Raw genomic sequence first — 46,171 nt, 5'->3', positions numbered from 1 at the left:
GATCCCAAGTGGACGAGTAGGGCAATCTCTCAGGGGCGTTCGCGAGTGCTCCGGGTGTCGAAAGTCTGATCGCTATATTGTCAACCAGATGAATCAGGTAGGTGGAACCAGTCCCTTCAAGGTTCTGGATCGAGGTTTGCTCGGGGTAGGAAAAAAGCGAGCCGCAACCTGCCCTGTCGAATTTGAAGGGTTTGCTGTCCGGTAATTCAAAAGGGGTCTGGTCTGTGCGACGTGACAGCGGCAGTGAAAGCTGCGTAGTCCAATGATCAAAGCCATACGGATTGTGGCTTTCGAGGGGGCAAACATCGGTTTCTGGTGTCAGTCCTGCATTGACAACGACTCCCCCTTTGAAAATGAGCACAACACGGTAATTGGGACGGGTGGCCATGGTTCTCAAGATTTTGGTCATGTTTCTGGGGTCGGATCCACCTTCCGCATAGGCAAACTCTCTTAACTTGATTGTGTTTTGGCCAAAGTGATAACGCAGGTCGCATCCTACAAAGAACTCTCTATTGGTGTTCCACTCGCCGGAGCCGAAGTGCGCTTCTACCTTTGTCAGCTCACTGATGTCGTAGTCCAGGTGCAAGCGGACTACCGCTTCGGTGCGTTTTACTGACCAGAATGTGGTGTTTTTCCTGGACCTTGGCAGGTAGTAACTCGTCTCACGTTGATGTTCGATCAAGCACTCGGGGGCGTGGAGGATAAGAGGGCGTTCTGGTATTCCTTTTTTTACAACGACGACTTCGATTTCGAGCTTGTGGTCATTTTCGATACTCTCGGGAAGGTCCGGTGCATCAGGTAGTCTTAAAGAGTAGCCATCGCTGGTCATGAATGTCAGTTTGTTATTCTGCAGTACGAAGTTCTTTTCGTTTTTCTTATAGATGTTCTGGATGGCCACGATGCTTTTGGGGTTGTCCGTAAATGCGAACCGTGAACTGATGATCAGTGAGCCGCTCTCGATTATCCAGCTTTCGATCAGTTCATATTTCCAGTTGAGCAAGATAATACTTTCTTCTGCCCCGTCTTCTATTACGGAGACCCGGCCTGGTTTATGGTCAATGATGTATTCGTCAATGCCAGCTTCACCGGAGGCTGTTGCTCCAGGGTAAAACAGATGGATTTGATCGTTTCCAGCGCCCGCATTAATAGTGTCCTCGCCGCGCGAACTAATAACGTTGCGTTGTTCTGAGCCCGTTACGACACTGATGGCTCCGCTTACGGTTTCGACATTTTCGATACTTTCAAGGAGGCTGTGGAGCGTATATTTTTCGCCACCTTCGGTAGATGGGTCGCTTGAGATTATCTGCAGGGTTTGTGCGAGCAGATCGACGTCATAGCCTTTTTTATCGGTACGGCGGGTGTAGTTGTTTCCGGCCAGGACAAGGGTGTCGGTGCCAGCACCTCCTTTCAGTGTCGAGTATTCAGATATCTGGACATTCTGTACTAACAGATCCGCTGCACCCTCAAACACGAAGCGGTCGTTTTTCTCACCCCCCGTCAGCTGTTTTTTCCCTGATCGGTAATGAAAGCTGTTTGGCTTGCCCTCAACGCCCATGATCGAATCCTGACCATCGCTGATGAACCAGAGAATGCCCTTGTGTTCGGCAGACGTTCCCAGTTCTGCGCCAGGCGTGTCTTTGGTAACACCTGCACGGGCATCAATTACATCATCGCCGCCCCTGATTTCGGGGACTTGTATCGTTTCCCAACTGTCTTGTTTGGTCCACCAGTTGCGCTTGCGTACCCGAGATGGATTGAGGTGGACCTCGAATTTGCCATTAACAATGGCTTCGGTGGTGTCCTTTAACTGGCCATCCAGCAGTTTTCTGGCTGTTTCTTTCAACTGTTTCGCGTGCTGGAATCTGGTTTTTGCCAGCAGATAGCGGTTCTGCACAGCTTGGTCAGGATCCATCATGCAGAACGAAAACCAGCCTGTCCGCCAGCGTTCCTCCAATGTCAGTTCGATGTAGTCATCAATGTCGTCAACAATGCGAACTGCGCCATAAATTTGCGATCCGATGGCCAGAATCGCGCCCGCCGCCAGCCCCACCGGGCCTGCAAATGAAAACCCTGCCAACGCAGCGGTGCCGAGGATGATCGTCATGGCTGCGCTGGTAATACTCAGCCCAGCACTCACGTAATGATCCATGGCTTCTTTGCCGGTTGCATTTTCAGCGGCATTGATGGATCTGACGGCGGTGAAGATATCGAACGGTAATGTCAGTGCGCCGCCGATCAAACCGCCGGAGCGGCCCAGCCTCAACGCAAACCGGGTTTTGGCAAAATCCAGCAGGGCGCCTTGCCCGGCCGAGAGCATATTGGATGCAATTTTGCTGACGGCAATGTCAACCGCGATGGAGCCGACTTCCGTGCCAATACCCACGCTGTTGATTACAACCTCGGTAGTGTTGTCAGCTTTGATGGCGTCCACCACTCCGCGCAAACCCATGAAGATCCCGAAACCCTGAATGCCGACACTTGAGCCGAGCGTTGCATAGCTTTTTGTCACGGCGACCCAGCGGGGGTTATGTTTGGGCAAGTTTGCGTGATAGAGGTCAAGTTTTTGTGCGGAGCCCAGCAGTTTTACCAGTTTGTTGCGGTAGCTGCCTTTGTCTGTAGTGACGTTTGAACTTTCTCTTATCAGGTGAGGGGCGGTGAGTGGGCGCTCGCTGGCCATTTCGAACAGCAGTGTCGTCAATAAATAACTGTCTTGGCCCGTTGCCGACTTCATGTAGTGCTCAATATCGACGGCGCTCAATTGCAACGAGTTGATGAAAGATCGCTTGGGAACCCGGAAGAAGGTGTTCTTGCCATTGAGTGGCTGGCCGTCGAACGTTGCACCCAAGGCATCAAGAGAGGCTCGGGTTATGGAAATGTTGCCGATTTGTAACGGGCCGAACACGGAGTCGGCGAATTTCAACTGATCTGTTTTGCTTTTGCCTTTTGAACTCGTTGTTTCATCAGGGCCGCGTTTGAGGTCAATGGTCGAAGCATGGTGCTCATTGCTTTCAAAGCGCATGTCCGTGATGACGACAGCGTCTGTTATTTCCACAGTTTCCAATGACGCTTTACTTATCATGGTGGCCATTTGAACTTCCTTGTTCTGGCAGATTTTTGTCAGTGCGAGTCGTGATAGTACGGTCGCCTCTCGAACGATGTACATCAACGGGTTGTTGCTGTGTATTGCACTTGAGGGGGGCAGTAGATATGGCTGAGATATGTAACGAGCAACACGAGCGGTCGCTGCGAAAGCCATCCTGAACCATGTCTTTCGAGTCAGGATGGCTACAGATAAACAATAATCAGGGATTCACGTGTCTCAGTGACTGCTGAGCAGCGATGCAGCGCCGGCGCCTCCGAACAACCCGGCACTGATCCGGTTAAACCAGCTCTGTCCTTTGCCGCTGCGCAAGTAACGTGCTGCGCCGTGGGCACCGAGACCGTAGGCCAGTTTGCACAGCAGATCCAGCAGAGTCCAGGTGGCGATCATCACCAGCAACTGCGGCAGGAAGGGCTGTTCGGCGCTGAGAAATTGCGGCAGGAAGGCGGCAAAAAACAGAATGTCTTTCGGGTTACTGGCACCCAGTACAAACGCGCGTCCGAACAATGCGCGGAATCGTGGAACGGCTGCCGCTTGTGGCACGACGGCGCCCACCGATGGCTGGCGCGATTGCTGCCAGCTCTGCCAGGCCAGATAGAACAGATACAGCCCGCCGACGATTTTCAGGGCGCTGAACAATTGCTCCGATGCCAGCAACAAGGCACCGAGCCCCAGCGCCGAAGCACTGAGCAAGCAGATCGAGGCGAAAACGCCGCCGAGAAATGCCGGATACGAACGGCGCAACCCATAATTCAGACTGTTGCTGATCATCAACAACGATAGTGGCCCCGGAATCAGAATCACCACCAGCGCAGCGCCGCTGAACAGCAGCCAGGTTTCCAGACTCATCACTTTCCTCCTTTTTGTTGTATTGAAAAATGCACAAAGCCCCACCCGTCGGGTGAGGCTGTTTTGAAGCCTGAACCGCGTAGCGCTTACAGGAAGATGAACTTGGCGATGAAGATCGCGCAGAGCACCCACAGGCTCACGGAAATTTCCTTGTACTTACCGGTGCCGGCCTTCAACGCCACATAAGTGATGAAGCCCAGCGCGATGCCGTCAGCAACCGAGAAGGTCAGCGGCATCATGATTGCGGTAACGATGGCCGGGATCGCATCAGTGGCTTCGTCCCATTCGATGTGGGCCATGCCGCCCATCATCAGCATCGCAACGTAGATCAGTGCACCGGCGGTGGCGTAAGCGGGAATCATGCCGGCCAGCGGTGCGAAAAACATCGCCGCTATAAATAGCACACCAATAGTGACGGCGGTAAGACCAGTCCGACCACCTGCAGCGACACCGGCAGCACTTTCCACATAGCTGGTGACTGGCGGCACACCGACCACGGCGCCGAAAACGCTGGAGGCACTGTCGGCTTTCATTGCGCGGGAGAGGTTTTCGATACGGCCGTCAGCGTTCACCAGATTGGCGCGTTGGGCCACGCCCATCAGGGTGCCGGCGGTGTCAAACATGTGCACAAAGAGGAAGGCAAGTACGACGCTGATCATGCTGACGTTGAACACGCCGGCCACGTTCATCGCCATAAAGGTTGGGGCCAGGCTCGGCGGGGTCGACATGATTCCTTCGTAGTGCACGATACCGAGGCCCCAACCGGCCAGGGTCACGGTGATGATGCTGATTAGGATCGCGCCGAACACGCGGTGATAGCTGAGGATTGCGATCATCAGGAAGCAGATGGCGGCAAGCAGCGGGCCTGGTTCGCGCAGGGAGCCGAGTTTGATCAGGGTTGCCGGGCTGTCGACGACGATGCCAGCGGTTTTCAGACCGATCAGGCCGAGGAACAGGCCGACACCGGCACCCATCGCAAAGCGCAGGCTGACCGGAATACTGTTGAGCAGCCACTCGCGAATCCGCGAGAAAGTCAGGATCATGAACAACACACCGGAAACAAACACCGCACCGAGCGCGGTTTCCCAGTTGTAGCCCATGGTGCCGACCACGGTGTAAGTGAAGAACGCGTTGAGGCCCATGCCCGGCGCCAGACCCACCGGCCAGTTGGCGTAGAGGCCCATTAACAGGCAGCCCAAGGCGGCGGCGATACAGGTGGCGACGAAGGCTGCACCGTGGTCAATCCCGGCATCGGCCATGATGTTCGGGTTGACGAAAATGATGTAGGCCATGGTAATGAAGGTTGTCAGACCGGCAATCAGCTCGGTCTTCACCGTGGTGCCATGCAAGCTGAGTTTGAACAGACGTTCCAGCAGGCCACTGCGTAATGGCGGCGAGAGGTCCAGCGTCGATGCTTCGGATTTGCGGCTTTCCACAGCGAGTACTCCTCAAGAGTTTTATTGTTATTTCCAGGGCCGGACCCATGAGGGGTGGCAGCGGCCCTTTGAGGCATACGCGAATTTGTTGACCATGCGGTCAGGAACTCGCACGCTGTGGATTATGCTTTTGTGTACAAATAAAGCAAATATTGTTTTTGGTTTTGTTTACGAAAGTTCCGTCGATAGCGATATATCGCCTGTGCGGGCTCCTTCGCGAGCAAGCTCGCTCCCGCACTTGAAATGTGCTCCCCTGTGGGAGCGAGCTTGCTCGCGAAGAGGCACTCCCATTCAATCGAGAGCCGTCTGACTTTTCCCCAATGCCAGATTCACCGCCAACCAGCCATTCACCGCCGCTTCCCCAGCCTCGGCAAACACCCGCTCCAGCAATTTCACCTGCTCACGGCGCAACGTCTGCTCAAACTTTGCACCTTCCGCCGTCAGTTCCAGCAGGCGTTTACGCTTGTCGGCCTCGGACGCCACGCTGTCCACCAGATGCATTTCCTGCAACTGCCGCAACGGCATGTTCAGCGCCTGCTTGCTCACACCGAGCAATGCCAGTAACTCCTTCACGCTCAAATTCGGATAACGCGCGATGAAAAACACAATGCGTTGATGCACCCGCGATAGCCCACGGCGCTCGAGCATTTCATCAGCCTTGGCGGTGAAGGCCTGATAGCCAAAGAAAAACGCTTCCATCGCCTGTTGCTGACTGGATGGGTTTTTAAGGTCAAGCATATTGACGTACTCGCTCAAGCTGTCGTAATTTCGGTCAACCAGTTTGACTCATTTTTCGCATCCCTTGCTACCGGTGACCGCCATGGCTTTTTCCGAACGTGTCTCACGCCTTAAAAGTTCTTTGATTCGTGAAATCCTTGCCGCCGCTCAGCGCCCGGAAGTCATGTCGTTTGCGGGCGGCTTGCCCGCCGAAGCCATGTTGCCGAAGGTCGAGTGGGACGACATGCCGCTGACGCTCGGGCAGTACGGCATGAGCGAAGGCGAGCCGGCATTGCGCGAAGCGTTGGCGGCAGAGGCGAGGGCGCTTGGGCTGGAGTGTGAGGCGAGTCAGGTATTGGTAGTCAGCGGCTCCCAACAAACCCTCGATCTGGCGGCCAAGCTGTACATCGACAAGGGCACGGAAATTTTGCTGGAGGCGCCGACCTATCTCGCCGCGCTACAAATCTTTCAGCTGTTCGGCGCTGATTGTCTGACCGTGCCGCAAGAGTCTGATGGACCGAACCTGGCGCAATTGCGCGAGCGTCTGGAGCAACATCGTCCGGCGTTCATCTACTTGATCCCGACCTTCCAGAACCCGTCAGCCGTGCGCTACAGCGAAGCCAAGCGCGCAGCGGTCGCGGCATTGCTCGATGAATTCGGAGTCACCCTGATCGAAGACGAACCCTACCGCGAACTGACTTTCGATGGCGGCAGCGCCAAGCCGATTGCCGGTCGACTGAAAAAATCCAGCTGGATCTACACCGGTACTGTGTCGAAAACCCTGCTGCCCGGTTTGCGCGTTGGCTACTTGATCGCCAGCCCGGACCTGTTCCCGCATCTGCTCAAACTCAAGCAGTCGGCAGATCTGCACACCAACCGCATCGGTCAGTGGCAGGCGCTGCAATGGATCGGCACGGAGAAATATCAGCAACACTTGAGCGAATTGCGTGGATTCTATCGGCAGCGGCGGGACGCGTTTCAAGCAGCGTTGGCAAGGCACTTTGCTGATTTGGCCGACTGGCACATGCCGCAGGGCGGGCTGTTTTTCTGGCTGACGTTGAAGCAACCGCTGGATACGCGAACGTTGCTCAATGAGGCGATGGCCAATGATGTGGCGTTTATGCCGGGGGAGCCGTTCTTTCCCGATCCGGATAACAATCTTGGGCATTTGCGCCTGAACTTCAGCCATATCGATCCGGCGCGGCTGGATGAAGGGCTTAAGCGATTGGCGGCGGTGGTGCGCCAGGCGCAGTTGGATAAGGCTGCCTGAAAACGAATAAACCGGCTCGAGGGCCGGTTTATTTTTTTGGATTTGCTGTGTCCCGGAGGGCCTCTTCGCGAGCAGGCTCGCTCCCACAGTGGAATGCATTCCAAAGGGTGGGAGCGAGCCTGCTCGCGAAGGCGTCAATCAGCCCACCACATAATCATCAGACCGCCGCAAACCGCTTATCCAGATAATCAATAATCACCTTGGATTCATACATCCACGTCGTCTGCCCATTCTCTTCAATCCGCAGGCAAGGCACCTTGATCCGGCCACCCTGCTCCAGCAGCGTCTGACGATTCTGCTCGTTATTCTTCGCATCCTTCAGCGCCACCGGTACATTCAGGCGACGCAGAGTACGGCGGGTTTTCACGCAGAACGGGCAGGCGTGGAACTGATACAAGGTCAGGTCTTTTGCAGCTGCATCCACCTGAGCCTGAGCAGCGGCGGGGCGCTTTTTCTTGCCCGGACGGGTGATGAAGTCGATGAAGATAACCAGTTGGCCGAGGCCGACACGAAGCGCTTTGACGAACACGTTGAAGCCTCACGGTGCATATTGAGAAAGGCGCGCAGCTTACCCGATTTTTCACGGACGAAAAAAAACCGGCGATGAATGCCGGTTTTCTTCGTGCCGCAAATTACTTGATGAGGCTGAGGAATTCGCTGCGGGTCGCTGCGTTTTCACGGAATTCACCGAGCATCACCGAGGTGATCATCGACGAATTCTGCTTTTCGACACCGCGCATCATCATGCACATGTGCTTGGCCTCGATCACCACGGCAACGCCCAGCGCGCCGGTGACTTGTTGCACCGCATCGGCGATCTGACGGCTGAGGTTTTCCTGAATCTGCAGGCGGCGGGCGTACATGTCGACGATCCGCGCGACCTTCGAAAGGCCCAGCACTTTGCCGCTCGGGATGTACGCTACGTGCGCCTTGCCGATGAACGGCAGTAGGTGGTGTTCGCACAACGAGTACAACTCGATGTCCTTGACCAGCACCATTTCGCTGTTGTCGGAGCTGAACAGGGCACCGTTGGTGACCTCTTCGAGCGTCTGTTCATAACCGCGGCAGAGGTACTGCATGGCTTTGGCGGCACGCTTTGGCGTGTCGAGCAGGCCCTCGCGGGACACGTCCTCGCCCAATTGGCCGAGAATCGCGGTGTAATTCTGTTCCAGGGACATGAAACTACCTGTGGGGATTTTCGCAAAGGGCAAGGGTACGGTGGCGGACACAACCCTGCAAGTTCGGTGTAACGGGATTATTCGTCGCGGCCTTCCATCATGGTGCGTTTGAGCATCACATAAACCGCGCCGGCACCGCCGTGTCTGGCCTGGCACGAGCAGAAACCCAGCACTTGGGCATGCTGGCGCAACCAGGTGTTGACGTGGCTTTTGATCATCGGCCGCTTGCCGTCCAGGCGCACTGCCTTGCCGTGGGTGACGCGTACGCAGCGGATTTCGAATTTGGTCGCTTCGGCGAGAAACGCCCAGAGGGTTTCGCGGGCCTTTTCCACGCTCATGCCGTGCAGGTCGAGGCTGCCTTCGAACGGGATCTGACCGACCTTGAGCTTGCGCATCTGACTTTCCTGCACGCCGTCGCGGGCCCACATCAACTCGTCTTCCGGGCCGACGTCGATCACGAATTGATCGGACAGGCCATCCACGGTAGCGGTGTCGGTGCGCACGGTGGCGGACTGGCGCAGCTTGGCAATTTGCGCGCGGTCAGCCTTGGGTTTGCCGGTGTCGGCGCGGTCGTGCTTGATCGGCTTGACGCCTTGGATCGCACTTTTGAACAGGGAAAAATCGTCGTCTTGCATGTCAGCCTCCGCGAAGGGCGGCCAGTTTACCCAAGTCGAAACAAAACGGCCCGGCAAAAAGCCAGGCCGGTGAGTCAGTCGTGTTTTTTCATCAGGTGCGGGGACATGTTCAGTTCCCGCGATTGCCGTGCGCGACGGCGGCAGCGGCGCCACAGGGCGACACCGAAATACAGAAACAGCAAACCGACCGCCAGAATGATCGCCGAGCCCATCGGCGTAGCGTTCAAATCACCGAGCGCCGGAGGGCGCCCGAGCAGGCTAGCGGCCCCGGCCATCGCCAGCAGCACACCGAACGTGGCCAGAATGGCCGCAATCGCCGCGCCAAATCGAAAACGCCAGTTGCTTTGGCCTTTGGGCCGCAAGCGGCGTGCGTCAAATCCATCGGATAACTTCATTCCGACCTTCCTCAATGGGTATCGGCCCTTCGACCGGGAGTTGACCGGGTTGTTCCTGAGGCTATGGCATTTGCGGCAAATGAGAGGAATTTGCGGATGAGCGGCGTGCTGAGCCGCTCATCAGATCACATCAGATCAGGTCTTGAGTCAGTGCGAGGGTGGCGAAGTTATCCGCCATGATCGCCATTTCAGCTTCCTGCACCACGGCGGCGCTGAGCACGCGGCCTTTGAATGGCAGGTCGCGGGTGGCGCAGGCGTCTTCTACCAACGTGCAACGGAAGCCCAGATTTTTAGCCGCGCGCACCGTGGTGCTGACGCTGGAGTGGCTCATGAAACCGCAGACGATCAAGTCCAGCGAGCCAAGGTTTTGCAAACGGTCCAGCAACTCGGTGCCATGGAACGCGCTCGGCAGCAGTTTGCCGATAATGGTTTCATCGCCTTGTGGCTCGAGGCCCGGGATGAACTCGCCGCGTTCGCCCTGCGGGTCGAACAGGCCACCGACGGTGCCGAGATGACGCACGTGCACGATCGGCCGACCGGCTGCACGGGCTGCGGCAACCACTTGTTTGATGTTCGCGACGGCCGCGTCCATGCCGCTCAGGGCCAGCGGGCCACTGAGATACTCTTTCTGGGCATCGATGATGACCACGGTGGCATGGCTCAGTGTGGCCGCTGCGTAACCGCGACCGCTGAGTTGAAACATCGTTTTTGGAACGGACATTCTGGGGCTCCTTGGGGTGGGGCTTTTGCGACATTGTCCTCTGGCTGAGCGGTTCTGTGAATCGCTACCATCGTAGGCACCGTCGTTACTGGCCTGCAGCCTTGTCAAGTTACACGTTCTGTTCAATAGCCGATGCAAAAAACAGAAAACTCCTACCGTCGGGGCGATGTTTTTCCTGCGTCGTCGTCACGCGTTTTGGCTGGTAGAATCGCCAGTCGTTTTTTCTGGAGTTCTGCCCCGTGATCACTTCCCGACTTCGTACCCTGCGCGACCACATCCGTTGGGCCGTCAGCCGCTTCCATGGGGAGGATCTGTTTTTCGGCCATGGCACCGACAATGCCTGGGACGAAGCCCGGCAACTGGTGCTCGGCGCGTTGCACCTGCCGTGGGAAATCGCCGACAGTTATCTCGATTGCGCGCTGGAAGACGACGAACTGGTCAACCTGCAACGCCTGCTCAAGCGCCGTATCGAAGAACGCATTCCCACCGCTTACCTGTTGGGTGAAGCGTGGTTCTGCGGCATGTCGTTTATCGTCGATGAGCGTGTGTTGATCCCGCGTTCGCCGATTGGCGAGTTGATCGAAAACCACTTCGCCCCGTGGATCGGCACCGAGCCGGCGCGGATTCTTGACCTGTGCACCGGTTCCGGTTGCATCGGTATCGCCTGTGCCTACGAGTTCCAGAACGCCGAAGTGGTGCTGGCAGATCTGTCGTTCGAAGCGCTGGAAGTGGCCAACCAGAACATCGAGCGCCATGGCGTTGATGAGCGCGTCTATACCGTTCAAGGTGATGGTTTCGATGGTTTGCCGGGTCAGCGTTTCGACCTGATCGTGTCGAACCCGCCTTACGTGGATGCGGAAGATTTCGCTGACATGCCGGACGAATATCAGCATGAGCCTGAGCTGGGTCTGGCGTGTGGCGATGATGGTTTGAACCTGGTGCGCCGAATGCTTGCCGAAGCGGCGGATCACCTGACCGAGAAGGGCTTGCTGATTGTCGAAGTGGGCAACAGCCAGGTGCACGTTGACGCGCTGTACCCGGAAGTCGATTTTGCCTGGCTCGAATTCGAGCGTGGCGGGCATGGCGTGTTCATGCTGACGGCGGAGCAGTGCCGCGATCATCAGGCCTTGTTCGCTTCCCGCGTCTGACCCGTTAAAAGCAAAAGATCGCAGCCTTCGGCAGCTCCTACAGGGATTACCGCATTCCAATGTAGGAGCTGCCGAAGGCTGCGATCTTTTGATCTACCGGTGCGTAGCAATCCAGATCAACAGCCCTGCCTGAAACACCGCAAACGCCACCAGACAGGTAATGGTGAAACGCAATCCGGCGTCTTCACGCTTGAACTTGCTGACCTTGTCTTCCTGCTTCTTCAGTTTCACTTCCTGCTCGGCCAGATTCTGCTCGGCCTGTTGAAGCATTTGCGCCGCTTCAAGAATCTCGACGATCTGCAGCTTTTCGCTGTTCCAGTCGCCGAGCAAATCGCCAACCTGCACTTCCTTGACGCTACCCTTCAAATGCTGGGCATCGGCATAGACCACATCAAAACCATGCACACGCAGGAAATGATCACGGCGCAGACGTGTGTCTTCGTTCAGCGCGTCCTTGTTGTTCAAGTCCATGCCGTCGACGGTGTAGGTCGGCCAGCGCTTTTTCGCCCAGTTGATACCTTGCGCGGCCATGTAACGGCCGATGCCACGGTTCATCGGTTCGATTTGCAGGCCGCTGTCCGGGCCGAAGTGCACACGCTTGGTGGTGTGATCCACCCACACATCCAGCTGATTCTGCTCTTTGCGCACACGCTGGCCGGGCAGTTTGATCGCCATGCGCATCAGGCTTTTTTCTTTGCTGTTGCGCTCGGCATAGCCGAATTCGACGAAGCGCAAAGGGCGCCCGCCAGTGTTGCGGTCGGTTTGCAGCGGGGCCAGGCGGAGCATCTTGTGGTGCTCGACGTGGACATCCGCCCACGGCAGCTCGACCGCTGGCGGTGCGTCTTTTTCAGCGGTGGTGTCGGGTGAAGTCTGGGTATCAGTCATAACGGCGAGATCCTGTCCAAGCCCTGCTTGCCGCCAGCCATTGCGCTGGCGACAAAGGCTTATCGGCCGTTTTTTGCAGGACTAGAGGGCAAACAACGCTTAACTGGCGCGAAGTCCGTCAATAAACTCGATGATCTTGCTGCCCAGTTCCGCTGCCAGCGGCAAATTTGGATCCTTGTACGAGGCCAATTGCCGCTTCATATCGTTGTGCACGATGCGCATGACGTGGTTCATGCCTTCGATCACCACCAGATCGGCGTCCGGTTTGACGGCTTTGAGGCGTTTCGCGTCTTCGGTACCGACCTGAATGTCGTTGCTGCCCTGAACGATCAGCGCCGGCATCTTCAGTTGCGCAAAAGCTTTCGCCGGATCCTGACGAAACAGCGAAATCAGATACGGCTGCACGCTCGGGCGGAAAATCACCTGCAATGGTTGCGGCACGTTGTCATCGGTGTGGCCGGCCTTGAGGCTGTCGAGCAATTCATTGCTGCGCAGCATCAGCGGCGGTGGCAGGCTGCGGGCCAGTTGCTCGCGGATCACCTGATCGACCGGTCGGGCGCTGCCGGACAAAGAAATCACTGCCGCCGCATCGACTTTCGGCGCGGCGAGGCTGGCAATCAGCGCGCCTTCACTGTGGCCGAGCAGAATCAGTTTGCCGAAACGCGGGTCGGCCTTGAGCTTCTGCCCCCACGCCACTGCGTCCGCCGCATAGGCCTCCACCGACAAATTGCGCTCATCGGGCGTCGCCGCCAGGCTTGCGGCCACCCCGCGCTTGTCGTAACGCACGCTGGCGATGTTGTGTTTGGCCAGCACCCAGGCCAGGCGCTTGAGACTGTCGTTGCGCCCGCCGTCGGGGTTGTTTCCATCACGGTCCGTAGGACCCGAGCCAGAAATAATCAGGACAATCGGCACTGGGTTGTCAGATTTTGGCAGCAGCAGCGAGCCGAAAAGCTCGCCGGTGCCGGTATCCAAAGTTACCGGGCGTTGTAGGACCGTTGCTTGGGCAAAGCCCGTAAAGAGGGTAAGACTCAAGATCAAAACTCGCAGCATCATCACGCCATCATTCGCCAAGGTGCCGGTTGGACTCGCCAGCACCACTAAGGTTCGAGGATGAACTACTCGGTTAGCCTGCGTATACTGGCGCGCATCACGAATTTGGGTTTGATTTCACGGAGCGTCCTGCATGTCCGGCAATACCTACGGCAAGTTGTTCACTGTCACCACCGCTGGCGAAAGCCATGGTCCGGCGTTGGTCGCCATTGTCGACGGCTGCCCGCCGGGCCTGGAGATCTCCCTCGAAGACCTGCAGCGCGACCTCGATCGGCGCAAGCCGGGCACCAGCCGCCACACCACCCAGCGTCAGGAAGCCGACGAAGTCGAAATCCTTTCCGGCGTGTTCGAAGGGCGCACCACCGGTTGCTCGATCGGCCTGCTGATCCGCAACACCGACCAGAAGTCCAAGGACTACTCGGCGATCAAGGATCTGTTCCGCCCGGCCCACGCCGACTACACCTACCACCACAAATACGGTGAGCGCGACTACCGTGGCGGTGGCCGCAGCTCGGCGCGCGAAACCGCGATGCGCGTGGCGGCGGGCGCGATTGCCAAAAAGTATCTGGCCAGCCAAGGCATCGTCATTCGTGGCTACATGAGCCAGCTCGGCCCGATCGAAATTCCGTTCAAGACCTGGGATTCGGTTGAGGAGAATGCCTTCTTCAGCCCTGATCCAGACAAAGTCCCGGAGCTGGAAGCCTACATGGATCAATTGCGCCGCGATCAGGACTCGGTCGGGGCGAAGATCACCGTGGTTGCCGAAGGCGTGATGCCAGGTCTGGGCGAGCCGATTTTCGATCGTCTCGACGCCGAACTGGCCCATGCGCTGATGAGCATCAACGCCGTCAAAGGCGTGGAAATCGGCGCCGGTTTCGCCTCGGTCGCGCAACGCGGCACCGAGCACCGCGATGAAATGACCCCGGAAGGCTTTCTCAGCAACAACGCCGGCGGCATCCTCGGCGGCATCTCGTCAGGTCAGCCAATCGTTGCCCATTTGGCGCTCAAGCCAACATCGAGCATCACCACCCCGGGCCGTTCGATCGACATCCACGGCAATCCGGTCGATGTGATTACCAAGGGCCGTCACGACCCGTGCGTCGGCATCCGCGCCACGCCGATTGCCGAAGCGATGATGGCCATCGTGCTGATGGATCACCTGCTGCGTCACCGTGGGCAGAACGCCGATGTGCGCGTGAGCACGCCGGTGCTGGGTCAGCTTTGATGGCAGGCCTGAAAGCCGTCGCGGCATAACCGGCGTGGCGGCGCTCCCTTACTGGCGGCTGTCCAGTTTCTATCTGTTCTATTTCGCCTTGCTCGGTTCGACAGCGCCGTTTCTGGCGCTGTACTTCGACCACCTCGGCTTCAGTCCGGCGCGGATCGGTGAACTGGTCGCCATCCCGATGCTGATGCGCTGCGTGGCGCCGAACATCTGGGGCTGGCTCGGCGATTACACCGGCAAACGCCTGGCCATCGTGCGCTTTGGCGCGGTGTGCACACTGCTGACTTTCTCGTTGATTTTCGTCAGCAAGACCTACGCCTGGCTGGCGATGGTCATGGCGCTGCATGCGTTTTTCTGGCACGCGGTGCTGCCGCAGTTCGAAGTCATCACCCTGGCGCATTTGCAGGGGCAGACCTCGCGCTACAGCCAGATTCGTTTGTGGGGCTCGATCGGTTTCATCATCACCGTGGTCGCGCTGGGGCGGCTATTCGAATGGCTCAGCCTCGATATCTACCCGGCGGCGCTGGTGCTGATCATGGCCGGCATCGTCCTCAGCAGTCTGTGGGTGCCGAACGCGCAACCGCCGCAAGGCAATCGGCCGGGCGGGGAAGGTTTCCTCAAGCAACTGCGCCACCCCGGCGTGCTGGCTTTTTACGGCTGCGTGGCGCTGATGCAGATGAGCCACGGCCCGTATTACACCTTTCTGACCTTGCACCTGGAACGACTCGGCTACACACGCGGCACGATCGGCATGCTCTGGGCCGTGGGTGTGGTCGCCGAAGTGTTGATGTTCATGGCCATGAGCCGGATTCTTGCGCGGTTTTCCCTGCGTCGGGTGCTGCTGGCGAGTTTTCTGCTGGCGGCGCTGCGCTGGTTGCTGCTAGGTTCGTTCGCCGAGTTCCTGTCGGTGCTGTTGTTCGCGCAGATTCTGCACGCGGCAACCTTTGGCAGTTTTCACGCCGCTGCCATCGCCTTCGTGCAACGTAGCTTCGGTGCGCGTCAGCAAGGGCAGGGTCAAGCGTTGTACGCAGCATTGGCCGGCACTGGCGGTGCGCTCGGCGCGTTGTATTCCGGTTACAGCTGGAATGCCCTCGGCGCGACATTGACCTTTAGTATTGCCAGTCTCGCGGCGCTCGCTGCTGCCGTTATCATTGCCACACGTATGCAAGAGGACAGGCCATGAGCCTTACGCGTGAACAACTCGCCCAGCAAATCGTCGACGCCGGGCGCTTTCTTTATGGTCGCGGTTGGTCGCCGGCCACCAGCAGCAATTACTCGACGCGCCTGTCGGCCAGCGAAGCGTTGCTGACCGTGTCGGGCAAGCACAAGGGCCAGTTGGGTCTGGACGATGTGCTCGCCACCGACCTGTCGGGCAACAGTCTGGAACCGGGTAAAAAGCCGTCCGCGGAAACCCTGCTGCACACTCAGCTGTATAGCTGGCGGCCGGAGATCGGCGCAGTGCTGCACACCCATTCGGTCAACGCCACGGTGCTGTCGCGCCTGACCCCGCAAGACTTTATCGAGTTCGAAGATTACGAACTGCAGAAAGCCTTCAGCGGCATCTCGACTCACGAATCGCGGGTGCGTGTGCCGATTTTCGACAACGATCAGGACATTGCGCGCCTCGCCGCCAAGGTGCAGCCTTGGCTCGACGCCCATCCCGATTGCGTCGGTTATCTGATTCGCGGTCACGGCCTCTACACCTGGGGCGCGCAGATGAGCGATGCGTTGCGGCAGATCGAGGCCTTTGAATTTCTGTTTGAATGCGAGTTGAAAACCCGCAGCGTCATGAACCGCCAAGGCTGACTTCACCAGAAGTAGCCCATTTGCCTGATGAAATGCTGTGCCCGACCGGTCTGCAAGAACCGGACGGCAAGGCCGATACCGAGGAATTGCCCCAATGAGCAGCCTGTCCGTCTATCACGTTTCCAGCCCCGACATTCCGAACAAGGTGCTGACCCATTTCGAAGACATCGCCTCGACCCTGGCCGAGCAGGGCGTGCGCTTCGACCGCTGGCAAGCGGCGGCGAAGATCCAGCCCGGCGCCACCCAGGAAGAAGTGATCAGCGCCTATAAAGAGCAGATCGACCAACTGATGACCGAGCGCGGTTACATCACCGTCGACGTCATCAGCCTGAACAGCGATCACCCGCAAAAAGCCGAACTGCGCGCCAAGTTCCTCGAAGAACATCGCCATGGTGAAGACGAAGTAAGATTTTTCGTCGCCGGCCGTGGGTTGTTTACCTTGCACATCGACGATTACGTCTACGCCGTACTGTGCGAGAAGAACGATTTGATCTCGGTACCGGCCGGCACCAAGCATTGGTTCGACATGGGCGAGCATCCGCACTTCGTGGCGATTCGACTGTTCAACAACCCGGAAGGCTGGGTTGCCAACTTCACAGGCGAAGACATCGCCGGCCGTTTCCCGCGTCTGGAGGACTGATTCGATGTCCATTAAAGCCATCGTTACTGACATCGAAGGCACCACCAGCGCGGTGAGTTTTGTCTTCGACGTGCTGTTTCCGTATGCGGCCGAGCATCTACCGGATTTCGTGCGCCAGAACGCCGAACGCGCCGATGTCGCTGAACAACTCGACGCCGTGCGCCGTGACAGCAATGCGCCGCAGGCCGATGTTGAACGGGTTGTCGAGATTCTGTTGAGCTGGATCGAGGAAGATCGCAAAGCCACGCCACTCAAGGCCTTGCAAGGCATGGTCTGGGCTCAGGGTTATCACGCCGGGCAGTTGAAGGGGCATGTGTATCCGGATGCCGTTGAAGCGTTGCGGCGCTGGCATGCTGCCGGTTATCAACTGTTTGTGTACTCGTCGGGATCGATTCAGGCGCAGAAGCTGATTTTCGGCTGCTCGGAGGCGGGGGATCTGACGCCGCTGTTCAGTGGTTATTTCGACACGACGTCGGGGCCCAAGCGCGAGGCGCAGTCGTACACCAATATCCAGCAATCTATCGGCGTTGAAGCGGGGGAGATTCTATTCCTCTCGGACATCGTCGAGGAACTCGACGCCGCACAAGCGGCAGGCCTGCAAACCTGCGGCCTGGCTCGTGAAGGCGGGGAGTTGGGAAGCCACGTCACCGTCGACACCTTCACCGGCATCGAACCCGAAGCTTTCTGATCCACACAAATCAAATGTGGGAGCGAGCTTGCTCGCGAAGGCGGGATATCAGATAAAAATTTGTCCCTGACACACCGCTTTCGCCAGCAAGCTCGCTCCCACAGGGATTGGTATCAGGCATAAAAAAACAGGCCGTGAAGCGAGAGCTCCACGGCCTGTTTTGTTTAAAGCGCTTTAAAAATTACAGCGAGTGATACGTCGGCAGAGCAAAACGCTGCTGGCTCTGCAGCATGGCAATTTGCGGCAGCTCACTGGCTTGTTCAGCCAGGTCACGACGAATCGCACTGATCGCCCACGACAGTTGATCGCCGGCATGCAGTTGTTGATAAGTCAGTGCGCGCTTGAACACTTTGCCGTCGCTGCTGCGCAGGGTCAGCAGGATCCCGCCATCGGGGCGTGGCGCAGTGGTGACGTCGAAGTTGGAGAACAGGGAGGTAAATTTTTCTTGGATCAGGCTCATGTCTTTCAGCTCCGTATGCACTTGAATGGCAAGCATGCAGAGGAGGTTGCAGCGATTGTGCCAGCATTTGAAATTAATAAAACCCTTATAAATCAACACGTTAAAAAATACGAAAATTCAAGTCGTCGTGCAAACTGCATGAATGGCCATCGTGCATCCTGCATTTTGCGGGATCGTTGTCGAAACAACGGAACCAATCGCTTACCCGATGATCACCGCAGCCATCTGCCGATCAGCGGATACAAAACATTGCAAAAACCGCGTGTACAGCCTGAGAAGCGCTGACGTATTTTCGATCCCGACCCGCGCTTGAATGCGCTGGTTGCTTCAAGCCAAAGCCCGAAAAATAAAAACATCGACCTGCACGCCAAGGTCGGACGGGGAGCTTTCATGAGCTACGCGCCAAGCGACACGATTACCTGGGGCATGATGCTCCGCAAACTGCCGATGATTGCCAAAGCCATTCCGCGAGTGGTCAAGGGCATGAAGGTGGCCAACGTCACGGATCCGACCCAAAGCTGTGGCCTTGGCTGGACATTCGAACAAGCGACGCTGCGCAATCCCGAGGGTCCGGCGTTATTGCAGGGCGATGTGCGGCTGACCTATGCGCAGGTCAACCAGTGGGCCAACCGCATCGCGCACTATCTGAACGGGCAGGGCATCGGCAAGGGCGATGTAGTCGCGGTGTTTATTGAAAACCGCCCGGAATTGCTGGTGACCATTCTGGCGCTGGCCAAGGTCGGCGCGGTCAGCGCGCTGCTCAATACCTCGCAGACGCGCGACACGCTGATCCACAGTGTGAATCTGGTGGCGCCGGTGGCGATTGTGGTCGGCGAAGAACTGGTACCGGCCTATGCGGCGATTCGCGAGCAAGTGGCGATTACCGCGCCGCGCACCTGGTTTGTCGCCGATCAGGACACCTATAGCCATCCGGGCATTGCGCCCGAAGGCTACGTCAATCTGATCAGCGCCAGTGCCGATGCTTCCAGCGAGAATCCGCCGAGCAGTCAGCAGGTGTTTTTCGACGATCCGTGTTTCTACATTTACACCTCGGGCACCACCGGCCTGCCCAAGGCCGGAGTGTTCAAACACGGCCGCTGGATGCGCAGCTCTGCCAGTTTCGGCATGATCGCCCTCAATATGGGCCCCGACGATGTCGTCTATTGCACCTTGCCGCTGTACCACGCCACCGGTGTCTGCGTGTGCTGGGGTTCGGCAGTCAACGGCGCCTCAGGCTTTGCTATTCGCCGCAAATTCAGCGCCAGCCAGTTCTGGAACGATGTGCGCCGTTATCGCGCGACCACGATCGGCTATGTCGGCGAGTTGTGCCGTTATCTGGTCGATCAACCGGCCAGCGCCGATGACAACCGCCACGACGTGCGCAAAATGATTGGTAACGGCTTGCGCCCGGGCGCCTGGGCCGAGTTCAAGACCCGTTTCGCCGTCGACCACATCTGTGAGCTGTACGCGGCGAGCGACGGCAACATCGGCTTCACTAACATTCTCAACTTCGACAACACCATCGGTTTTTCGCTGATGGCCTGGGAGTTGGTGGCTTACGACCATGACAGCGGTGAGCCGCTGCGCAGCACCGACGGTTTCATGCGCAAGGTCGGCAGGGGCGAGCAGGGCCTGTTGCTGGCGCGGATCGACGAGAAGGCGCCGCTGGACGGTTACACCGATCCGCAAAAAACCGCCAAAGTTGTCCTTCACGACGTGTTTAGCAAAGGCGATCGTTTTTTCAACACTGGCGATCTGCTGCGCAACATCGGTTTTGGTCATGCGCAATTTGTTGATCGCCTCGGTGACACCTATCGCTGGAAGGGCGAAAACGTCTCGACCACTGAAGTCGAAAACCTGCTGCTGCAACATCCGCACATCTCCGAGGCGGTGGCGTATGGCGTGGAGATCCGCAATACCAACGGCCGCGCCGGCATGGCGGCGATTACGCCGGCGGAATCCCTCGCGACCCTGGATTTCGCCGAGTTGCTGACCTTCGCCCGCGAACGTATGCCGGCCTACGCGGTACCGTTGTTCCTGCGGGTGAAGGTGAAAATGGAAACCACCGGGACCTTCAAATACCAGAAAACCCGACTGAAAAATGAAGGTTTCGACCCTGGCCAGACGGGCGATGATCCGATCTACGCATGGCTGCCTGGCACGCAGACCTACGTTCGGGTCACCGACGAGGTGCTGGCGGAAATTCATCAAGGCAAACATCGTTATTGAATCTGGCTATGAGCCGGCTTGAGAAAAAGGGGGTGACAGCCACCGTCTCGCTCGGGAAACTGTCGGCTTTCCGATTGACCGAAAGTGGAGTTGCCCCATGTCCGACCAAAGCCGCCAGATGACCCCTGAAGAAGCTGCCGAATTCACCGAGCAGGTTTTCAACAAGGCGCGCGACGGTGATGCCGAGATGCTCGATCGCCTGGTCACCGCCGGTTTGCCGGTCAACCTGAAAAACAGCAAGGGTGACACGCTGCTGATGCTGGCCAGTTACTACGGCCATGTCGATGCGGTGAACGTACTGCTTAAACACAAGGCTGACCCGGAAATGCGCAATGGCAACGGCCAGAGCCCGATTGCCGGTGCGGCGTTCAAAGGCGATCTGGCGGTGGTCAAGGCGTTGGTCGAGGCGGGCGCCGAGATTGAAGGCTCGTCGTTCGATGGACGTACGGCGCTGATGATGGCGGCGATGTTTAACCGTGTGGAAATCGTTGATTACCTGATCAGCAAAGGCGCCAATCCGCAAGCCAAGGATGCCAATGGCGTCACGGCGCTGGACGCGGCCCGCACCATGGGCGCAGTCGACACCACTGCGCAGCTGGAAAAACTGTCGGGCTGAAATCCATTCTGATGGACTGTGGCGAAAGGGAGAATGCGTTATCCTTCGCGCCCTCGAAATTCACCTTCGCCACAGGATCCGCCCTCATGAAAGCCGCGCTCGTCGAACTCATCAGCAAAATCAGCTCCGGCTGCATGGGCGAGGACGAGATCCTGAAAGTCGCCGACGAAGCGGCACAGGCCTACGCCGATGCCGATGCTTTTCTGGCAGCCAACCCCGACATCAACTACGACGACACCTTCCCGATCCCGCTGGGTGAGTGGGTCGTGGTCGGCAGCCTGCCGGAAACCGTGCTGTTCCAGGCTGACACCTACGTTGACCTGTTCGCGCAGATCGTCGCCTCGTTCGGCCCGGGTGTGGATTTCAACCTCAAGCCCAAGCAACTGGCCAAGACCGAAGCGCTGGTCGCGCTCAACCGCATCCAGGTGCAGATGAGCAGCATGAACAAGGAAAACGGCGGCTACACGCTGATGAACTTCAGCCAGTTGCTCGACGACGAACTGCAGATGGTTTTGGTCTACGGCAACGACGTGCCACGCGTGCTGGAGTTGTGCGCCGAAGTCGGCATTGCCGCCGCTCCTTCGCTGGAAGCCTTGAAGATCGCCGTTCACGTCTGAACGCAATAAAAGGGAACCCTGCGCGCGACCGTCTATCCTAAAAGTGCATGCCACTATTCTGGAGCGACACCATGGGTTCCACGTTCAACGGTCTGATTGGCCTGATCATTCTTGCCCTCGACATCTGGGCCATCATCAACGTGTTGAAAAGCGGCGCGACCACCGGGATGAAAATCGTCTGGGTGCTGCTGATCATCCTCCTGCCAGTGCTGGGCCTGATCATCTGGGCGATTGCCGGACCACGGGGCAACGTGCGGATCTGAATCAGCTAACACCGCAATACCCCTGTAGGCGCTGCCGAAGGCTGCGATCTTTTGATCTTGCTTTTAAAAATCAACGTCAAAAGATCGCAGCCTTCGGCAGCTCCTACAGGGATTGTGGTTTGCCGATGAAGTGAGGTTCGACCTGTCATCTTCGGCAACGTAGAATGCGCGCCTTTCCCGGGCAATCGTCCCCACGATTGACGCCCGCGCATTCATCGGAGCACTTCACCATGACCGTTACCAAAACCAGCGAGTACCTGGAAACCCTCTACGAAGGCTACGGCCAGCGTTTTCGCATGGAAAAACTGCTGCACGAAGTGCGCACCGAACACCAGCACCTGGTGATTTTCCAGAACCCGCGCATGGGCCGCGTCATGGCGCTGGACGGCGTGATCCAGACTACCGAAGCCGACGAATTCATCTATCACGAAATGCTCACTCACGTGCCGATCCTCGCCCACGGCAGCGCCAAGCGCGTGCTGATCATCGGCGGTGGTGACGGCGGCATGCTGCGCGAAGTGACCAAGCACGCCGGCGTTGAACACATCACCATGGTTGAGATCGACGGCACCGTGGTCGACATGTGCAAAGAGTTCCTGCCGAACCACTCAAGCGGCGCCTACGACGATCCACGTCTGAATCTGGTGATCGACGACGGCATGCGTTTCGTCGCCACCACCACGGAAAAGTTCGACGTGATCATCTCTGACTCCACCGACCCGATCGGCCCGGGCGAAGTGCTGTTCTCGGAAAACTTCTACCAGGCGTGCCACCGCTGCCTGAACGAGGGCGGCATCCTCGTGACTCAGAACGGCACGCCGTTCATGCAGATCGACGAAGTGAAAACCACCGCCGGTCGCCTGAACAGCCTGTTCCCGGACTGGCACTTCTATCAAGCCGCAGTGCCGACCTACATCGGCGGCTCGATGACCTTTGCCTGGGGCTCGACCAACCCGGCTTACCGCAAGCTGAGCCGTGAAACCCTGCAGCAGCGCTTCATCGGCAGCGGCATCGTCACCCGCTACTACAACCCGGAAATCCACATCGGCGCGTTCGCCTTGCCACAATACGTGCTGCAGGCGATCAACAAGCCAAGCAACGACTAAAAGAACACTGCAAAACCCCTGTGGGAGCGAGCTTGCTCGCGAAATCGGACTGTCAGCCAACATATTTGTTGAATGAAAAACCGCTTTCGCGAGCAAGCTCGCTCCCACATTTGCTTCCCCGTAATGTAGATGTCGTTTTATTCATGTTCGTGCGCTGTAATCCTTTTGAACCAACTTTCGGCGCACCAGTCGATTTAGGTGTAAGCCCATTTGCGGGTTTGATCGAGGAGGCACCGATGCAAAAGTGGAAAGTCACTTTCGTGGACGATCATGGTGAAATTGTCGATGAGGTGTTCGAGCGCGCGGAATGCCCCACCGACGATGAGGCCGCTCGATTGATCAAGGAACGGCTCCTGCCCGTCGCCGCCAAACTGGATCTCAACGATCTGGAAGGGCGAACCCCCGATGCTGGCGTCAAAAGCCTCGAAACCCAAAATAGCATCAAGATCCGCAGCATCACTCCAATCTGAAAATCTTCCTTCATCCGAAGCAACCAGGCCTTGGCAGCAGCTCTATCTTGGGGCTACTCTGCAAGCGAGATCAGCGAACGGATCGCTAAGGTCTGGTCTTGTCAGCTACATGCTTGTTCCCGCGTGCAACCACGTTGCCGTCGTACTTTGGCCAGAGGCCCGGGGCGGGAATACGGAAAGTCTATCCATCTATGCGAGGGGGACGATTCATGAGCACAGCCTATCAAGAAGACATCAGCAGCAATGTTCTGCGCCGCATGAAAGAAGGCGGTTTCGATTTTTCCCGATTCCATCCCATCGAGTTCTACGCGATTTTCCCGGACGAGGAGCGGGCGCGCAGGGCGGCAGGCAAATTTCGCGGTGAATCCATCAATGCCCAGGTCAGCGTGCGTGATGACGGTGCGTGGGCGCTGGAATTAAGCAAAGTGATGTACGCGACCTATGACGATATCGGTGACTTCGAGCAGGGATTCTCTGCCGTGGTTGAACCTCTGGGCGGCATTATCGAAGGCTGGGGCGTGAAGCAGGAGGTGCGCAATCGTCACCGTTTGAACTGATCTCGGGTTTCATTTGTTGAACAACGGCTGACCTTCGGGTTGGCCGTTGTCGTTTCAAGCGTGCGCAAAGCGCCGTGGCAAAACCCTGAAACAAGAAACCGAGGCAAAAAAAAGCCACCGGAGAGGGTGGCTAAAAGGGAAGACCGATAAGGAGAGGAAACCGGTCAGGGTTACAGCGGGGCGGGCTGCGAGGGCAGTCCAGTTCAGTTGAGCTGGCGACTTCGCGGCGCGGTGCGCGGGGAAGTTTTGCAGCGAATGCGCGGATTATCCGCAGGCAGCGCCGGGCAGTGAAATCAACTCTGACTATGCTGGTGATAGGCGATGCAGTGCGTCGCAATGAAGCGGGGGCAATCCGGTTGGGGCATTTGCCGCACAGGAATGGTGCGGCGCCTGTGGCGTGAATATCCAACCGATTGAAATCAAAGCGTTTATGCCGATGGCACGGGCTTTGCGAAGGCCTGTATGTCCGGGTGACAAGGAGTACGGCATGATCCGCACCTATTTTGATGAGATGTACGATGCCGGCGGCCAGGTTCGCCCGCATTATCGGGAGTTTGCCCGATGGCTGGCCGATACGCCTGACGAGCTGCTGGCCCAGCGGCGACGTGAGGCTGACTTGCTGTTCCATCGCGCCGGCATCACCTTCACGCTCTATGGCGACGAGCAGGGCACCGAGCGCCTGATTCCTTTCGACACCATTCCGCGCAGCATCCCCGCCAGCGAATGGCGGATCGTTGAGCGCGGCTGCATTCAGCGGGTCAAGGCGCTGAACATGTTCCTCGCCGACCTCTATCACGAGCAGCGCATCATCAAGGCCGGGATCATTCCCGCCGAACAGGTGCTGGCCAACGAGCAATATCAGTTGGCGATGCAAGGTCTGGATCTGCACCGCGATATCTATTCGCACATCTCCGGCGTCGATCTGGTGCGCGATGGCGACGGCACCTATTACGTGCTTGAAGACAACCTGCGCACACCGAGCGGCGTCAGCTACATGCTCGAAGACCGCAAGATGATGATGCGCCTGTTCCCGGAGCTGTTCGCCGCGCAACGTATCGCACCGATCGATCACTACCCGAACCTGTTGCTCGACACCCTGAAAAGCTCAAGTCCCATCGATGATCCAAGTGTGGTGGTGCTGACGCCGGGGCGCTTCAACAGCGCGTTCTTCGAGCATGCGTTTCTCGCGCGGGAAATGGGCGTTGAACTGGTCGAGGGTGCGGATCTGTTCGTGCGTGATGACAAGGTCTTCATGCGCACCACCGACGGCCCGAAAGCGGTGGACGTGATTTACCGCCGCCTCGATGACGCATTCCTCGACCCGCTGGCGTTCAACCCGGACTCAATGCTTGGCGTGCCGGGGCTGCTGTCGTCCTATCGTTCGGGCAACGTAGTACTGGCCAACGCCATCGGCACCGGCGTGGCGGACGACAAATCGGTATATCCGTTTGTCACTGACATGATCCGTTTTTACCTGGACGAAGAACCGATCCTGAAGAACGTGCCGACCTGGCAGTGCCGCAACCCGTCTGAACTTTCCCATGTGCTGGCCAATCTTCCAGATCTGGTGGTCAAGGAAACCCAAGGCTCCGGTGGTTACGGCATGCTCGTCGGGCCGGCGTCGACGAAGGCGGAAATCGACGCGTTCCGCGAGCGCATCAAAGCCAAGCCACACGCCTATATCGCGCAACCAACGCTGTCGCTGTCGACTTGTCCGACCTTTGTCGAAAACGGCATCGCGCCGCGCCATATCGACTTGCGTCCGTTTGTCTTGTCCGGGCGCGAAACCCGCGTGGTGCCCGGCGGTTTGACCCGCGTCGCGCTGCGCGAAGGCTCTCTGGTGGTGAACTCCTCTCAGGGCGGTGGAACCAAGGACACCTGGGTGGTCGAGGATTGAAGGAAGCTTGCCATGTTAAGTAGAACTGCCTCGGATCTGTATTGGATGTCGCGTTACCTGGAGCGGGCGGAAAACCTCGCACGGATGCTCGATATCAGTTATTCGCTGTCGCTGATGCCGCAGGACGGTCGCGGCGATGGACTGCACGAACTGGCCATGCCGCTGCTGATCACCGGCACCCTTGATGATTATCTGGAGCGTCACGGGGCGTTGCATGCCGAACGTCTGTTGCACTTTTTTGCCCTCGATGCGGCCAACCCGGCGAGCATCTACAGCTGCCTCGGCGCGGCGCGGGCCAGTGCTCACGCGGTACGCGGACGCATCACCGCAGACATGTGGGAAAACATCAACGCGACGTGGCTGGAGATTCGCGGGATCGCCGAACAGGGCCTGAGCCGCTACGGCATGAGCCGCTTTTGCGAATGGATCAAGGAGCGTTCGCACCTGTTCCGTGGTGCGTCGTACGGCACGATCATGCGTAACGATGCGTTTCGCTTTATTCGTCTCGGCACCTTTATCGAGCGCGCCGACAACACCCTGCGACTGCTCGATGCACGTTATGAAATGGCCGGCGATCAGGCCGAAGCGGTCAGCGATGGCACGGCCCACGCGTATTACCAGTGGAGTGCCTTGCTGCGTGCCTTATCGTCATTCGAGGCCTACACCGAAATCTACCGCGATGCGCCGGGCGCCCGGCATGTTGCCGAGTTACTGCTGTTGCGTGCCGATGTACCGCGCTCGCTAAGGGCCTGTACCGAAGAAATCGACCAGATTCTTGCGCAACTGCCCGGCGCTAACGGTCGACCCGCGCAACGCTTGGCAGCGGAAATGGATGCGCGTCTGCGCTACACCGGCATCAACGAAATTCTCGAGGAAGGCCTGCACGCGTGGCTGACCGAATTCATCCCGCTGGTGCGCCAGTTGGGCAACGCCATTCACAGTTCCTACCTGGAGGCTGCATGAGACTTTCCATAAGCCACGAGACCACCTATCACTACGAAGATCAGGTGCGGGCGAGCATCCAGTACCTGCGACTGACCCCCCACGACAGCGAACGTCAACACGTGTTGAGCTGGCAACTCGACCTGCCGCGTCCGGTGCGTGCGCAACTCGATCCGTTCGGCAATATCCTGCATGTACTGACCATGGACGAGCCGCACGAGGCGATCATCATCGGCGCGCGCGGGCAGGTTGATATCGACGAGCTGCGCGAAGCCGAGCATGAGAGCCAGTCGGCGCTGCCGTTCCTGCGCTTTACCCGATTGACCGAGGCCGACGAGGCATTGCGCGCGTTCGCCGAGAGATCCTGCAAGCAGCGGCGCGATCGCACCGCGCTGATCGATCTGATGCACGGTTTGAATCAGCACATGACCTACACGCCGGGTTCCACCGAAGTCGACACCAGCGCGGCGGACGCTTTCGCCGGGCGCGCCGGGGTTTGTCAGGATCACACCCATGCGTTTCTCGCCTGTGCGCGCAGTCTGGGCGTGCCGTCGCGTTATGTGTCGGGCTATTTGTACAGCGAAGATTGCGAGCATCTGGCCAGCCATGCCTGGGCGGAAGCCTGGCTGGATGACGCCTGGTACAGCTTTGACGTGACCAATGAACTGGCGCGGCCGGAGCGGCACCTGAAACTGGCGGTGGGTCTGGATTATCTGGATGCCTGCCCGGTGCGCGGCATGCGCCGGGGCGGTGGGTGTGAGCAGATGCATGCGAAGGTATTTGTCTCGCCGACCCCCGTTATCTCCGTACAACAACAGTAAACGCCGTACTCCTGTGGGAGCGAGCCTGCTCGCGAAGGCGGTTTATCAGTCACTGATGCAGTGTCTGACACGCCGCTTTCGCGAGCAGGCTCGCTCCCACAGGGGAAATGGCGTTACGGCTTAACCTTGCGCCCGGCCATGTGTTTCAAATATCCCACCAACATCTGCAAATCCCCCTCCGGCAACACCGCCTCCGAAAACCCTGGCATCTTCGCCTGCGGCCACTGACGCAAACTCTGCGGATCGCGAATGTAGCGCTTCAAGAAATCCGCGCTGAAATACTCGGTCGGGTTATACGGAATGTTCAAGTCCGGCCCGAATTGCGCATCCCCCGCACCGTTCAATCGGTGACACGCCAGACAGTTTTTCTGAAACAGCGCGAACCCTTGGTTTACCGGGTCATCCGCCTTCAGCGCAGGATCCGGCAGCAGGGCAGGGAAACGCTCGGCCACCGGCGCCATACGCTTGATGCTCGCGACTTCGAACGGCCATTGCTCCGGGCTGATATTGCCGGCCTGCGGATCGGTCCAGACCAGATAGAACGGCCCGGCGCTGTGCTTGCCTTCCGACAGCGCTGGCCACGGCTGAGTCGGATCCTCAATGGCCAGCCACGCCCGTGCGCCTTTTGCGTTGAGCAGCGGCGCTGCGGCCAGCTCGGCTGCGAATCCGTCCAGCGCCACCGCTTGCAGGTGATCCTGCGGTTTGATCCCGGTCAGCAGCGCGGCCACGGGCACGGCGCGATAGGTCATGTCCTTCTTGTAGGACACATCGTTTTTGATAGTGAGGGTTTGTACCTGAGGATGCTTGAGTAATTCCTCGGTCTGCCAGGTGCGGCTGTTTGCGCCCAGCTGCAGATCCAGCTGTGCGGCAGACAAGGGCATGCTCAGCAGCATGGCCCCGAACACAATGAGCGCTTTCAAATGATCGCCGTCCATGTCGTGGGAGTGCGCAAAGATTGGCACAGCCGCGCTGGCCCGGGTAGCGGGCCAGTCACATTTTCAGTGGCGATAAACAGCACCTGCCGCTCGATTCAGCCGATGACCTTGGTCAGATTCGGCAAAATCAACAACAGCGTCGTGGCGAAAAGAATGAGCCCTGCTTGACGAACTTTCGGTTGTTTGAACATGGCTTGACCGCCTTTATTGTTATTTCCTGATGCTTGCCTGCATATCCATGACGGCAAGCGCTGCACTTCCTGTTGAAGAACGTCGGCCTCGGCAAAACCCGACGACCCTGACGTACATGTACTACCTTAGGGCCCGCGTCACGCTTGGCTTAGATCCATTTCATATGGAGCTGTGGTTAATTGCGATAAAAAAGGCATGAGGCTTATTGCCAGCTTCTTTGCCGCCCGCTGGCTAGACAACTCGCTGACCTGAACCGGTTCACCCAGCCGCCGACGACCGTCCGTCTGAGCGTGTGCGTCAAGCGTATTGAGCGCTGTGGTCATTGAATCCACGACGGCTTGGGCCAAGAGTGAAGGTACAAGAAATCACTCACCGCACAGGTTCGAGGACGACATGACCCAAGCTTTGATATTCGATGCGCTACGCACGCCCCGTGGCAGAGGCAAGGCCGATGGCGCTCTGCACAGCGTCAAACCGGTGAATCTGGTCGCCGGCCTGCTGACCGCGCTGCAAGCGCGGACTGCGCTGGACACCAGCCAGGTCGATGACGTGGTACTCGGCTGCGTCACGCCCATTGGCGATCAAGGCTCGGACATCGCCAAGACCGCGGTGCAAGTGGCCGATTGGGATGTCAGCGTTGCCGGTGTGCAGATCAACCGTTTCTGCGCCTCGGGACTGGAAGCGGTCAACCTCGGCGCGATGAAAGTGCGCTCAGGTTTCGAAGATCTGGTGGTGGTCGGCGGTGTCGAGTCGATGTCGCGGGTACCGATGGGTAGCGATGGCGGCGCCTGGGCGCTGGATCCGCAGACCAATCTGCACAGTCATTTCACCCCGCAAGGTGTTGGCGCGGACCTGATCGCCACGCTGGAAGGCTTCAGTCGTCAGGACGTCGATGCCTACGCACTGCACTCGCAACAGAAAGCCGCACGGGCACGGGCTGATGGCTCGTTCAACAAGTCGTTGGTGCCGGTGCAGGACCAGAACGGCATCATCCTGCTCGATCACGATGAATTCATTCGTGCCGAGTCGACCCTTGAAGGCTTGGGCAAGCTCAAACCGAGTTTTGAAATGATCGGCCAAATGGGTTTTGACGCGACGGCGCTGCGGGTCTACAGCCATGTCGAGCGGATCAATCACGTACACACGCCGGGCAATAGTTCCGGGATCGTCGATGGCGCGGCGCTGATGTTGATTGGCTCTGAAGCCAAAGGGCGGGCGCTGGGCCTGCAACCTCGGGCGCGCATTGTCGCCACAGCGGTCACCAGCACCGACCCGACCATCATGCTCACCGGTCCTGCGCCGGCCACCCGCAAGGCGTTGGCCAAGGCTGGATTGCGCGTAGAGGATATCGATCTGTTCGAGGTCAACGAAGCGTTCGCTTCGGTGGTGCTGAAGTTCATCAAAGACATGGCTGTCGATCCCGATAAGGTCAATGTCAACGGCGGCTCGATTGCCATGGGCCACCCGCTGGGCGCCACCGGTTGCGCGATCCTCGGCACTTTGCTCGATGAGCTGCAAGCCCGGCGTCTGCGCTATGGCCTGGCGACGCTGTGCGTCGGCGGCGGTATGGGCATTGCCACCATCATCGAACGCCTCTGAGCCCCGAATACAAGGAACCTTGTTATGAGCGAAGCCATTCGTTACGAAAAAGGCCAGGACGCTATCGTCGTGCTGACCATGGACATGCCGGGCCAGAGCGCCAACACCATGAACGCCGTGTACCGCGAGGCCATGGCCGCATGCGTCGCCCGGCTGGTGGCGGAAAAAGACAACATTGCCGGGGTGATCATTACGTCGGCAAAGAAAACCTTCTTTGCCGGCGGCGACCTCAATGAGCTGATCAAGGTCGGCAAGCCTGAAGCCAAAGCCTTCTACGACATGGTGCTGACCCTCAAAGCACAATTGCGCACCCTGGAGACCCTCGGCAAACCGGTAGTCGCGGCGATCAACGGCGCGGCGTTGGGCGGCGGTTGGGAAATCTGCCTCGCCTGTCATCATCGCGTGGCGCTGGACGATGCATCGGTGCAACTCGGTCTGCCGGAAGTGACCCTTGGCCTGTTGCCGGGCGGCGGCGGGGTGGTGCGCATGGTGCGCATGCTGGGCATCGAGAAGGCGCTGCCGTATTTGCTCGAAGGCAAGAAAGTGCGTCCGCAACAGGCGTTGCAGGCGGGTTTGAATGATGAACTGGCGGCGAACCGCGATGAATTGCTGGCCAAGGCGCGCGCCTGGATCGTTGCCAATCCGACGGCAGTGCAGCGCTGGGATGTGAAGGGTTATCAGATTCCGGGCGGCACGCCATCGAACCCGAAAGTCGCGCAGATGCTGGCGATTGCGCCATCGATTCTGCGCAGCAAGACCCAAGGCACAATGCCAGCGCCGGAGAAAATCCTCTGCGCGGCAGTCGAGGGCGCTCAGGTCGATTTCGACACTGCACATCTGATCGAAACCCGTTACTTCACCGAACTGACCACCGGGCAGATCTCGAAAAACCTGATCGGCACGTTCTGGTTTCAGCTCAACGAGATCAACGCCGGAGGTTCGCGGCCGCAGGGCGTTGCGCCGTATGTCACGCGTAAGGTCGGCGTGCTTGGCGCAGGGATGATGGGCGCGGGGATTGCCTTTGTCAGTGCTTCGGCGGGTATTGAAGTGGTGCTCAAGGATGTCAATCTGGCTGCCGCCGAAAAAGGCAGAGCTCATTCTGCAGCGTTACTGGACAAGAAAGTCGCTCGCGGACAGATGGAGGCTTCGAAGCGTGATGAGGTGCTGGCGCGCATTACCCCATCCGAAAGTGATGCGGACCTCGCGGGTTGCGATCTGATCATCGAAGCGGTGTTTGAAGATCGCGATCTCAAGGCCAGGGTTTCCTCTGCCGCCCAGCAAATTGTCGGCGCCGAAGCTGTTATCGCCTCGAATACATCGACGCTGCCTATTACCGGGCTGGCAAAGGCTGTGCCTGATCCTGGAAAATTCATCGGTCTGCATTTCTTCAGTCCGGTAGAGAAAATGCCATTGGTGGAAATCATCAAAGGTGCGCAGACCAGCGATGAAACCCTGGCTCGAGGTTTCGATTTCGTTCTGCAAATCAAGAAGACCCCGATTGTGGTCAACGACAGCCGCGGCTTCTTTACCTCGCGGGTATTCGGCACGTTCACCAATGAAGGCATTGCCATGCTCGGCGAAGGCGTGAGCGCGCCAATGATCGAGACCGAAGCGCGCAAGGCCGGGATGCCGGTCGGACCTCTGGCGATCTCCGACGAAGTCTCCCTCAGCCTGATGAGCCATATCCGTCAGCAAACTGCCAAGGACCTACAAGCAGAAGGGAAATCGCTGATTGAGCACCCGGCCTTCGCCGTGATTGACTTGCTGCTCAATGAATACAAGCGCCCGGGCAAAGCGGCGGGTGGCGGTTTTTACGATTACCCGGCGGGTGCACAGAAACATTTGTGGCCAGAACTGAAGGAGCGTTTCGAGAAGGTCGACGGGCAGATTTCGCCCAAGGATGTGCGTGATCGGCTGCTATTTGTACAAGCCATCGAAACCGTGCGCTGTGTTGAGGAAGGTGTGCTGACTTCGACGGCGGACGCCAATGTCGGTTCGATCTTTGGTATCGGTTTTGCCGCGTGGACGGGCGGTGCGTTGCAGTTCATCAACCAATACGGGGTGAAGGATTTCGTCGCTCGCGCGCAGTATCTGGCCGAGCAGTATGGCGAGCGTTTCGCGCCGCCTGAGTTGCTGCTGGATAAAGCCGCGAAAGGTGAAATGTTCTAAGGGCAACGAGCATTCCGGGGCTTGCCTTGCCAGGGTGTTTCAAGGCAGGCTCTGGGGTGTTCATTATTCCCATCACGTGTCAGGTATTTTTTATGTCGCTACGCATCTGCATTCTGGAAACCGACATCCTGCGTCCGGAACTGGTCGATCAATATCAGGGTTACGGGCAGATGTTCCAGCGCCTGTTCTCGCAGCAACCGATTGCCGCCGAGTTCAGCGTCTACAACGTGATGCAGGGCGAATACCCGAGCGACGATCAAACCTTCGACGCGTACCTGGTCACCGGCAGCAAGGCTGACTCGTTCGGTACTGATCCGTGGATTCAGACCCTCAAGGAATACCTGCTGACGCGTTACGAGCGTGGCGACAAACTGCTCGGCGTGTGCTTCGGCCATCAACTGCTGGCGCTGTTGCTCGGTGGCAAGAGCGAGCGTGCGACGCAGGGTTGGGGTGTTGGCACTCACAACTACAAACTCGCGGCCAAGGCTCCGTGGATGAGTCCGGTACGCGAGGAGCTAACACTGCTGATCAGTCACCAGGATCAGGTCACTGCGTTGCCGGAAAACGCTACGGTCATAGCTTCCAGCGATTTCTGCCCGTTCGCGGCGTATCACATCAATGACCAGGTACTCTGCTTCCAGGGGCACCCGGAGTTCATCCACGATTATTCGCGTGCGCTGCTTGATTTGCGTCAGGAAGCGTTGGGTTCGCAGATTTACACCAAGGGTGTGGCCAGCCTCGAGCAGGAACATCACGGCGCCACGGTTGCAGAGTGGATGATGCGCTTTGTCGCGCACAAGCCAGAAACTGTCTAAAGCCAAAAGCTTCGCGAGCAGGCTCGCTCCCACATTAAATTTTCGGTGCGCCACCGATCAATGTGGGAGCGAGCCTGCTCGCGAATGTTCCAGACAACTCGGTCTTCGTTACAACCATCCGGACTTCTTGAAACTCGCCCACAAACTCACACACCCCACCGTAATAAACCCCAGCACACCGAAATAGCCGTAATGCCAACTCAGCTCCGGCATGTTCTGGAAGTTCATCCCGTAAATTCCCGCCACCGCCGTCGGAAACGCCAGAATTGCCGCCCAGGCAGCGAACTTGCGCTGCACCACGCTTTGCCGTGAGGCCTCGAGCAATACCCCAATCTCAATGGTCTGGCTGGCAATGTCGGCCAGCGTGCTCAGGTCTTCCATCTGCCGCGTGACGTGGATCTGCACATCACGGAAGTACGGGCGCATGTTCTTGTCGATAAACGGGAAGCTCAGCTTCTGCAGTTCCTCGCCAATTTCCACCATCGGCGCCGCGTACCGGCGCAGGCGTACAACGTCACGGCGCAAGCCATGCAGCTTCTGAATGTCACGCTCATTCAACGCGCTACACAACACGTTGCGCTCCAGCTCATCAATTTCGGCGTGGATCGCTTCGCCCACGGGTTGGTAGTTCTCGATGACGAAATCGAGCAACGCATAAAGTACGAAATCTTCCCCATGCTCCAGCAACAGTGGACGCGCCTCACAGCGTTGGCGGACATGGGCGTAGGACGCGGAGTGGCCGTTACGCGCGGTGATGATGTAGCCCTTACCGGCAAAGATGTGCGTCTCGATAAATTGCAGAACGCCGTTTTCGCGTATAGGCGAGTAGGTGACGATAAACAATGCGTCGCCAAAGGTTTCCAGCTTCGGTCGACTGTGTTTTTCCAGAGCATCTTCGATGGCCAGTTCGTGCAGGTTGAACTGACGTTGCAGATTGGACAGTTCTTGAGCGTCCGGCTCTTCCAGACCGATCCAGACAAAATGTCCGGTTTTCGCGGCCCAGGCGGCGCCTTCGTCGAGGCTAATATTGGTGACTTTCTTGCCTGCGCTGTACACCGCAGCAGCAACAACTCGACCCATGGTGGTGATTCACTTCTTCTTGGCAGGTGGCAGGGAATGCAAGGCTTCAGCTTAGCCGTGTCGCTGCTTGAGAGTCAGTGAAATCTGCACAGTTCACAGGGCAAAAGAAAACCCGCACAGGGCAGGTTTGCTTTTCACGCGGCTTGTAGCTGTCGATCCATCGAATCGATGCACTCGCGCATCTGCTCGCGGCATTGATTGATGAGCATGGGCATGTCATCCATGGTCAGTCCGGCTGTAGGAATCGCCGGCAACGAGCGTATGAGGATTTTTCCACTGTGCCAGCGATTCAGGCGCATGTGCTTGATGTAGCTGCTGACGCAAACCGGAACGATCGGCACACCGGCGGCAATCGCCATTTGGAACGCGCCTTTCTTGAAGGGCAGCAAATCTTCACCGAGGTTGCGCGTACCTTCCGGAAATACCCAGATCGAAGTGTCTTGGTTCTGCAGGGTGTTGGTGGTGGTCAACATCGACTGGCGCGCCTTGTGCGCATTGCCACGGTCGATCAACACATTGCCGGCCAGCCAGAACAATTGCCCGAACAGCGGTACCCATTTCAGGCTCTTTTTGCCGATGCACACGGTACGGCGGGGCACGACGTTGCCGAACACAAACAGATCGTAGTTGGACTGATGGTTGGCGATGATCACGCAGCTGTCAGGCTTGTTCATCAAACCACTGACGTCCGTTTTCACCCGCAGGCGCAAAATGCACATGGCTGGCAATGCGTAGAGGCGGGCGCACAGACGGCTGTTGTCCGGATTGAACGGACGGCAGATCCCGAGGATCACCCCGAGCACGCCCGCCAGAATAAAGTGCAGGCCCATCAATAACATACGAAACACGAACAGCATTTTCAGGCCCCACCGGGACAAAAGGTGGCGCAGTGTACGGATGTGCACTGTTTTCGGCAATTGCCGCTATAGAGTGCGGAGATAGCCGATGTTTAAGCGCATGTTTCAGACTTGCTTGTCAGACCCGTCCTAGAGCAGCCACGGCGTCTTCAACCGAGCGAGCAAGAAAAAGCCCGACACGATGGTCGGGCTTTTCTTTATCGCATGTGTCTGTGGTTAACCGAGATGTTCCTGATCCTGGATGATCGCGTTATCCAGGGTTTCCAGCAGCGCCTTGCGCACTTTCAACTTGGTGTTTTTGTGCGCGAGCATGTTGATCTTCTTCAACTGACGCGCAGCGGCGAGGGCGGCACCTTGCAACTCCTCGGCGGAAACCACCTTGTCGAGGAAACCGGCATCCACCGCACTTTGCGGATCAAACATCTCGCCGTTGATCACCGAGCGGTGGAACGCCGAACGACGCAGACGATCACGAGCCAGTTCGATACCTGCGTGGTGCATGGTCATGCCGATCTGCACTTCGTTTAGGCCGATGCTGAACGGACCGTCGACGCCGATACGGTAGTCGGCAGATAACAGAATGAAAGCGCCTTTTGCCACAGCATGACCCGGGCAAGCAACGATGACAGGGAACGGGTGAGAGAGCAGGCGACGCGCCAACGTCGAACCGGCAGTGACCAGCGCCACGGCTTCTTTAGGGCCGGCGGTCATCACTTTCAGATCGTAGCCGCCGGACAGAATCCCTGGCTGGCCGGTAATGATCACGATGGCACGATCAGTCACTGCTTGATCCAGCGCCGCGTTGAATGCCGCGATCACGTCCGGAGAAATGGCATTGACCTTGCCATTGCTCAAGGTCAGTGTCGCGATACCGTCTTCGAGGTGGTAGGAAATCAACTCACTCATGACGCTATTCCTTGTAAGAAAGATGGGCAGACGTTACCCACCGCCGCAGGTCAGGTAAAGCGCCGTGACTGACCCGCCAGTCACCGTTTCCCGGCGTAGCCAGCGTGGCGAGGCATTCTGCTTCTATATAGAAGGGTCACCTCCACCGAAGATTGGCCGGTTTGCCATGGCCTGACGGTCGACGAAACCACTTCTTCTCTTAACCGCATGAAAATTCTGAAAAAAAGTTTGCCATCGCAAAAGCTTTCGACTACATTAGCGCGCCTCGACAGACAGAACATGTTTGAAGAGATACGGTGAAGTGTCCGAGTGGCTTAAGGAGCACGCCTGGAAAGTGTGTATACAGGAAACTGTATCGAGAGTTCGAATCTCTCCTTCACCGCCAAATTCTACTAAAAGGCCCCGTTTTTACGGGGCTTTTTTGTGCTTGGCTGTTTTGTTCCCCCATTTGTCCCCCCGCATGCTTTTTGACAAGTTGTCTCGTCGAAGGTGGGGGCATGATTCGCCCATTCGCCGACGTTTGTGAAGCAGTTATCTCGTCTTTCCATTCCGAACGCTAGTACCCAGCGTATCCGTATTGGCTGTCGACTTCCGTAAGTCGAATGTCAGGGGTATCGACATGCAGCGTCTCCAATACAGGTCGCAAGGTCTAGTGTGTACGTTCACCGACACCAGTGCTCGTGATGGCTGCTCAGCCTTCATTGGGCAGGTTGTGGCTCAGGGCAATGATGGCGTTCATCCTCTTCACCTTCTTCAGGCGTTTTTCCACCTCTTGCTTGACCTGTTCTAGGTCGCCATTAAAAGGGGGTGGTTCGCTCTCCATGGCCAGCTCCCACATGACCAGGCGCTCAGTGGTGCGCTCCAGCTGCTTGATCGTCTGCTCAAGCTGAGCGTTGGCTGCTTCCACGGCGAGTTCTGCGCGCTTGCGTTCCAGTGTCAGGCTGGTCTTGAGGTTCTTCTCGCGCTCGCTGTGTTTTCTGGCGGCCCATTCGGCGTCGTCAATGAGTGTGGTGATGACGGCTGTCTCTGTGACCCTGTTGGCCTTGGACAGGCGAGAAAGGTTCGCTCGCGTCGCGCTGGGCAATGCGAAGGTACACGGCTTTCTGCCATGACTGGGCGCGCGATAGCGGTGTTGCCTCAACGCATTCTTCAGCCGAATTACAAACTTCAATCCCTCCGCGCTCTGCTCCAGGTAGGCGATGTCCGCTACGACCTGGTCGTATCCCTCCACCATGCGGCGAGCAAAGCGCTCAATGTCGCTGCGCATGGCGATGTCAGCATGCTTGCTGATGTACTCCTGCGCCCACTGCCACTCATCGCTACTTCTGCGTAACCATCTCGGTTCGCGCTTCTCTTCGATCATGGTTTCTGTCCGTCAGCCTGGCAGGGGTGTCTGCATAGGTAAGGTTTATTTTTCAGTAGTTATAGTAATGATACTGTCACGTTATGGGTAACGTTATTGTACAAATACAATATTTCTTATAGGGTATAAAAACTGTTAATTAATGACGTCACTTCAGCCTATGAAGCTTTTCTATCAGCTGTTTATAGCGTCACTGCAAGGGGCTGATCCAGAAACCCGGTTGGTGTTTGAGCTGCTTGCGGCTGGCGCGGTGCGCGCACCGGGCGATGCGCGGGGCTACCGAGTTGAGGTGCTGGCGGTACGCTTTCAACTGTCCCGAACACTGGTCAGTGACGCCTTGGGCGAGTTGGTACGGTTAGGTCTGGTGGTGCCAGAGCGCTCTCGGTCGGAGGGTAAAGGACGGCCCTCGATCACCTACACCCTCTCTCCTCAGGTGGTGCAGACGTTGACGGTCAGCGGGCCGGTGTACGGGATTCACGCTGAATTGCTCGGCTGTCTATTGTCTGGCGCCCCCATTGAGACGCAAGTGCCCGGCCTTCCCCTGCGCCCAGCAAAACAACGGCTAGCCGTGACCAGGGCGGGGCGGCCGGCACCACCGGGTGCGAGCAAGCGACTGAGTGCGGGTAATCGGTTGTTGTTCGCCACCTTGCTGGCACGTGCGGACCACTGTGGTGTGGTCAGTGGGCTCGGCGGTCCGGAGTTGCGGCAGTTGACCGGCTTCGACGCCGCCAGCTTAAAGCACCGCCTGCGACGCCTGATGGACCTGGGGTTGATCCGTCGTTATGTGCCTGGGGTCTCCAGCTCGATATTTGCCAGTCCTAGAGTCAGCAGCACCTATTTTTTGAATTTGAACCCTGGTTTTGGGCTCAAAAGTCACTGCGCGGTGATGGTGCATCTGGCGTGGGATCGGGAGGCTAAGCGCTTTACCCATGCCGATATTCTCAGCTTCGATGTCGCCGCGTATGAGCGCGGGGATAGGGGGTCAGCCCTGGTGACGCCGCTGAGCGTCCTTCGCTTTCTGGCGGGGCAGCGATCACGCGTTTACCCCGTACTCCAGGTCAGGCTGTATCGCTATGCCTCCTTTTTGCTGTCCCAGCGCTGGTCGGCTCTTTTGCCGGGGGCCTACCTGTGGGACGACAAGCTCTACGCCATGATCAGGCGTGACTTTCGCCAGCCTGTATTGAAGGGGGCTGGTGAGCACGCGACAGCCGAGCCAAGTAGGCATGAGTCCGAATGGGTGGAGATCATCGAGCACTTCTACAGGCTGACCCATGAAATCGCCCATGAGTTTCGCAGTCGCTTCGGTCAGGCCACCTTTCTGTCGCTGGATGGGAGGCAGATGAGCGTGCTCCCCGTGGCCGACGATCTGGGCTACAAGGTCATCACCCTGGTGGCTGGATTGCCCGCAGAAGGTGCCAAGGCGTTTGTCTGGCTGGAGGAGGAACGACCCGGTGCAGTCAGGCTTAGGCCAGAGATGGTGGAATCTGAAGTTAATCTGCTCAACCGCTATGACTTCGGGTTGCTCACGCCACCCAAGCGCAAAGCTGGGAAGCCCTAGGTCATTTTTTACCGACCCTGCCCATCCTCTGAACGAACAGAGGAGCCCCGTTCATGAGGATCATCCGCTTAATAGAAGTCATCGCTTCGACCGGTCTGGCCCGGTCGACCATCTACAAGTACATCGCTGACAGTACGTTCCCGAAGCCGGTCTCATTGGGAGAGCGTTGCGTAGGCTGGGTGGAGGGAGAAGTCCACGATTGGATCTTGGCCAGAATCGAGGCGCGCGACCTGGCTGACTAAACAACAGCCTGGGTTTAGAGTGCGATGAGTAAGTGGTAGGCATCACGACGGGGTAACTCCCGTCGTGATGCCTGTATGCCGTATGACCCCTGGCAGAGTGCGGTCGCTGTGCTCGCGCTCGACAAGAGCTGTTGGCAAGCGCTCAGTAGCCAGGGTGGCGAACGGTCGATGGGATGAGCTTCAGTCGAGTCATTCGGTTGGAATTACTGCGGACCTTTTCGCTACAAGCCTGTGGTTTAGTTCCAGAGTATCGAAGTCATCGAAAAGGCTATGTTCTTCCCGCGCTATCCGGTAATTCGCTACTCCTCTGCCTGGCTGGAGCGTAGGTGTGAATCTCTGTATTAGTATTATTAATACATTCTCTAATCATTATCTTGCAAGCCATCAACAAGACTAATAGATCCTTGCATCTACCTATCATCAATATAGAAATCCAGGTTCATTCAAAGGCCAATCGGGTAGCCCTCAATTGGGTAGGTACCAGATCAGGCTCTCTGCTGTAGCTCAGTCAGTCACCGGGGCAGTATCAGGCGCTTATCCGAGATCTACCCCTACAGACAGATAGAAGTAAATAAATACTCATCCCACTGAGGTTATGTATTCACTCAGCGGATCACTCTCATGGCTAACCCATCCAAGCGTCACATCGGCAACAGCAATCTTCACCTGCATCACGAGGACAGCTTTCGTGGGCTGCCCGTCATGGTGTCCTACAGCCCCTTCATTTCTGAATACCTTGAACGACTGTACGAAACGACTCAGCTCGCATTGAGCGATCATCGCCAGGTATTCGCTGTCCGTTTCGATCTACGGTTTCCTGATGACTCATTGCCCGATTCAGGCAGCACCGTCATCTCCAGGTTTGTCGATTCTTTGACCTTCAGGATCCAGTCAGCTCGAAAGCGCTCAGAGCGCCTGAACGGCTCTGCACATCGAACCAGTGTCCGCTGGTGCTGGGTCAGGGAGATGGGGCGGCAGGGTCGGCCTCACTACCACTTCGTGCTGCTACTTAATCGGGATGCGTACCACACCGTGGGACGCTTTCAATCAGAGAGGGAGAATCTCTACAGCCGTATTCAGGCTGCCTGGGCGAGCGCGTTGAAGATTTCGTTCGAGGAGGCTGATGGCTTAGTGCATATTCCTGCAAACGCTACATTCCACCTCTCTCAGGATGATTCGGGGGAGATGGATCGCTACTTCCATCGCGTGAGTTACCTCGGCAAGGCTGAGACCAAGGATTACGGTAAGCGATGCCGTGCGTTTGGTTGCAGTAGGGGGTAATGAGCCCTGTATAGGGCTCCATGATCGAGCGGGGGGAGGGGGAGTGCTCTGCCCCGTTGATACCAGCCGTCGATGAGGTCAGGGGCGTGCCTACTGACACGCCCTGATTTCCTAGATTCCTCAACCGGCCATCTTAAGCCAGTATTAGCCACTCACAGTAGGCAGCTATCGGGGCCAAAAGTGGCCTCCCGCTTGCAGACGACCGCGTTCGACCAAGATCTGCTACTTATCCCACTTCAAATTACCATAGGCCCTTATTCCCCCTTCACGTAGAATCAGCCAGATCAATCACTTCGAATGGAACCTCAGGTGAACGACTCCCTCTCTCAACCAGATTTGCAATCCCTGCTTGAGGCGATGGCCGATAAGGCTGCTTGGGCAAATTCCAGTCACTCGTTGGGTGATGTCGCGAAGGATAACGTTGGACTTGTCGCCGAGCTCGCTAACTTTGAACGGGACGGCACAGTGGCGTTGCTAGCCAGCCTGCTAACCCTTCCTGCGCATCAGTCCGAATGCTTGCGATTAGAGTTGCTGGTTGCCCTTGCCCTCGTTCACTGCCAGGGCCCGCAGGTTGCCACTGTCGACGATGCGCGCCGCTGGTATACGACCATTGGCACGTCGAACAGTGTCATTGGGGAAGATCCGGCAGAGGATGTGTTCGTCTCCATTGTTGGTAACGTGAAGGGCGATTACCGCATTCTGGAAGGCGTATGGGAGGCCGCAGGCTTTTATACACAGCTGATGGTCGACGTTGTCTTCGCTATGCCCGAAGAGAGCTACTTCATACCGCTTAAACGGGCCACGCAGGCGCTTCTACGGCTTTCGGACGTCATCTGCGCCAACTCTGATCTACGACGTTTCGAGCCGGGTGGTGAAGCCAACACCGGCTCGCTTGAGACGGGAGGCCTTGAAGCGAGCGCGCTCCGTTCACGTGTCACCTTGACGAAGCGCATGCTACAGGCGGCTGGTGTAGCAATTGCAGATCTTTCCCTCTTCATTCTCGACCACACACAGATCACTACCCTCAGTAGCCAGGTGCCCAGCGCGGGAATGCTGGAGCAGCGCCCGCTGCTCCGCATACGTGATGGCCTTGTCGTCGTGCTGCCCACTGCTCTATCCATCGCGCTTCGTCACGCGGTGATAGCGTTCGCTGTGCAGAAGGGAGAATTGATCAACCTCGACAGGGCATTAGCCAACGCCCATGCGCGTACTTTGTCCCAAATGCCGGCGTTTGGTAACGGCACGCGGATTCGGTTCTTCTGGGATAAGGATAGGACAACTCGATCGGCGATCGTCTACTCCTCAGTCGATGTGGGCCACTTCATGGTGCTCCAGTTCGTCTTGCCCTCTATGCAGCAGCACTCGGCCGAAGGTTTCAGCAGCATGCTCCGGCTCGATAAGGAAACCGCGAATCTCCTCGACGCCCGCGCTGCAAAAACCGCTGCTGAACTTGCCGGCCATCCCGACTTTCAGCGTGGCATAGTCGTGCGTGTAGGTTGTGGCTGGGGGGCGGGCTTTTTCGGCTCGGTTCCCGAGCTGCCTGCGGCATGGCAGTTCGAGTGGATGTCTAGCGCAGACTTTTTTCGCTTAGGTTCGCTACCCGATATGTCCGCACTCGCCTTCTGGCGTGTTCAGGATGCCGAAGAAATAATAGCGCGAGCCGGTGTGCGAATAATCAATGTCAACGGCATTCTCAACCTTCTTGGCTGGGCACGCGCCAATGACGGCCATATGGTTCCGCACAATCAACTGCCGGAAGGGCGTATCACCCCAGAGCGCCCTCTAATGCTAACAATCCCGACAGATCTGCTTCGTGAAGTGCGGTTGGCAGCAGACATGGGGTATGACTGGCACCGCATTTGTGACAACAGCGGCAGGTGGCACCGTGTTATGCGGCCGTCAGCGGGTGACTTCTTCCCAACCGAACGCGAAAGCAGGTGCTATGCATCCATCGATGAGCTTGAAGCACATCGACTAAGTTGTGTGTATGAAGGGCAGTGCAACCTCTGGGTGACGATAGAAGCACCTAATGTTCAAGATCAGATGCTCCTTTCTGAATTAGCGAAGATGGTACGCACGTGGGCTGGGCGAATTGGCGAGGCTGTTGAAGCCATTGGCGAGCAGAGAGCAAGGAAGTCCGTGAAGGTCTACCTGAACTTTGAAGGTGACGGTGACATTAGCCGGTTCCACGATGAGCAGATTCCATCTGACCTAAATACCTTCTGGAGACTCGAGCGTGTCCGTGAACAAGGGGCTATACGGGTTTTGCTGAAAGACGGGTATCTCGCTGGCTTCCAGGCACCGGACAACCGTGCGGAACGCGCTTTAGTGCGCGCCCTTGGCACTGCGTTTGCCACTCTTCTGCGTATCGATGCACCGATCGACCAGGGACTCGCAATCGAGCGAATAGCGGTTCCAAATAACGCTGCACGTAGCTTCCATATTATGAAAACGTTCGACTTCAGTGACCATGTACGTGGCTCCATGAGCCGAGACCTTTTGACTGTCGAGAACACCGAGTCAGGTGCGGCCAGAGTTGGGCTCGGCTGGCGTTCGGTTGCTGCCGATGCGCCAGCCCAATACCAGGGTAAGAAGGCGGTCGGCAAGCTTCTCAACGACGTAGTAGATGTGCTCCTTCGTGACATGCAGGGCGAGCTTTCTCGCTTTGATCGTCTGAAAACTCTCAACCGCCTGCTTGAGAACTGCGAACGGGCACGAAGCGAGGAAAACGATTGGCATCGGACGGCCGCTGCCGTCCTCGGACTGCATGCTGGTGAAGTCGGGGTCGAGGATACGATCGCCAAGCAGTTGGGACGTTTTGCCGGTGCAGCACTGACCTCTAGGTTAGTAATCGAACTGGCCCTTTGCGCGTGCCCCACTAAGGGCGGGACTGAGCCCTCCGACATGGCGCTTGGTCGCCTCCTTGCACAAGCAGCATTACTCTTTCGCATCGGCGGCATGTCGGACGCTGTACGCTTTGGTGCGCTGCCGGCCGAGGTCCAAATATCTCCCTTAGGTGACCTTCTCTTCCGCGACGAGCTTGGAGAAATGGTGCTTGAGCCTTTGCTGTCTAAGGCGACTAACGAGCGGTTCGAAGCTCATGCTGCAAGATTCGAGCAGCATTACGCAAAAGCGGATGACTTCGAAGAAGTGACTGATGAGGAAGCATATTGTGCTCCTGCCACAGTCGATGATGACACCGAGACCTTTCTGGCGCTCTGGAAGGCGGAGATGGGTTTTACGCTCGAAGAAGGCCTCCGTTTCGTCCATGCACTCGAGTCAATTGGCATGTCGAAACAGACGGCAATTTTCACGGTGGAGCGGAGCCAGCTGGAGAGTGTCGGTAAGTCCGCGGGGCTCGACGATAACGTCACGTCCGCTTTTCTTGACCAATTCGTCCTGAGAGCTCGCCCAAAGTGGGACGAGGTGACCGACGAGTTTGACCTCTCTGATATCTACCCTTGGCGCTTTGGTCGACGCCTGTCAGTAGTAGCCCGGCCTTTGTTACAGATGGAGGACAGCCAAGACCCGCTGGTGATCGTATCACCGGGACAACTGGGCAACTCTCTGCATTACCTCTTCAACGGGGCGCATACAGGGCGGCTCAAACGGGAGTTCTTCCGGACGGAGGGGATGAGAGATGAATGGCTGGGGGAAGCTCGGGAGGGACACACTTTCGAAAAAAACTTGGAAAAAGAACTGCTAGACGCAGGATGGACTGTTCGGCGCGGCATCAGCTTCCCTGAGATACTGAGGAGAAATCTCCCATCAAACCCAGGCGATATTGATCTGTTAGCTTGGCGTCCGGACCGCAACCAAGTGCTCATAGTCGAATGCAAGGACCTTTCACTCGCTCGAAACTACTCAGAAGTCGCTTCCCAGCTCTCCGAGTATCAGGGTGAAGACATAAAGGGCAAGCCAGATAAGCTCAAAAGGCATCTGAAGCGTGTAGCACTCGCGAGGGAGAACCTTGCTGACCTTGCACGATTCACGTCAGTCAAAGATCCCAAGCTCGTGTCCTGGCTTGTTTTCAGTGGAGCGTCCCCTGTCGCTTATGCGCAGTCTCAGATCGCTGCACTGCAAGGTACACATGTCGGGCGACCAAACGACCTTCTCAAATACTGATCGAGGGAAACGGGATTGTTGCTGCGTGAATTGACAGCTTAGGGATCTTGTAGCGAACGACGGACGCGTGAAACTCTAAACCATGCCGTTTTCAGGCAGCTACATCGTCCTCACGCCTCTAGCAGGAAATAGCATGGCGTCCTGAGAGCTTTGGATCGCAGATCTTCCCAATAAAAGTGCACCCACTTGAAACTAAGGCTGCTGACATATCGCCGTTTTGGAGTGCCCATTATGGGTCGCTTGCTGCCTCTCACTATGGGCGGAAAACGGTCATAAAGAGACATTCATTTTACGTCGGGATGCCCCCTAGCCGAAGCGATCAGTTGTTTGATCGTAAGCGCTCCATAAACCCCACCGATTTCAGGATGGGGTGAGCGCTCAGCCAGGTGATACCGGCGAGCAGTTCCACGGCAACAGGGCTTCGTAATCCTCAACCGAGGACGCCAGTGGCAAACGCTCCAGTGCGTGGCGCAGCCACGCATAGGGTTCTTGGTCATTGGCTTTGGCCGTCTCGACCAGGCTGTAAAGCTGAGCGCTGGCCGTCGCGCCTTTGGGCGTGTCGCTGAACAACCAATTCTTTCTACCGATGACGAAGGGCCGGATCGCACGTTCGGCGGCATTGTTGTCGATCGGCAAGTAGCCTTGCTCGACATACCGCTCAAGTTTGTTCCAGTTGCTCGCCAGGTAACCGACGGCTTTACCCAAGGCATTCTGAGCCGTGACCTGCGGCCGCGTCTTTTCCATCCAGCTTTTTAGCTGAGCCAGCACCGGCAGGCTGCGTTCATGGCGACCGGTCTTGCGATCTTCATCGACGTTATCCTTGAGGTCGCGCTCGATGCCGTAAAGCTTGTTGATCAGGTTCAGCGCGATATCCGCACGTCCCGTCTTGCCCTTGGGTTGCACTTTTTGCGCTTCGACAAACTTGCGCCGAGCATGCGCCCAGCAGCCCAAACGCTCAACTCCGGCCTGTGCGCCCAGCGCGTTGTAACCGGCATAATCGTCAGTCATCACGTAGCCGCGATAGCCATCGAGCAGGCGCGTCGGCACCTCCTGCGCCCGGCTGGTGGAATAGTCAAAAAGGATCACTGGCCTGTCAGGCGGGCCACCGGTTTGCACCCACATCCAGGACTGGCTGCTTGGCTCCCGATCCGGCTCTTTGAGCACCTGCACGCGCGTTTCATCGCAGTGGATGATGCGGCTGGCCAACAGGCTATCGCGCATCAAATTGAGCAGCGGCTGAAAGTGCTCACCGCACTGGATGACCCAGCGGGCCAGGGTCTGGCGCGGGATATCGATGCCATGACGGCCCAGCACCTTTTCGAAACGGTGAA

43 protein-coding genes and 1 tRNA gene are annotated in these 46,171 nt (G+C 57.6%); 26 read left to right on the top strand and 18 right to left on the bottom strand.

What is annotated here, in order from left to right; genetic code table 11:
* The 4 genes from F8N44_RS31600 to F8N44_RS05300 all read right to left on the bottom strand — a co-directional run.
* On the bottom strand, positions 1-3,088 hold a 3,088-nt coding region (locus F8N44_RS31600; protein WP_224794734.1), incomplete at its 3' end, for a calcium-binding protein.
* A 231-nt stretch (positions 3,089-3,319) separates the two neighbouring features.
* Positions 3,320-3,949, bottom strand: coding sequence for a LysE family translocator (locus tag F8N44_RS05310; protein WP_038366975.1), 630 nt, complete (start codon positions 3,947-3,949; stop codon positions 3,320-3,322).
* Between the two features lie 86 nt (positions 3,950-4,035).
* Positions 4,036-5,385 carry an NCS2 family permease gene (locus F8N44_RS05305; protein ID WP_150649609.1) on the bottom strand — a complete coding sequence of 450 codons (1,350 nt, stop codon included), beginning with the start codon at positions 5,383-5,385 and terminating at the stop codon, positions 4,036-4,038.
* A gap of 291 nt (positions 5,386-5,676) precedes the next feature.
* Complete coding sequence (locus F8N44_RS05300) at positions 5,677-6,123, bottom strand: MarR family winged helix-turn-helix transcriptional regulator (protein ID WP_150649608.1); 447 nt, start codon at positions 6,121-6,123, stop codon at positions 5,677-5,679.
* 82 nt (positions 6,124-6,205) lie between these two features.
* Between F8N44_RS05300 and F8N44_RS05295 the strand changes: the two genes are divergently transcribed.
* Positions 6,206-7,372 (top strand): PLP-dependent aminotransferase family protein, encoded by a 1,167-nt coding sequence (locus F8N44_RS05295; RefSeq protein WP_150649607.1) that lies wholly within the window; start codon positions 6,206-6,208, stop codon positions 7,370-7,372.
* Positions 7,373-7,529: 157 nt separating this feature from the next.
* Here the strand turns inward: F8N44_RS05295 and F8N44_RS05290 are convergent, their stop codons facing one another.
* The 5 genes from F8N44_RS05290 to F8N44_RS05270 form a co-directional block, all read right to left on the bottom strand.
* On the bottom strand, positions 7,530-7,901 hold the full coding sequence (locus F8N44_RS05290; RefSeq protein WP_150649606.1) for a glutathione S-transferase N-terminal domain-containing protein: 372 nt from the start codon (positions 7,899-7,901) through the stop codon (positions 7,530-7,532).
* A 103-nt stretch (positions 7,902-8,004) separates the two neighbouring features.
* On the bottom strand, positions 8,005-8,550 hold the full coding sequence (gene folE, locus F8N44_RS05285; protein ID WP_003204506.1) for a GTP cyclohydrolase I FolE: 546 nt from the start codon (positions 8,548-8,550) through the stop codon (positions 8,005-8,007).
* Positions 8,551-8,627: 77 nt separating this feature from the next.
* Positions 8,628-9,185 (bottom strand): Smr/MutS family protein, encoded by a 558-nt coding sequence (locus F8N44_RS05280; RefSeq protein ID WP_034151743.1) that lies wholly within the window; start codon positions 9,183-9,185, stop codon positions 8,628-8,630.
* Positions 9,186-9,259: 74 nt separating this feature from the next.
* Entirely contained in the window at positions 9,260-9,580 is a 321-nt protein-coding gene (locus tag F8N44_RS05275) for a hypothetical protein (RefSeq protein ID WP_007914024.1), read from the bottom strand.
* A gap of 130 nt (positions 9,581-9,710) precedes the next feature.
* Entirely contained in the window at positions 9,711-10,301 is a 591-nt protein-coding gene (locus F8N44_RS05270) for a cysteine hydrolase family protein (protein WP_007914026.1), read from the bottom strand.
* Between the two features lie 239 nt (positions 10,302-10,540).
* On the opposite strand from F8N44_RS05270, the gene prmB reads away from it, so the two are divergent.
* A complete protein-coding gene (gene prmB, locus F8N44_RS05265; protein ID WP_007914027.1) occupies positions 10,541-11,449 on the top strand; it encodes a 50S ribosomal protein L3 N(5)-glutamine methyltransferase in 909 nt (302 codons plus the stop codon).
* A 93-nt stretch (positions 11,450-11,542) separates the two neighbouring features.
* On the opposite strand, the gene F8N44_RS05260 is transcribed toward prmB, so the two are convergent.
* Together F8N44_RS05260 and F8N44_RS05255 are read right to left on the bottom strand one after the other, a co-directional pair.
* Positions 11,543-12,334, bottom strand: a complete 792-nt coding sequence (locus F8N44_RS05260; protein WP_110721157.1) for a hypothetical protein — start codon at positions 12,332-12,334, stop codon at positions 11,543-11,545.
* A gap of 99 nt (positions 12,335-12,433) precedes the next feature.
* The gene (locus tag F8N44_RS05255; protein WP_150649831.1) at positions 12,434-13,387 is read right to left on the bottom strand and encodes an alpha/beta hydrolase; all 954 of its coding nucleotides are present in this window, start codon (positions 13,385-13,387) and stop codon (positions 12,434-12,436) included.
* Between the two features lie 130 nt (positions 13,388-13,517).
* Between F8N44_RS05255 and aroC the strand changes: the two genes are divergently transcribed.
* The 5 genes from aroC (at position 13,518) to mtnC (ending at position 17,740) form a co-directional block, all read left to right on the top strand.
* Positions 13,518-14,609 carry a chorismate synthase gene (gene aroC / locus F8N44_RS05250; protein ID WP_077571784.1) on the top strand — a complete coding sequence of 364 codons (1,092 nt, stop codon included), beginning with the start codon at positions 13,518-13,520 and terminating at the stop codon, positions 14,607-14,609.
* Between the two features lie 34 nt (positions 14,610-14,643).
* The gene (locus F8N44_RS05245) at positions 14,644-15,789 is read left to right on the top strand and encodes an MFS transporter (protein WP_150649605.1); all 1,146 of its coding nucleotides are present in this window, start codon (positions 14,644-14,646) and stop codon (positions 15,787-15,789) included.
* Positions 15,786-16,412, top strand: coding sequence for a methylthioribulose 1-phosphate dehydratase (locus F8N44_RS05240; protein WP_150649604.1), 627 nt, complete (start codon positions 15,786-15,788; stop codon positions 16,410-16,412). Before F8N44_RS05245 ends, F8N44_RS05240 begins: the two co-directional genes overlap by 4 nt.
* Positions 16,413-16,506: 94 nt before the next feature.
* Complete coding sequence (locus tag F8N44_RS05235) at positions 16,507-17,052, top strand: 1,2-dihydroxy-3-keto-5-methylthiopentene dioxygenase (protein WP_102901171.1); 546 nt, start codon at positions 16,507-16,509, stop codon at positions 17,050-17,052.
* 4 nt (positions 17,053-17,056) lie between these two features.
* Positions 17,057-17,740 carry an acireductone synthase gene (mtnC, locus tag F8N44_RS05230; RefSeq protein ID WP_150649603.1) on the top strand — a complete coding sequence of 228 codons (684 nt, stop codon included), beginning with the start codon at positions 17,057-17,059 and terminating at the stop codon, positions 17,738-17,740.
* Positions 17,741-17,921: 181 nt separating this feature from the next.
* On the opposite strand, the gene F8N44_RS05225 is transcribed toward mtnC, so the two are convergent.
* Positions 17,922-18,200, bottom strand: coding sequence for a DUF3509 domain-containing protein (locus tag F8N44_RS05225; protein ID WP_008080936.1), 279 nt, complete (start codon positions 18,198-18,200; stop codon positions 17,922-17,924).
* Between F8N44_RS05225 and F8N44_RS05220 the strand changes: the two genes are divergently transcribed.
* The 11 genes from F8N44_RS05220 to F8N44_RS05165 all read left to right on the top strand — a co-directional run bounded on the left by F8N44_RS05220 (position 18,186) and on the right by F8N44_RS05165 (position 27,718).
* Positions 18,186-18,485, top strand: coding sequence for a hypothetical protein (locus F8N44_RS05220; RefSeq protein ID WP_150649602.1), 300 nt, complete (start codon positions 18,186-18,188; stop codon positions 18,483-18,485). The genes F8N44_RS05225 and F8N44_RS05220 overlap by 15 nt on opposite strands.
* Positions 18,486-18,590: 105 nt before the next feature.
* On the top strand, positions 18,591-20,429 hold the full coding sequence (locus F8N44_RS05215; protein ID WP_150649601.1) for a long-chain-acyl-CoA synthetase: 1,839 nt from the start codon (positions 18,591-18,593) through the stop codon (positions 20,427-20,429).
* 97 nt (positions 20,430-20,526) lie between these two features.
* Positions 20,527-21,045, top strand: a complete 519-nt coding sequence (locus tag F8N44_RS05210) for an ankyrin repeat domain-containing protein (protein WP_150649600.1) — start codon at positions 20,527-20,529, stop codon at positions 21,043-21,045.
* Positions 21,046-21,131: 86 nt separating this feature from the next.
* A complete protein-coding gene (locus tag F8N44_RS05205; RefSeq protein WP_141129878.1) occupies positions 21,132-21,662 on the top strand; it encodes a hypothetical protein in 531 nt (176 codons plus the stop codon).
* A 71-nt stretch (positions 21,663-21,733) separates the two neighbouring features.
* Complete coding sequence (locus F8N44_RS05200) at positions 21,734-21,925, top strand: PLDc N-terminal domain-containing protein (RefSeq protein ID WP_007914053.1); 192 nt, start codon at positions 21,734-21,736, stop codon at positions 21,923-21,925.
* Positions 21,926-22,155: 230 nt separating this feature from the next.
* Complete coding sequence (speE, locus tag F8N44_RS05190; protein ID WP_016982904.1) at positions 22,156-23,031, top strand: polyamine aminopropyltransferase; 876 nt, start codon at positions 22,156-22,158, stop codon at positions 23,029-23,031.
* A gap of 236 nt (positions 23,032-23,267) precedes the next feature.
* Positions 23,268-23,501: a hypothetical protein gene (locus F8N44_RS05185; RefSeq protein WP_116032855.1), complete on the top strand. Its 234-nt coding sequence runs from the start codon at positions 23,268-23,270 to the stop codon at positions 23,499-23,501.
* Positions 23,502-23,710: 209 nt separating this feature from the next.
* Positions 23,711-24,058, top strand: coding sequence for a ribonuclease E inhibitor RraB (locus F8N44_RS05180; protein ID WP_007914059.1), 348 nt, complete (start codon positions 23,711-23,713; stop codon positions 24,056-24,058).
* A gap of 487 nt (positions 24,059-24,545) precedes the next feature.
* Complete coding sequence (locus tag F8N44_RS05175) at positions 24,546-25,955, top strand: circularly permuted type 2 ATP-grasp protein (protein WP_007914061.1); 1,410 nt, start codon at positions 24,546-24,548, stop codon at positions 25,953-25,955.
* A gap of 12 nt (positions 25,956-25,967) precedes the next feature.
* The gene (locus tag F8N44_RS05170) at positions 25,968-26,918 is read left to right on the top strand and encodes an alpha-E domain-containing protein (RefSeq protein ID WP_007914063.1); all 951 of its coding nucleotides are present in this window, start codon (positions 25,968-25,970) and stop codon (positions 26,916-26,918) included.
* Positions 26,915-27,718, top strand: coding sequence for a transglutaminase family protein (locus F8N44_RS05165; RefSeq protein ID WP_150649599.1), 804 nt, complete (start codon positions 26,915-26,917; stop codon positions 27,716-27,718). The genes F8N44_RS05170 and F8N44_RS05165 overlap by 4 nt, the downstream gene beginning before the upstream one ends.
* 113 nt (positions 27,719-27,831) lie before the next feature.
* Here the strand turns inward: F8N44_RS05165 and F8N44_RS05160 are convergent, their stop codons facing one another.
* A complete protein-coding gene (locus tag F8N44_RS05160) occupies positions 27,832-28,653 on the bottom strand; it encodes a c-type cytochrome (RefSeq protein WP_150649598.1) in 822 nt (273 codons plus the stop codon).
* A 585-nt stretch (positions 28,654-29,238) separates the two neighbouring features.
* Here F8N44_RS05160 and F8N44_RS05155 point away from each other — a divergent pair.
* From F8N44_RS05155 to F8N44_RS05145, 3 genes are all read left to right on the top strand, one after another.
* Positions 29,239-30,444 carry an acetyl-CoA C-acetyltransferase gene (locus tag F8N44_RS05155; RefSeq protein ID WP_150649597.1) on the top strand — a complete coding sequence of 402 codons (1,206 nt, stop codon included), beginning with the start codon at positions 29,239-29,241 and terminating at the stop codon, positions 30,442-30,444.
* 24 nt (positions 30,445-30,468) lie between these two features.
* Positions 30,469-32,613 (top strand): 3-hydroxyacyl-CoA dehydrogenase NAD-binding domain-containing protein, encoded by a 2,145-nt coding sequence (locus F8N44_RS05150; protein ID WP_150649596.1) that lies wholly within the window; start codon positions 30,469-30,471, stop codon positions 32,611-32,613.
* A gap of 92 nt (positions 32,614-32,705) precedes the next feature.
* Positions 32,706-33,428 (top strand): amidotransferase, encoded by a 723-nt coding sequence (locus tag F8N44_RS05145; RefSeq protein ID WP_150649595.1) that lies wholly within the window; start codon positions 32,706-32,708, stop codon positions 33,426-33,428.
* 108 nt (positions 33,429-33,536) lie between these two features.
* Here the strand turns inward: F8N44_RS05145 and F8N44_RS05140 are convergent, their stop codons facing one another.
* From F8N44_RS05140 to F8N44_RS05130, 3 genes are all read right to left on the bottom strand, one after another.
* Positions 33,537-34,508, bottom strand: coding sequence for a magnesium and cobalt transport protein CorA (locus F8N44_RS05140; protein ID WP_038366894.1), 972 nt, complete (start codon positions 34,506-34,508; stop codon positions 33,537-33,539).
* Between the two features lie 134 nt (positions 34,509-34,642).
* A complete protein-coding gene (locus tag F8N44_RS05135; RefSeq protein ID WP_150649594.1) occupies positions 34,643-35,365 on the bottom strand; it encodes a 1-acylglycerol-3-phosphate O-acyltransferase in 723 nt (240 codons plus the stop codon).
* 216 nt (positions 35,366-35,581) lie between these two features.
* Positions 35,582-36,271, bottom strand: a complete 690-nt coding sequence (locus F8N44_RS05130) for a crotonase/enoyl-CoA hydratase family protein (protein WP_016985527.1) — start codon at positions 36,269-36,271, stop codon at positions 35,582-35,584.
* Between the two features lie 295 nt (positions 36,272-36,566).
* On the opposite strand from F8N44_RS05130, the gene F8N44_RS05125 reads away from it, so the two are divergent.
* Positions 36,567-36,656 (top strand) — tRNA-Ser (locus F8N44_RS05125).
* 306 nt (positions 36,657-36,962) lie between these two features.
* On the opposite strand, the gene F8N44_RS05120 is transcribed toward F8N44_RS05125, so the two are convergent.
* On the bottom strand, positions 36,963-37,634 hold the full coding sequence (locus F8N44_RS05120; protein ID WP_150649593.1) for a hypothetical protein: 672 nt from the start codon (positions 37,632-37,634) through the stop codon (positions 36,963-36,965).
* A gap of 160 nt (positions 37,635-37,794) precedes the next feature.
* Here F8N44_RS05120 and F8N44_RS05115 point away from each other — a divergent pair, with 160 nt between their 5' ends.
* The 4 genes from F8N44_RS05115 (at position 37,795) to upx (ending at position 44,840) form a co-directional block, all read left to right on the top strand.
* The gene (locus tag F8N44_RS05115; protein ID WP_150649592.1) at positions 37,795-39,192 is read left to right on the top strand and encodes a hypothetical protein; all 1,398 of its coding nucleotides are present in this window, start codon (positions 37,795-37,797) and stop codon (positions 39,190-39,192) included.
* Between the two features lie 53 nt (positions 39,193-39,245).
* Positions 39,246-39,434 (top strand): helix-turn-helix transcriptional regulator, encoded by a 189-nt coding sequence (locus tag F8N44_RS05110; RefSeq protein WP_150649591.1) that lies wholly within the window; start codon positions 39,246-39,248, stop codon positions 39,432-39,434.
* A 621-nt stretch (positions 39,435-40,055) separates the two neighbouring features.
* Entirely contained in the window at positions 40,056-40,715 is a 660-nt protein-coding gene (locus F8N44_RS05105; RefSeq protein WP_150649590.1) for an inovirus Gp2 family protein, read from the top strand.
* A 309-nt stretch (positions 40,716-41,024) separates the two neighbouring features.
* On the top strand, positions 41,025-44,840 hold the full coding sequence (gene upx / locus F8N44_RS05100) for an anti-phage protein Upx (RefSeq protein ID WP_150649589.1): 3,816 nt from the start codon (positions 41,025-41,027) through the stop codon (positions 44,838-44,840).
* 378 nt (positions 44,841-45,218) lie between these two features.
* Here the strand turns inward: upx and tnpC are convergent.
* Positions 45,219-46,171 (bottom strand): IS66 family transposase (gene tnpC / locus F8N44_RS05095; RefSeq protein ID WP_150649214.1); only part of this gene is annotated, 953 nt, incomplete at its 5' end.

Origin of the sequence: Pseudomonas fluorescens, assembly GCF_902497745.1 — a bacterium.
Taxonomy (GTDB): Bacteria; Pseudomonadota; Gammaproteobacteria; order Pseudomonadales; family Pseudomonadaceae; genus Aquipseudomonas; species Aquipseudomonas fluorescens_BM.
The sequence above is the reverse complement of the archived record's forward strand: the minus strand, read 5'-3'. Positions and strand labels throughout refer to the sequence as shown.

What these genes read in the sequence shown, in the direction of transcription:
- F8N44_RS05205 (WP_141129878.1), top strand. Translation starts at nt 21,132, where the DNA reads ATGAAAGCCGCGCTCGTCGAACTCATCAGCAAAATCAGCTCCGGCTGC.
- aroC (WP_077571784.1), top strand. Translation starts at nt 13,518, where the DNA reads ATGTCCGGCAATACCTACGGCAAGTTGTTCACTGTCACCACCGCTGGC.
- F8N44_RS05240 (WP_150649604.1), top strand. Translation starts at nt 15,786, where the DNA reads ATGAGCCTTACGCGTGAACAACTCGCCCAGCAAATCGTCGACGCCGGG.
- F8N44_RS05215 (WP_150649601.1), top strand. Translation starts at nt 18,591, where the DNA reads ATGAGCTACGCGCCAAGCGACACGATTACCTGGGGCATGATGCTCCGC.
- F8N44_RS05155 (WP_150649597.1), top strand. Translation starts at nt 29,239, where the DNA reads ATGACCCAAGCTTTGATATTCGATGCGCTACGCACGCCCCGTGGCAGA.
- F8N44_RS05210 (WP_150649600.1), top strand. Translation starts at nt 20,527, where the DNA reads ATGTCCGACCAAAGCCGCCAGATGACCCCTGAAGAAGCTGCCGAATTC.
- F8N44_RS05145 (WP_150649595.1), top strand. Translation starts at nt 32,706, where the DNA reads ATGTCGCTACGCATCTGCATTCTGGAAACCGACATCCTGCGTCCGGAA.
- F8N44_RS05225 (WP_008080936.1), bottom strand. Translation starts at nt 18,200, where the DNA reads ATGAGCCTGATCCAAGAAAAATTTACCTCCCTGTTCTCCAACTTCGAC.
- folE (WP_003204506.1), bottom strand. Translation starts at nt 8,550, where the DNA reads ATGTCCCTGGAACAGAATTACACCGCGATTCTCGGCCAATTGGGCGAG.
- F8N44_RS05200 (WP_007914053.1), top strand. Translation starts at nt 21,734, where the DNA reads ATGGGTTCCACGTTCAACGGTCTGATTGGCCTGATCATTCTTGCCCTC.
- F8N44_RS05185 (WP_116032855.1), top strand. Translation starts at nt 23,268, where the DNA reads ATGCAAAAGTGGAAAGTCACTTTCGTGGACGATCATGGTGAAATTGTC.
- F8N44_RS05165 (WP_150649599.1), top strand. Translation starts at nt 26,915, where the DNA reads ATGAGACTTTCCATAAGCCACGAGACCACCTATCACTACGAAGATCAG.
- F8N44_RS05120 (WP_150649593.1), bottom strand. Translation starts at nt 37,634, where the DNA reads ATGATCGAAGAGAAGCGCGAACCGAGATGGTTACGCAGAAGTAGCGAT.
- F8N44_RS05135 (WP_150649594.1), bottom strand. Translation starts at nt 35,365, where the DNA reads ATGCTGTTCGTGTTTCGTATGTTATTGATGGGCCTGCACTTTATTCTG.
- F8N44_RS05295 (WP_150649607.1), top strand. Translation starts at nt 6,206, where the DNA reads ATGGCTTTTTCCGAACGTGTCTCACGCCTTAAAAGTTCTTTGATTCGT.
- mtnC (WP_150649603.1), top strand. Translation starts at nt 17,057, where the DNA reads ATGTCCATTAAAGCCATCGTTACTGACATCGAAGGCACCACCAGCGCG.
- F8N44_RS05270 (WP_007914026.1), bottom strand. Translation starts at nt 10,301, where the DNA reads ATGTCCGTTCCAAAAACGATGTTTCAACTCAGCGGTCGCGGTTACGCA.
- F8N44_RS05110 (WP_150649591.1), top strand. Translation starts at nt 39,246, where the DNA reads ATGAGGATCATCCGCTTAATAGAAGTCATCGCTTCGACCGGTCTGGCC.
- F8N44_RS05170 (WP_007914063.1), top strand. Translation starts at nt 25,968, where the DNA reads ATGTTAAGTAGAACTGCCTCGGATCTGTATTGGATGTCGCGTTACCTG.
- F8N44_RS05130 (WP_016985527.1), bottom strand. Translation starts at nt 36,271, where the DNA reads ATGAGTGAGTTGATTTCCTACCACCTCGAAGACGGTATCGCGACACTG.
- F8N44_RS05115 (WP_150649592.1), top strand. Translation starts at nt 37,795, where the DNA reads ATGAAGCTTTTCTATCAGCTGTTTATAGCGTCACTGCAAGGGGCTGAT.
- F8N44_RS05140 (WP_038366894.1), bottom strand. Translation starts at nt 34,508, where the DNA reads ATGGGTCGAGTTGTTGCTGCTGCGGTGTACAGCGCAGGCAAGAAAGTC.
- F8N44_RS05260 (WP_110721157.1), bottom strand. Translation starts at nt 12,334, where the DNA reads ATGACTGATACCCAGACTTCACCCGACACCACCGCTGAAAAAGACGCA.
- F8N44_RS05235 (WP_102901171.1), top strand. Translation starts at nt 16,507, where the DNA reads ATGAGCAGCCTGTCCGTCTATCACGTTTCCAGCCCCGACATTCCGAAC.
- F8N44_RS05280 (WP_034151743.1), bottom strand. Translation starts at nt 9,185, where the DNA reads ATGCAAGACGACGATTTTTCCCTGTTCAAAAGTGCGATCCAAGGCGTC.
- speE (WP_016982904.1), top strand. Translation starts at nt 22,156, where the DNA reads ATGACCGTTACCAAAACCAGCGAGTACCTGGAAACCCTCTACGAAGGC.
- F8N44_RS05300 (WP_150649608.1), bottom strand. Translation starts at nt 6,123, where the DNA reads ATGCTTGACCTTAAAAACCCATCCAGTCAGCAACAGGCGATGGAAGCG.
- F8N44_RS05105 (WP_150649590.1), top strand. Translation starts at nt 40,056, where the DNA reads ATGGCTAACCCATCCAAGCGTCACATCGGCAACAGCAATCTTCACCTG.
- F8N44_RS05255 (WP_150649831.1), bottom strand. Translation starts at nt 13,387, where the DNA reads ATGATGCTGCGAGTTTTGATCTTGAGTCTTACCCTCTTTACGGGCTTT.
- F8N44_RS05180 (WP_007914059.1), top strand. Translation starts at nt 23,711, where the DNA reads ATGAGCACAGCCTATCAAGAAGACATCAGCAGCAATGTTCTGCGCCGC.
- F8N44_RS05150 (WP_150649596.1), top strand. Translation starts at nt 30,469, where the DNA reads ATGAGCGAAGCCATTCGTTACGAAAAAGGCCAGGACGCTATCGTCGTG.
- F8N44_RS05275 (WP_007914024.1), bottom strand. Translation starts at nt 9,580, where the DNA reads ATGAAGTTATCCGATGGATTTGACGCACGCCGCTTGCGGCCCAAAGGC.
- F8N44_RS05175 (WP_007914061.1), top strand. Translation starts at nt 24,546, where the DNA reads ATGATCCGCACCTATTTTGATGAGATGTACGATGCCGGCGGCCAGGTT.
- F8N44_RS05160 (WP_150649598.1), bottom strand. Translation starts at nt 28,653, where the DNA reads ATGGACGGCGATCATTTGAAAGCGCTCATTGTGTTCGGGGCCATGCTG.
- F8N44_RS05310 (WP_038366975.1), bottom strand. Translation starts at nt 3,949, where the DNA reads ATGAGTCTGGAAACCTGGCTGCTGTTCAGCGGCGCTGCGCTGGTGGTG.